Annotated in this window: 56 protein-coding genes (1 of these 56 running past the window's edge); 22 read left to right on the forward strand and 34 right to left on the reverse strand. The window is 61.9% G+C overall.

Annotation, left to right across the window (positions count from 1 at the left end):
* On the forward strand, window positions 1–197 hold the end of the coding sequence (locus tag ACUY2Y_RS08715; protein WP_448325768.1) for a D-serine ammonia-lyase. The gene continues 1,024 nt to the left of window position 1, outside the view; only the last 197 of its 1,221 coding nucleotides appear in the window; the start codon falls outside the window, past its left edge; its stop codon occupies window positions 195–197.
* On the opposite strand, the gene ACUY2Y_RS08720 is transcribed toward ACUY2Y_RS08715, so the two are convergent.
* On the reverse strand, window positions 198–1,859 hold the full coding sequence (locus tag ACUY2Y_RS08720; RefSeq protein WP_448325770.1) for an FAD-binding dehydrogenase: 1,662 nt from the start codon (window positions 1,857–1,859) through the stop codon (window positions 198–200). It lies immediately after the preceding gene.
* 108 nt (window positions 1,860–1,967) lie between these two features.
* On the opposite strand from ACUY2Y_RS08720, the gene ACUY2Y_RS08725 reads away from it, so the two are divergent.
* The gene (locus tag ACUY2Y_RS08725; protein ID WP_448325772.1) at window positions 1,968–3,158 is read left to right on the forward strand and encodes an NAD-dependent epimerase/dehydratase family protein; all 1,191 of its coding nucleotides are present in this window, start codon (window positions 1,968–1,970) and stop codon (window positions 3,156–3,158) included.
* Window positions 3,159–3,160: 2 nt separating this feature from the next.
* A complete protein-coding gene (locus tag ACUY2Y_RS08730) occupies window positions 3,161–4,309 on the forward strand; it encodes a glycosyltransferase family 4 protein (protein WP_448325774.1) in 1,149 nt (382 codons plus the stop codon).
* Here the strand turns inward: ACUY2Y_RS08730 and manA are convergent.
* The 3 genes from manA to ACUY2Y_RS08745 all read right to left on the reverse strand — a co-directional run bounded on the left by manA (window position 4,267) and on the right by ACUY2Y_RS08745 (window position 7,935).
* On the reverse strand, window positions 4,267–5,388 hold the full coding sequence (manA, locus tag ACUY2Y_RS08735; RefSeq protein ID WP_448325775.1) for a mannose-6-phosphate isomerase, class I: 1,122 nt from the start codon (window positions 5,386–5,388) through the stop codon (window positions 4,267–4,269). The genes ACUY2Y_RS08730 and manA overlap by 43 nt on opposite strands.
* Window positions 5,389–5,404: 16 nt before the next feature.
* Window positions 5,405–6,844: a glyceraldehyde-3-phosphate dehydrogenase gene (locus ACUY2Y_RS08740; RefSeq protein WP_210573297.1), complete on the reverse strand. Its 1,440-nt coding sequence runs from the start codon at window positions 6,842–6,844 to the stop codon at window positions 5,405–5,407.
* An 83-nt stretch (window positions 6,845–6,927) separates the two neighbouring features.
* A complete protein-coding gene (locus ACUY2Y_RS08745; protein WP_448325777.1) occupies window positions 6,928–7,935 on the reverse strand; it encodes a 3-hydroxyisobutyryl-CoA hydrolase in 1,008 nt (335 codons plus the stop codon).
* Between the two features lie 34 nt (window positions 7,936–7,969).
* On the opposite strand from ACUY2Y_RS08745, the gene ACUY2Y_RS08750 reads away from it, so the two are divergent.
* Together ACUY2Y_RS08750 and ACUY2Y_RS08755 are read left to right on the forward strand one after the other, a co-directional pair.
* Window positions 7,970–8,776, forward strand: coding sequence for an HAD family hydrolase (locus ACUY2Y_RS08750; RefSeq protein WP_448325779.1), 807 nt, complete (start codon window positions 7,970–7,972; stop codon window positions 8,774–8,776).
* Between the two features lie 163 nt (window positions 8,777–8,939).
* Complete coding sequence (locus tag ACUY2Y_RS08755; protein ID WP_210573164.1) at window positions 8,940–9,605, forward strand: biliverdin-producing heme oxygenase; 666 nt, start codon at window positions 8,940–8,942, stop codon at window positions 9,603–9,605.
* Here ACUY2Y_RS08755 and ACUY2Y_RS08760 read toward each other — a convergent pair.
* Entirely contained in the window at window positions 9,602–10,057 is a 456-nt protein-coding gene (locus tag ACUY2Y_RS08760) for a hypothetical protein (RefSeq protein WP_448325781.1), read from the reverse strand. The two genes, ACUY2Y_RS08755 and ACUY2Y_RS08760, sit on opposite strands and share 4 nt — an antisense overlap.
* A 92-nt stretch (window positions 10,058–10,149) precedes the next feature.
* Between ACUY2Y_RS08760 and ACUY2Y_RS08765 the strand changes: the two genes are divergently transcribed.
* The 7 genes from ACUY2Y_RS08765 (at window position 10,150) to ACUY2Y_RS08795 (ending at window position 17,757) form a co-directional block, all read left to right on the forward strand.
* On the forward strand, window positions 10,150–12,126 hold the full coding sequence (locus tag ACUY2Y_RS08765; protein ID WP_448325783.1) for an HtaA domain-containing protein: 1,977 nt from the start codon (window positions 10,150–10,152) through the stop codon (window positions 12,124–12,126).
* Between the two features lie 63 nt (window positions 12,127–12,189).
* Window positions 12,190–13,218 carry a heme/hemin ABC transporter substrate-binding protein gene (locus ACUY2Y_RS08770; RefSeq protein ID WP_448325874.1) on the forward strand — a complete coding sequence of 343 codons (1,029 nt, stop codon included), beginning with the start codon at window positions 12,190–12,192 and terminating at the stop codon, window positions 13,216–13,218.
* On the forward strand, window positions 13,218–14,282 hold the full coding sequence (locus ACUY2Y_RS08775; protein WP_297850211.1) for a FecCD family ABC transporter permease: 1,065 nt from the start codon (window positions 13,218–13,220) through the stop codon (window positions 14,280–14,282). Before ACUY2Y_RS08770 ends, ACUY2Y_RS08775 begins: the two co-directional genes overlap by 1 nt.
* Window positions 14,279–15,088, forward strand: coding sequence for a heme ABC transporter ATP-binding protein (locus ACUY2Y_RS08780; protein WP_349236934.1), 810 nt, complete (start codon window positions 14,279–14,281; stop codon window positions 15,086–15,088). The genes ACUY2Y_RS08775 and ACUY2Y_RS08780 overlap by 4 nt, the downstream gene beginning before the upstream one ends.
* 109 nt (window positions 15,089–15,197) lie before the next feature.
* Window positions 15,198–16,031 (forward strand): HtaA domain-containing protein, encoded by an 834-nt coding sequence (locus ACUY2Y_RS08785; protein WP_448325786.1) that lies wholly within the window; start codon window positions 15,198–15,200, stop codon window positions 16,029–16,031.
* A gap of 98 nt (window positions 16,032–16,129) precedes the next feature.
* Window positions 16,130–17,023 (forward strand): HtaA domain-containing protein, encoded by an 894-nt coding sequence (locus tag ACUY2Y_RS08790; protein ID WP_297850208.1) that lies wholly within the window; start codon window positions 16,130–16,132, stop codon window positions 17,021–17,023.
* A 176-nt stretch (window positions 17,024–17,199) separates the two neighbouring features.
* The gene (locus ACUY2Y_RS08795; protein WP_448325788.1) at window positions 17,200–17,757 is read left to right on the forward strand and encodes a DNA-3-methyladenine glycosylase; all 558 of its coding nucleotides are present in this window, start codon (window positions 17,200–17,202) and stop codon (window positions 17,755–17,757) included.
* 3 nt (window positions 17,758–17,760) lie between these two features.
* Here the strand turns inward: ACUY2Y_RS08795 and ppk2 are convergent, their stop codons facing one another.
* Window positions 17,761–18,627 carry a polyphosphate kinase 2 gene (ppk2, locus tag ACUY2Y_RS08800; RefSeq protein ID WP_448325790.1) on the reverse strand — a complete coding sequence of 289 codons (867 nt, stop codon included), beginning with the start codon at window positions 18,625–18,627 and terminating at the stop codon, window positions 17,761–17,763.
* A 178-nt stretch (window positions 18,628–18,805) separates the two neighbouring features.
* Here ppk2 and ACUY2Y_RS08805 point away from each other — a divergent pair, with 178 nt between their 5' ends.
* Genes ACUY2Y_RS08805 through ACUY2Y_RS08815 form a run of 3 tightly spaced genes read left to right on the forward strand, consistent with a single transcriptional unit; the run spans window position 18,806 to window position 22,852 of the window.
* Window positions 18,806–19,567 carry a LamB/YcsF family protein gene (locus ACUY2Y_RS08805; RefSeq protein WP_448325876.1) on the forward strand — a complete coding sequence of 254 codons (762 nt, stop codon included), beginning with the start codon at window positions 18,806–18,808 and terminating at the stop codon, window positions 19,565–19,567.
* A complete protein-coding gene (locus tag ACUY2Y_RS08810) occupies window positions 19,564–21,105 on the forward strand; it encodes a 5-oxoprolinase subunit B/C family protein (RefSeq protein WP_448325792.1) in 1,542 nt (513 codons plus the stop codon). Before ACUY2Y_RS08805 ends, ACUY2Y_RS08810 begins: the two co-directional genes overlap by 4 nt.
* A gap of 4 nt (window positions 21,106–21,109) precedes the next feature.
* Window positions 21,110–22,852 carry an acetyl/propionyl/methylcrotonyl-CoA carboxylase subunit alpha gene (locus tag ACUY2Y_RS08815; RefSeq protein ID WP_448325794.1) on the forward strand — a complete coding sequence of 581 codons (1,743 nt, stop codon included), beginning with the start codon at window positions 21,110–21,112 and terminating at the stop codon, window positions 22,850–22,852.
* Window positions 22,853–22,873: 21 nt separating this feature from the next.
* Here ACUY2Y_RS08815 and ACUY2Y_RS08820 read toward each other — a convergent pair whose 3' ends face one another.
* The 10 genes from ACUY2Y_RS08820 to ACUY2Y_RS08865 all read right to left on the reverse strand — a co-directional run bounded on the left by ACUY2Y_RS08820 (window position 22,874) and on the right by ACUY2Y_RS08865 (window position 33,343).
* A complete protein-coding gene (locus ACUY2Y_RS08820; RefSeq protein WP_448325796.1) occupies window positions 22,874–23,653 on the reverse strand; it encodes a putative hydro-lyase in 780 nt (259 codons plus the stop codon).
* Window positions 23,644–24,873, reverse strand: coding sequence for an NRAMP family divalent metal transporter (locus tag ACUY2Y_RS08825; RefSeq protein ID WP_448325798.1), 1,230 nt, complete (start codon window positions 24,871–24,873; stop codon window positions 23,644–23,646). The genes ACUY2Y_RS08820 and ACUY2Y_RS08825 overlap by 10 nt, the downstream gene beginning before the upstream one ends.
* 81 nt (window positions 24,874–24,954) lie before the next feature.
* The gene (locus ACUY2Y_RS08830; RefSeq protein ID WP_210573178.1) at window positions 24,955–25,275 is read right to left on the reverse strand and encodes a putative quinol monooxygenase; all 321 of its coding nucleotides are present in this window, start codon (window positions 25,273–25,275) and stop codon (window positions 24,955–24,957) included.
* 17 nt (window positions 25,276–25,292) lie between these two features.
* Entirely contained in the window at window positions 25,293–27,320 is a 2,028-nt protein-coding gene (locus ACUY2Y_RS08835; protein ID WP_448325801.1) for a neutral/alkaline non-lysosomal ceramidase N-terminal domain-containing protein, read from the reverse strand.
* Between the two features lie 76 nt (window positions 27,321–27,396).
* Window positions 27,397–29,196 carry an ABC-F family ATP-binding cassette domain-containing protein gene (locus ACUY2Y_RS08840; RefSeq protein ID WP_448325803.1) on the reverse strand — a complete coding sequence of 600 codons (1,800 nt, stop codon included), beginning with the start codon at window positions 29,194–29,196 and terminating at the stop codon, window positions 27,397–27,399.
* Window positions 29,197–29,208: 12 nt separating this feature from the next.
* Entirely contained in the window at window positions 29,209–29,352 is a 144-nt protein-coding gene (locus tag ACUY2Y_RS08845) for a hypothetical protein (protein WP_448325805.1), read from the reverse strand.
* Between the two features lie 9 nt (window positions 29,353–29,361).
* Window positions 29,362–30,351, reverse strand: a complete 990-nt coding sequence (locus tag ACUY2Y_RS08850; RefSeq protein WP_448325807.1) for a 4-(cytidine 5'-diphospho)-2-C-methyl-D-erythritol kinase — start codon at window positions 30,349–30,351, stop codon at window positions 29,362–29,364.
* Window positions 30,348–31,205 carry a 16S rRNA (adenine(1518)-N(6)/adenine(1519)-N(6))-dimethyltransferase RsmA gene (gene rsmA / locus ACUY2Y_RS08855; RefSeq protein WP_448325809.1) on the reverse strand — a complete coding sequence of 286 codons (858 nt, stop codon included), beginning with the start codon at window positions 31,203–31,205 and terminating at the stop codon, window positions 30,348–30,350. Before rsmA ends, ACUY2Y_RS08850 begins: the two co-directional genes overlap by 4 nt.
* Before the next feature lie 11 nt (window positions 31,206–31,216).
* Window positions 31,217–32,335 carry a transglycosylase family protein gene (locus ACUY2Y_RS08860; protein WP_448325810.1) on the reverse strand — a complete coding sequence of 373 codons (1,119 nt, stop codon included), beginning with the start codon at window positions 32,333–32,335 and terminating at the stop codon, window positions 31,217–31,219.
* 171 nt (window positions 32,336–32,506) lie between these two features.
* The gene (locus ACUY2Y_RS08865) at window positions 32,507–33,343 is read right to left on the reverse strand and encodes a TatD family hydrolase (RefSeq protein WP_448325812.1); all 837 of its coding nucleotides are present in this window, start codon (window positions 33,341–33,343) and stop codon (window positions 32,507–32,509) included.
* A gap of 24 nt (window positions 33,344–33,367) precedes the next feature.
* On the opposite strand from ACUY2Y_RS08865, the gene ACUY2Y_RS08870 reads away from it, so the two are divergent.
* A complete protein-coding gene (locus ACUY2Y_RS08870; RefSeq protein ID WP_448325814.1) occupies window positions 33,368–33,757 on the forward strand; it encodes a DUF3806 domain-containing protein in 390 nt (129 codons plus the stop codon).
* Here ACUY2Y_RS08870 and ACUY2Y_RS08875 read toward each other — a convergent pair.
* Entirely contained in the window at window positions 33,754–34,464 is a 711-nt protein-coding gene (locus ACUY2Y_RS08875; RefSeq protein ID WP_448325816.1) for an ASCH domain-containing protein, read from the reverse strand. The genes ACUY2Y_RS08870 and ACUY2Y_RS08875 overlap by 4 nt on opposite strands.
* 240 nt (window positions 34,465–34,704) lie before the next feature.
* Here ACUY2Y_RS08875 and ACUY2Y_RS08880 point away from each other — a divergent pair, with 240 nt between their 5' ends.
* Entirely contained in the window at window positions 34,705–36,063 is a 1,359-nt protein-coding gene (locus tag ACUY2Y_RS08880) for an HNH endonuclease signature motif containing protein (protein ID WP_448325818.1), read from the forward strand.
* A gap of 6 nt (window positions 36,064–36,069) precedes the next feature.
* Here ACUY2Y_RS08880 and metG read toward each other — a convergent pair whose 3' ends face one another.
* From metG to rsmI, 3 genes are all read right to left on the reverse strand, one after another.
* A complete protein-coding gene (metG, locus tag ACUY2Y_RS08885; RefSeq protein ID WP_448325820.1) occupies window positions 36,070–37,923 on the reverse strand; it encodes a methionine--tRNA ligase in 1,854 nt (617 codons plus the stop codon).
* Window positions 37,924–37,941: 18 nt separating this feature from the next.
* A complete protein-coding gene (locus ACUY2Y_RS08890) occupies window positions 37,942–39,738 on the reverse strand; it encodes a BCCT family transporter (protein ID WP_448325822.1) in 1,797 nt (598 codons plus the stop codon).
* 62 nt (window positions 39,739–39,800) lie between these two features.
* On the reverse strand, window positions 39,801–40,643 hold the full coding sequence (gene rsmI / locus ACUY2Y_RS08895; protein ID WP_448325823.1) for a 16S rRNA (cytidine(1402)-2'-O)-methyltransferase: 843 nt from the start codon (window positions 40,641–40,643) through the stop codon (window positions 39,801–39,803).
* A gap of 58 nt (window positions 40,644–40,701) precedes the next feature.
* Between rsmI and ACUY2Y_RS08900 the strand changes: the two genes are divergently transcribed.
* Window positions 40,702–42,249, forward strand: a complete 1,548-nt coding sequence (locus ACUY2Y_RS08900; protein WP_448325825.1) for a dolichyl-phosphate-mannose--protein mannosyltransferase — start codon at window positions 40,702–40,704, stop codon at window positions 42,247–42,249.
* Here the strand turns inward: ACUY2Y_RS08900 and ACUY2Y_RS08905 are convergent, their stop codons facing one another.
* Together ACUY2Y_RS08905 and ACUY2Y_RS08910 are read right to left on the reverse strand one after the other, a co-directional pair.
* Window positions 42,250–42,846 (reverse strand): zf-HC2 domain-containing protein, encoded by a 597-nt coding sequence (locus ACUY2Y_RS08905; RefSeq protein ID WP_448325826.1) that lies wholly within the window; start codon window positions 42,844–42,846, stop codon window positions 42,250–42,252.
* A complete protein-coding gene (locus ACUY2Y_RS08910; RefSeq protein WP_448325828.1) occupies window positions 42,839–43,246 on the reverse strand; it encodes a DoxX family protein in 408 nt (135 codons plus the stop codon). Before ACUY2Y_RS08910 ends, ACUY2Y_RS08905 begins: the two co-directional genes overlap by 8 nt.
* 55 nt (window positions 43,247–43,301) lie before the next feature.
* On the opposite strand from ACUY2Y_RS08910, the gene ACUY2Y_RS08915 reads away from it, so the two are divergent.
* Window positions 43,302–43,724 (forward strand): DNA-3-methyladenine glycosylase I, encoded by a 423-nt coding sequence (locus tag ACUY2Y_RS08915; RefSeq protein WP_448325830.1) that lies wholly within the window; start codon window positions 43,302–43,304, stop codon window positions 43,722–43,724.
* Here the strand turns inward: ACUY2Y_RS08915 and ACUY2Y_RS08920 are convergent.
* The 5 genes from ACUY2Y_RS08920 to ACUY2Y_RS08940 form a co-directional block, all read right to left on the reverse strand.
* Window positions 43,705–44,220: a hotdog fold domain-containing protein gene (locus ACUY2Y_RS08920; protein ID WP_448325832.1), complete on the reverse strand. Its 516-nt coding sequence runs from the start codon at window positions 44,218–44,220 to the stop codon at window positions 43,705–43,707. The genes ACUY2Y_RS08915 and ACUY2Y_RS08920 overlap by 20 nt on opposite strands.
* Before the next feature lie 46 nt (window positions 44,221–44,266).
* Window positions 44,267–45,331, reverse strand: coding sequence for a divisome protein SepX/GlpR (gene sepX / locus ACUY2Y_RS08925; protein WP_448325834.1), 1,065 nt, complete (start codon window positions 45,329–45,331; stop codon window positions 44,267–44,269).
* A gap of 72 nt (window positions 45,332–45,403) precedes the next feature.
* Complete coding sequence (locus ACUY2Y_RS08930) at window positions 45,404–46,054, reverse strand: GNAT family N-acetyltransferase (RefSeq protein WP_448325836.1); 651 nt, start codon at window positions 46,052–46,054, stop codon at window positions 45,404–45,406.
* 2 nt (window positions 46,055–46,056) lie between these two features.
* Window positions 46,057–47,316, reverse strand: a complete 1,260-nt coding sequence (gene glp / locus ACUY2Y_RS08935) for a molybdotransferase-like divisome protein Glp (RefSeq protein ID WP_259901451.1) — start codon at window positions 47,314–47,316, stop codon at window positions 46,057–46,059.
* Between the two features lie 19 nt (window positions 47,317–47,335).
* Window positions 47,336–48,256 (reverse strand): UTP--glucose-1-phosphate uridylyltransferase, encoded by a 921-nt coding sequence (locus tag ACUY2Y_RS08940; protein ID WP_210573227.1) that lies wholly within the window; start codon window positions 48,254–48,256, stop codon window positions 47,336–47,338.
* Between ACUY2Y_RS08940 and ACUY2Y_RS08945 the strand changes: the two genes are divergently transcribed.
* The 3 genes from ACUY2Y_RS08945 (at window position 48,255) to mscL (ending at window position 50,043) form a co-directional block, all read left to right on the forward strand.
* Window positions 48,255–48,869: a 5-formyltetrahydrofolate cyclo-ligase gene (locus tag ACUY2Y_RS08945; RefSeq protein ID WP_448325839.1), complete on the forward strand. Its 615-nt coding sequence runs from the start codon at window positions 48,255–48,257 to the stop codon at window positions 48,867–48,869. The genes ACUY2Y_RS08940 and ACUY2Y_RS08945 overlap by 2 nt on opposite strands.
* A gap of 3 nt (window positions 48,870–48,872) precedes the next feature.
* Window positions 48,873–49,508: an SAF domain-containing protein gene (locus ACUY2Y_RS08950; RefSeq protein ID WP_448325841.1), complete on the forward strand. Its 636-nt coding sequence runs from the start codon at window positions 48,873–48,875 to the stop codon at window positions 49,506–49,508.
* A 121-nt stretch (window positions 49,509–49,629) separates the two neighbouring features.
* The gene (gene mscL, locus ACUY2Y_RS08955; protein WP_448325843.1) at window positions 49,630–50,043 is read left to right on the forward strand and encodes a large-conductance mechanosensitive channel protein MscL; all 414 of its coding nucleotides are present in this window, start codon (window positions 49,630–49,632) and stop codon (window positions 50,041–50,043) included.
* Here the strand turns inward: mscL and ACUY2Y_RS08960 are convergent.
* The 7 genes from ACUY2Y_RS08960 to ACUY2Y_RS08990 form a co-directional block, all read right to left on the reverse strand.
* Window positions 50,040–50,228 (reverse strand): hypothetical protein, encoded by a 189-nt coding sequence (locus ACUY2Y_RS08960; protein WP_448325845.1) that lies wholly within the window; start codon window positions 50,226–50,228, stop codon window positions 50,040–50,042. The genes mscL and ACUY2Y_RS08960 overlap by 4 nt on opposite strands.
* Window positions 50,229–50,795, reverse strand: coding sequence for a MogA/MoaB family molybdenum cofactor biosynthesis protein (locus ACUY2Y_RS08965; RefSeq protein ID WP_448325847.1), 567 nt, complete (start codon window positions 50,793–50,795; stop codon window positions 50,229–50,231).
* 50 nt (window positions 50,796–50,845) lie between these two features.
* On the reverse strand, window positions 50,846–52,024 hold the full coding sequence (locus ACUY2Y_RS08970) for a S1C family serine protease (protein WP_396121755.1): 1,179 nt from the start codon (window positions 52,022–52,024) through the stop codon (window positions 50,846–50,848).
* 76 nt (window positions 52,025–52,100) lie between these two features.
* Window positions 52,101–53,501, reverse strand: coding sequence for an ATP-binding protein (locus ACUY2Y_RS08975; protein ID WP_448325849.1), 1,401 nt, complete (start codon window positions 53,499–53,501; stop codon window positions 52,101–52,103).
* Entirely contained in the window at window positions 53,498–54,199 is a 702-nt protein-coding gene (locus ACUY2Y_RS08980) for a response regulator transcription factor (RefSeq protein ID WP_448325851.1), read from the reverse strand. Before ACUY2Y_RS08980 ends, ACUY2Y_RS08975 begins: the two co-directional genes overlap by 4 nt.
* A gap of 94 nt (window positions 54,200–54,293) precedes the next feature.
* Window positions 54,294–54,467 carry a 50S ribosomal protein L32 gene (gene rpmF, locus ACUY2Y_RS08985; protein ID WP_076599278.1) on the reverse strand — a complete coding sequence of 58 codons (174 nt, stop codon included), beginning with the start codon at window positions 54,465–54,467 and terminating at the stop codon, window positions 54,294–54,296.
* 24 nt (window positions 54,468–54,491) lie between these two features.
* Complete coding sequence (locus tag ACUY2Y_RS08990) at window positions 54,492–54,764, reverse strand: type B 50S ribosomal protein L31 (protein ID WP_210573235.1); 273 nt, start codon at window positions 54,762–54,764, stop codon at window positions 54,492–54,494.
* Window positions 54,765–54,842 lie beyond the last annotated feature (78 nt).

Genomic DNA, 54,842 nt, shown 5'->3' on the forward strand with positions numbered 1-54,842 from the left:
ACTGGTTGGAGCGGAGCGCGAGCATCATCGCCGAACCGTCGGCGACCGCCGGACTCACCATTCCGTGGCGCCTTCCCGACCTCCCCGACGCCGCCACCCACCTGGTGTGGCTCACCGGCGGCTCGCTCATTCCCGACCAAGACAAAGACCGCCTGCGCGGGCAGGCGGCCACAGCCTCACTTCACTGGCAGCGCTGATCACTCACGCGCGGCGTGCTCGCCCACCCGCTTGCCGGAGTGGATGCAGCCGCCGAGGAAGGTTCCTTCCAGAGCGTTCTTGCCGTGCATTCCGCCGCCGCCGAAACCGGCGGCCTCGCCGCAGGCGTAGAGGCCGGGGAAAACGCTGCCGTCGGCAAGCAATGCTCGGCCGCCCAAGTCCGTCTCGATTCCGCCGAGCGTCTTGCGCGTCAAAATATGCAGCTTGACCGCAATGAGCGGGCCCTTCTTCGGGTCCAGCAAGCGGTGCGGCTCCGCGCAGCGGACAATCTTGTCGCCGAGGAAATTCCGCGCGGTGCGGATGTAATTGACCTGCGCGTCCTTGGAGAAATTGTTCGTTAGCTGGGCATCTCGCTCAACCAGTTGCTTGCGCACCCGTTCGCCATCGACCTCGACACCGTCATCGCCGAGCTCATTCATCTTGCGCACGAGGTCCTCGATCGTGTCTGCGGTGACCCAGTCGACGCCGTTGTCCATGAATGCCCGCACAGCCGGGTGCGTTCCGGGACCGACCTTGCCGGCCAGCTTCTTCAGCGACTTGTCCGTCAGATCCGGGTTCTGCTCCGAGCCGGAGAAAATGAACTCCTTATCCGCAATGTGCTGATTGAGAATGAACCATGAATAGCCGTAACCCGTCCTACCGACATGCGCGAGTGCAGCAATATTGTCCGAGCCCGGGAACAGGTTGGTCGGCAAGCGTTTGCCGGTCGCGTCCAGCCACATGGAGCTCGGCCCCGGAATGATGCGGATACCATGGCCCGGCCAGATCGGGTCCCAGTTGATCATGCCTTCTGGGTAGTGCCACATGCGGTCGGTGTTGACCAGGTTCGCGCCGGCGGCGGCCGCGATATCGATGCCGCGCCCGTCGACATGCTCCGGCACGCCGGTGACCATGTCCTTCGGGCACGGCCCCCACCGGTCCTCCGGCCACATCTCGCGCACCTTGTCCAGGTTGCCGCCGATGCCGCCGGTGGAGATGACCACAGCCGCGCCGCGCACCTCGAACGGCTCCACCTCGTCGTTATTGGAGGCGATGCCGCGATCATGAGAATCAGCTGCCAGCTTCACGCCCCGCACTCCCACGGCGCGCCCATCTTCGACAATGATGTCGTCGACGCGGTGACGGAATTTGAATTCCACTTTGCCGGCCTGTTCGGCGCGCTCGACCGGCTCGCGGAAGACACGCACGACCTCCGGGCCCGTGCCCCAGGTCAGGTGAAAACGCGGCACGGTATTGCCGTGGCCTGACGCATCGCCCGAGCCACGCTCGGCCCACCCGACGGTGGGCAGCACGCGCAGACCCAGCTCTTTCAAATAACCGTGCATCTCGTTGGACGCGAACCGGACGTATTCACGGCCCCACTCGCGCGGCCAACGGTCATGATCCTCGTCGTCGTAATCGGCGGAATTCTCCCAGTCCGTCCACGCGAGATCCTCGAAGTCTTTCGCCCCCATGAGTTTCTGTTCCGGTGTGCCCACCATGAACAGTCCGCCGAGCGACCAGAATGCCTGCCCGCCGAGGTTCGCCCTGCTCTCCTGCTCCACGAACACGACGCGGCGTCCAGCTTTGACCGCCTCGTGCGCGGCGACCAAGCCCGCCAGCCCGGCACCCACAATGACAATGTCTCCCGATTTTTGTTTCATACACGAAACATACATAATTCTTTTCACGCCGTGTCCGTTTTTCACTCACCCGGCGGAAAACCCTGATCCCGGGTAACGTGACTGGGAGGCAATCAGAAAGGTAGATACATGAAAATTGCGGTTCTCGGCGGCGACGGATTCTGCGGCTGGCCAGCTTCCTTGCACCTTTCAGACATCGGTCACGATGTCACCATCGTCGATAACCTCTCACGCCGACGCATTGATGAAGAGCTCGGCGCCGAATCCCTCACCCCCATCGCGTCTATCGACGAGCGCATCGCCGCCTGGAAAGAGGTCTCCGGCAAGGAGATCGCCTTCCGCAATATCGATGTCGCCCAGGACTACGAGGGCCTGAAGGACTTCATCTCCACCGAGCAGCCCGACGCGATCATTCACTTCGCAGAGCAGCGCGCCGCACCGTATTCGATGAAGAATCCGGTGACGAAGCGCTACACGGTGGATAACAACGTCAACGCCACCCACAACCTGCTCGTCGCGGTCGTCGAGTCCAGCCTGGATATCCACATCGTCCACCTGGGCACCATGGGCGTTTACGGCTACGGCACCGCCGGCATGAAGATCCCGGAGGGCTACCTGGACATCAAGGTCGACACCGGCGAAGAGCTCGTCGACCAGCAGATCCTCTACCCCACCAATCCGGGCTCGGTGTACCACCTGACCAAGGTGCTGGACCAGAACCTCTTCGCCTACTACGCCAAGAACGATGAGCTGCGCATCACCGACCTGCACCAGGGCATCATCTGGGGCACGCACACTCCGCAGACGGAGCGCGACGAGCGTCTGATCAACCGCTTCGACTACGACGGCGACTACGGCACTGTGCTCAACCGCTTCCTCATGCAGGCGGCGATCGGCTACCCGCTCACCGTCCACGGCACCGGCGGCCAGACCCGCGCGTTCATCCACATCCGCGACATGGTCAAGTGCGTCCAGATCGCGCTGGAGAACCCGCCGGCAAAGGGCGACCGCGTCAAGATCTTCAACCAGATGACCGAGACACACCGCGTGCGCGACCTGGCTGAGCTGGTGGCAAAGATCTCCGGCACGGAATACGCGCTGGTCCCGAACCCGCGTAAGGAATCCTCGGAAAACGAACTGCACGTCTCCAACGACACGTTCTTGAGCCTGGGCCTTGAGCCGACCAAGCTCGCCGAAGGCCTGCTCCAGGAGGTCGAGGACGTGGCGAAGAAGTACGCCGACCGCGCCGACCGCAGCAAGATTCCAGCGCGTTCCCTGTGGACCCGCAACCAGTCAGAGGGCGTTCCGGAGAACGCATAAGCATGCGGATCGCCATTTTCACGGAGGTATTCCTCCCCAAGATCGACGGTGTGGTCACTCGTGTGATCCGCACCGTCGACCAGCTGGCGGAGATGGGCCACGAGGTCATGATCTTCGCCACCGGCGACACCCCGGAGACTTACGCCGGTTTCCCAGTGGTGCGCGCCCCGAGCTTCTCCTTCCACTACATCTACCCGGAGATCAAGGTGGGCCTGCCGGCCCCGGCAGTGGCGGAGAAGCTCAAGGATTTCAATCCCGACGTCATTCACGCCGTCAATCCCGTTTTCTTCGCCGGCTACGGCGCTGTACTGGCAAAACTCCAGAAGAAGCCGCTGCTCGCGTCATTCCACACCGATGTGCCCGCCTATACCGAATCGCTGAAGATCGGGCTCGTGAAAAAGCCCGCCACGGCACTCATCCGCGCCTTCCACAACCGCGCGGAGATGAACCTGGTCACCTCCGACCCGATGCTCGACACCGCGAAGGGTTACGGCTTCCGCGACCTCGCCGTGTGGCCGAAGGCGGTCGACACCGTCGGCTACCGCCCGGATAACTACTCCGCTGAAATGCGGGACACGCTCACCGACGGCAACCCGGATGCCCCTCTCCTCATTTACGTCGGCAGGATGAGCGCGGAGAAGAACCTCGCCATTCTCAACGACATCATGCCGCTTCTCCGCGAGAAGGTTCCCGGCGCCCGCCTCGCCATGGTCGGCGCGGGTCCGCAGTTGGAGCAGATGAAGAAGGATTTCGATCCCGCGTACACCGTGTTCACCGGCTACATGTCGGGCGCACCCCTCGCCCAAGCCTTCGCCTCCGCTGATGTCTTCGCTTTCCCCTCTCTGACGGAAACGCTCGGTCTCGTCGCCCTCGAATCCTTCGCGTCGGGCGTGCCCGTCGTTGGCGCCCGTGCCGGGGGCATCCCGTTCGTCATCGAGGATGGGCAGACTGGCATGCTCCTCGACAAAGACGCATCGCCAGAACAATGGGCGGACGCATTCGCGGGCCTGCTTATCGACGCCCCGCGTCGCACCGCCATGTCCGCCGCCGCCCGCGCAGAAGCCGAGCGCTGGTCATGGCGCGCCGCGACGGAAAAGCTCGTTGAATACTACGAAGTCTGCACCACGAAGAAGTCCGCAGACTCACACTGAACGGACACATCTCCGTCTTTTGCTGCGATGAACGCCGCCTCACCAGCAGACAGCACCAGTTCACCGAGTTCAATTTCGCCCGCCACAGGAAGAACGATCGCGGGTCCCGCCACAGAAACAGAGCCTTCCCCGTCGTAGCGGGTCACGGCGAAATCGCTCACCGGGACCGGGAACACTGAACGATTTCCTTCTACCTCGGGAACAAGCACAGGATCGTCGATCGGCTCGAAGTTCACGATGCTTTCCAGCTCAGCGACATCGATATGCTTCGAGGTCAGGCCCCCGCGCAGCACATTATCCGAATTAGCCATCACCTCGACACCGAATCCGGACAGGTAGGCGTGCATATTGCCGGCAGGAAGGAACAGCGCCTCGCCGGGAGCCAACTCCACGTGGTTGAGCAGCAGCGCCGCGAGCACGCCCACATCGCCGGGAAACGCCTCGCCGATGAACACGAGGTTCCGCGCCACATCAGAATCGAGCTGCGCGGCGCGCTCCAACACGGCCTCCACCACGGGCGCAGGGTCATCCATCGCCAGCCAGCCGGAGAGCACGGAGCGCAGGCGCTTATCGACGTCCACGCTATCGTCGTTAAGCTCTGCCCTTGCGTCTTCCAGCTGCGGCACCGCGAGCTCGTCGAGCAGCGCGACCGTGTCTTCGAGCGGCTGGAAACCTGCCATCGCTCGGAACGGCGTCAGCGCGATCAGGACCTCGGGTTTGTGATTCGCGTCTTTGTAATTCCGGTGCGCGGCATCCCTCGGAATGCCCATGTCGTCCTCACGGGCGAACCCTTCCTGGGCTTGCTCGATCGACGGATGCGCCTGGATCGACAGCGGGCGCGCCGCCGCAAGCAACTTCACCAAAAACGGCAGTGTTCCCTCCGCGCCCAGTGCACTCACGGGATCAGCCGCGATGACCTTGTCGAGAGGTCCTTCATCCGTGGCTGACGGCGCGGACGGGTGCGCCCCGAACCACACCTCCGCCTCCGGTCCGCCTGACGGCGTGCGACCTTGCAAGGTGGCGATGCTGGTGGTGTCGCCCCAGGCGTAGTCCTGCACCTTGCCCGTGAGTTTGAGCACTATGGAATTCCCCTCTTTAGCGGATCTCCTGCGGTTCCTTGCGCGTCGGGAGAATCTTCGGACGCACGCCGGCGATCTCCTCGACGATGCGGATCACCTGGTTGGAGTAGCCGAACTCGTTGTCGTACCAGACGTAGAGAACCAGGTGGTTGCCGGATGCGATGGTGGCCAGACCGTCCACGATGCCTGCGTGGGTGGTGCCCACGAAGTCGGTGGAAACGACGTCCGGCGACTGGATGTAGTCGATCTGCTGGCGCAGGCTCGAGTCGGTGGACACGCGGCGCAGGTAGTTGTTGACGTCCTCGCGGTCGACCTCGCTCTCGAGGTCCAGGTTCAGCACAGCCATGGAGACATCCGGGGTGGGAACGCGGATCGCGTTACCGGTCAGCTTGCCCTCGAATTCCGGCAGCGCCTTGGACACTGCCTTGGCCGCACCAGTCTCGGTGAGAACCATGTTCAGGCCAGCAGCGCGGCCGCGGCGCGGACCCTTGTGGAAGTTATCGGCCAGGTTCTGGTCGTTGGTGTAAGAGTGGACCGTCTCCACGTGGCCGTGCTTGACGCCCCAGCGGTCGCCGACGACCTTGAGCACCGGGGTGATCGCATTCGTCGTGCACGATGCGGCAGACAGGACGCGGTCCTGCTCGGAATCGTCGATGGTGGCGTGGTTGATGCCGTAGACGATGTTCTTCACATCGCCCTTGCCCGGCGCGGTCAGCAGCGCGCGTGCCACGCCCTTGGACTCGAGGTGCTTGGACAGGCCAGCACGGTCGCGCCAGCGGCCGGTGTTGTCCACGACGATCGCGTCGTTGATGCCGTACGCGGTGTAGTCGATGGCCGACGGATCGTCCGAGTAGATCATCTGGATCGGGGTGCCGTTCGCCCAGATGACCTCGTTCTCCTTGTCCACGGTGATGGTGCCGTTGAAGGCGCCGTGGACGGAATCGCGGCGGAGCAGGGACGCACGCTTGATCACGTCGTCGTCGCCCTTCTTGCGGACCACGACTGCACGCAGGCGCACGCCACCGTACTGAGCTTCACGGGCGATGAGAATGCGGGCGAGCAGGCGGCCGATGCGGCCGAAACCGTACAGGACCACATCGCGCGGGACGCGGTGGCTGTCAGCACCGATGACCTCTGCCAGCTCTTCCTCCAGGAAGGAGCGCAACTCGGTGCCCTCGGTGCGGGAGAAATTCTTGGCCAACCGGCCAAGGTCGATGGAGGCGGTGCCCAGATTCATCGTGGTCAGCTCGCGCAGGATCGGCAGCGTGTCGTCCAGCGGGAGCTCACGTGCCACGACGCGGCGAGCGTAGCGGTGCGCCTTGATGATCTCGATGTCCGTCATGCCCACCAGCAGGCGGCCGTAGATGGAGGTGACCACGTTGTTCTCGCGGTGGAGCTGGCTGATCAGCGGCAGCATCTCCTGGGCGAGGTGGAGCTTGTGGTTCCAATCGTCCATCGGGTTGTCGTGCGGGTTCGGGTTGACCGGGCTTTCAGCGTTCACGCTGCGTCCTTTCACATGTCGCGTTGCTCAAACGGCCTCTATTCTAGTACGTCGCGGTATTTTTCCGGCCCTGGCTCAGGCTCAAACGCGGCATCGTTCGTTTTGTCGACGAGAACAGCGCGAACTCCCTCATGGAAATCCGGCTCGCGCACGAGCATTTCGGCGTAGCGGCGCTCGTTGTCCAAGCTTGTCGCCAGATCGTTCGTGGAGTTCGCCAGCATCAGCTCAGCCGTTGCTACCAGCGACGACGGGGACGCTTGCTGTAACAGCGGCTCCACAACCGCCGCCAGTTCTGGGTCGGCCGCAATGTTCTTCTTGATCTCGGACCAGGGCGCGGAAAACGCTCCGTCGATAAGCGGGTAAAGCTTTTCTAGCTCCGAGACCCCCGGTTGGCTGGCTACCTCATCGAGTACCCCCGGCCCCTCTTCAATGATCCGCTCCGCAAGCCCGTCGAGCGAGTCCACGAGATGCGTCGCCAGGCCCGTCGCGATCATGTCGCCCGCGTTCATCCGGTAGCCGGTCAGCGCGAGAAACATACCGAGGTCGAGCGACGGACGTTTCGGCAGATTCTGCAGCCGGTGGCTCATGCCAACATCTGTGAAGAACCCGATATTCATCTCCGGCATCGACGCCATGACATCGGGCGTGACCACGACGTGGCTGCCGTGCGCCGACAGACCGAGCCCGCCGCCCATGACAACACCGGAGATCAGCGAAATATACGGCTTGGGGTACTCCGCGATCATCAGGTTCATCGCGTACTCGCGGGAGAAGAACTCGTCGGCCTCCTGCGCCCTTCCGCCGAGCGCGGCCTCGCGTGCGTAGCGAACGTCGCCGCCCGCACAGAAATGCTTCCCAGAGGACTTCACGACGACGCGTTCCACCCCCTCGTCATCCCTCCATTCTTCGAGCGCCTCGATGACGGGAAAGAGAATCTCCGGGTTGATGGAGTTCAATGCCTTGGGCCTGTCCAGAGTGATCACTCCGGTAGACTGCCGGACGGCAATGTGTACTGAATGTGCTGGTCCAGTGGTGCTTTCTGCCATGAAGCCAGTGTTCCACAGCGAGCAAAGGACTGCTATGACTTTTCCCCGCATTGTCGCCCTGGATATGGACGGAACCCTCGTTGACCCAGCTGGAAATATCCCCGATGAGTTCTGGCCCGTCCTTGAAGATGCAAAGCGCAAAGGCATGGTCATCGCCCCCGCATCCGGTCGGCAACTGGCCACGCTGCAGAACATGTTCGAAGGCAGAGGCATCGAGACCTTCATCGCGGAGAACGGCGGAGTGGTGTGGCACCGCGGCGAGATCGTCTCCACAAAGCCCATGGACGAGGCAGCTGTCGACGCTGTCCTGCGCGCCACTGCTGCTTTCGATTCCCCAATCCACCCTGTGGTCTGCACACCAGAATTCGCCTTCGTCACCGATGATGTGCCGGAAACAGCAGCACGAGAGACCGAGAAGTACTACCACTCCCAGCGCCGCGTGCCCTCCCTGCTCGAAGCGGTCCAGGCTTCCGACGCCCCCACCATCAAGGTCGCCCTATTCGTGGAAACGGACGCGGAGACCGACGGACTGCCCGTCGCCGAAACCGCCTCAGGCCAGAACATCGCGGTCTCGGGCGCGAACTGGGTCGACATCATGTCGCCGGAGACGAACAAGGGATTCGCTTTGCGCGCCCTTGCAGACACCCTCCACGTCGACATCGCCGACACCGCGGCCATCGGCGATTACCTGAACGACTACGAAATGCTTCAGACCGCCGGCACCGCTGTTGCCATGGCAAACGGCCACGACAAACTCAAGGCGATCGCGGACATCATCGCCGCATCCAATGCCGAGCACGGCGCGCTAAAAATGATCCGCGAGTGGCTCGACCAGGGTTAGTTGATTTAAGTCACACTAACGTTTCATAAATAAACGAAAGTGCTAAACCTTTCGGTTGAATTTTCCGCCCTCCTACACTCGAAGCTTGCCTATTAGGTAAGCCTTACTGTAGTTAGGTTAGGGAACCCTAAATTGCGTCACAGACATCTACAGGAGGAACGCGGTGACCGCTGCCACCACTTCTATTTCCGAGACCCTCAAGACTCAGACCGCCGCCGCGCACACTGAGGCCGAGACCACCGCCTTCATGGCTAGCCTTGCAAAGGGGGAGCTCTCCCGCCAGGACGCAGTCAACCTCACCGCACAGTATTACTTCATCTACTCCGCCCTCGAAGAGGCCGCCCGCCGCGGCCGTGAGACTAGCGACGCCGTCGCTTCCATTGCCGACGCCCGCCTCGAGCGCGTCCCCGCCCTCGAGCAGGACCTCGCCTCCATGATCGGACCGAACTGGCGCGAAGAAATCGAGCCGCTTCCAGCCACCCGTGGTTACATTGCGAAACTCGAGAACCTCTCCCCCGAAGACGCTCCAGCCATCATCGCGCACCACTACGTCCGCTACCTCGGCGACATCGCTGGCGGCCAGGTCATCGCACGCATGCTCGCCAACCACTACGGCTTCACCGAGGAGGCACTGACGTTCTACGACTTCTCCGCCGTGGGCAAGATCCCACCGTTCCGCGCCGCCTACAAGCAAGCCCTCGACGAGCTCTCCTTCAACGAGGCCGAGCGCGCCACCCTCGTCGACCACGCCAAGCAGGCCTTCACGCTCAACAGCGCCGTCTTCGCCGACCTCGCCGGCATCAGCCCAGTTCTGGTGAAGCAGCTCTAGCGGTCCACGATGAGCAGCGCCGCCATGACAATCGCGGCGCTGACCCCCGCCGCGATCACGCCGCCGGTGAGCGCGTAACCATTCGGAAAGAAGAACAGGATCGTGCCCACAACCACCATGACGCAGAACCAGGCAACGCCCAGAACGATGCCCGCTCCGGTCCGGTTATGGTCCTCGATCCATTTGTACTCCGGGTGCTTCTCCCTCTCCGCCCGGCGGGCTTTGCGGTCCGGCATCTGGGACATGGCCACAATCACCACGAGGAGCCCCACGACCCCTACCAGCGTGACAACCGTGTTGCCGGCGGCCCCACCGAAAGAGAGGACCGCCGTGGCCAATGTGACCGCGCCGCGTTCCCAGGCCTCAAACTTCAACCGTCTAGACGGGTCCTTCACCGGATCGTCATGCACTCGGCTGAACGTCTGGGTCACGCCGTAAGGATTCGCGTTCACAATCAACCTTTCGCTTGATCTTTTGGGAAACTAAGGTTAGCCTACCCTTGGTCAACGCACAAACTTGAAGCCCGTACCCGAAGGAAAACTCCATGGTCAAGAACAAAATCGCAGCCCTTTTTGCCGCGTCCTCCATTTCGGTTCTTGGAGCCGGCACACCAGCGTTGGTATTCGGGTTCGGGCCTGCTCCGCTGGCTCAGGCACAGACCGACACCACCGCAGCCACTACCAGTCACCGGGCCGTGCATTCCGGTCAGATGAAGTGGGGCGTGAAGGAATCTTTCCGCAACTACATCACGGGGAACATCGCCAAAGGCAGCATCCGCGGCACCGCACCGCTTTCCGGTGGACAGTTCACGTTTACCGCCAAGCAGTCCAGCATGAGCGGAAAGGACACCGGTGTCATCGCGTTTGACGGTGAGGTGCAGTTCGTCGGCCACAACGACATCCTCAACCTCACCCTCAAGAACATCCGTCTAAAGGTCAAGGGAAACCAGGCACAGGTGTACGCGGACGCGTACGGGCGAGAGTTCATCGACACGAAGACAAAGGGCAACTTCAAGGACTGGAAGAACGTGCCCTTGGCCACGATGACCTTGACATCCGCACCCGACTTCACGCAAGACACCGTGCGCATCCAAAGCGCCCCCAACCAATCCGTGCTGCCCAACAATCCTCAAGCCCTCGAGGTGTTCGGTAAAACATTCTACAAACCCGGCACACCCATGGACGGCATCGACGTCGAAGTTTCTCTCCGCGACGAATCGGGCCCCGCCCCCTCTCTCGGACTCGGGAGCGAAGGCGCAGGCGCAGGATCGGGTTCCGGGGACCGCGGCGCGACCCGCTCCAACGCAACCGAAGGTCCCGCCTATCTCCTGGGCACTGTGAACGACACCCTTGTTGAGATCAACGGCCTCATGGTGAACACCGACAATGTGCTCACCAACGCAGAAAAGCTGGCAAACCGCCGCGGCGGAAATTCTGGAACGACGGGTGCCGGCACTTCAGGCGGCACCTCGCCGACACTCACAGCGTCCGAGGTATCCCCAGTCGGCGTCGCCCAGAACCAATCTAAGCTGACGGCCTCGCAGAGCACCAGCAACGCCCCTGTCGGCGGCGGCACCGCGGCGGCGACTCCGCGGAACTCCACAGTCAACTCTGGCTCTGGCGGTGCCGCAGCTGCTCCGGCTACCGCAGGCGGCGGGTCCGGCGCAGTCTGCGCTGACAATGGATCCCGCGGCGTGCAGAACGCTCAAGCTGCCTGGGGTGTGCGACAGTCTTTCCGGAACTACATTCGCGGCACCATTGCCAAGGGCAATTGGCAGCTGTCCAAGGTTAGCGATTCAAACGGCACCTTCCAGTGGTCCGGAAACCAAGGTGCCGTGAACGTGCAGAACAAATCTGGTTCGATTCTCTTCCCGGGGGCGACTCGTTTTACCGGACACGATGGAATCCTCGACACACGATTCTCCAACTTGGAAATCCAATTCTCCGGGAATTCCGGGAAACTCATTGTCAACGCCACGTCCAACGACACAGAGGGCAACCCCCATGATTACGGCCGCGTTGCCTTGGCGGACTTGGCATTCAGCGATTTGAACGTGTCCGAGGGCTCGGCATCAGGTACCGCGACCGCAACACTCACCGCGGTCGGCGCTGAAGCTTTCGCCCATTTCTACCCAGTCGGCGATGCCCTCGATCCGATCTCTTTCACTGCCACCCTCGGCGGCAAGTCCAACTGCGCTCAAGGACAAGGCGACTCTGTTTCGGCATCCGCAACCGGCCAAGGAGGCTCAGCCGATCAGGCTGCGGCGCTACGAAGTGGAAGCGGCACCAACGGCACCGCAGGCACTCTGGACTCCGATACAGCGGACAGCGTCTTCAACGAGGTTGAGGGCGTGGATAGCGTGAGCGAGTCCAAGGGCACCGGAGAGAGCCAGTTCCAAATCAAGAACTCCAAAGAGGATGGGTTCACGTGGGACGACTCGGCCATCGCCCAGATGCTGACCATCCTCGCTTCCTTCGTGACCGCGGGTGGTGTACTCACCCACTTTGTCACTCGAAACTAGACTTTTGGCCGAAAAATCCAAAGAAAGATCCTCCCAGTGAAGAGAACCCTCCTCGGCGCCTCCATGGCCGCCACCCTCGTGTTCGCTACCGGATGCGCCTCGTGGGACAACCCCACCCAGTCGCAGACGCAAGATCTCGCAGACTCACTGCAGGCGGGGCAGGACCCGCACGCGAAATCTGGTGTTGCGGAGGTTAGCAACCTCGGCGAAGTCGAGCCCGTCACTTCCGCCCCGAAGCCAGCTCTGCCCGTCGAGCTGACGGATGCGGACGGCCACGATGTTGTCGTCGAAGACACTTCCCGCATTCTCGCGCTCGATCTGTACGGCACATACTCGAAGACTTTGCGGGGTCTGGGATTCACCGACAATATCGTCGGCCGCACGGTCAGTTCCACCGAAGAGTCGCTCAGTCAAGTACCGGTGGTTACTGAAGGCGGCCACACCCTCAACCCTGAAGCAGTGCTCAACCTGAAGCCAACGCTTGTCATCGTCGACCACTCGATCGGCCCACAGGAAGCCATCGACCAGATCCGCGCAGCAGGCGTGACCACTGTCGTCATGCAACCGAAGCGCCAGTTAGACTCCATCGGGCAGGACATCCGCGATCTCGCAGCTGTAATGGGAGTACCCAGCATCGGCGAACAACTCGCTGAGCGCACAGAAAAAGAGCTCGAAGAGGCAAAGGCCGCCATCGCTGAAGTTCTTCCGGCCGAGCCGCTGCGCATGTCTTTCCTTTATGCACGAGGAACGGGTGGTGTGTTCTACCTACTCGGGAACGAGAACCACACGCAGGACTTGATTTCGGCCCTTGGCGGGGTGGACGTGAACACGGAAAACGGTATCGGCGCACCTTCTCCAGCCAGCCCAGAGGCGCTCGCGGAGGTCAATCCAGAATTGTTCGTCATGATGTCCGGCGGCCTCGAATCCGCCGGTGAGATCGAAGGTCTTCTCCAGCGCCCCGGTGTCGCGCAAACTCAGGCCGGACAGAACAAGCGAGTCCTCACACTTCCCGACGGCGACTCCCTCGCTTACGGACCGCAGACTCCTGAACTGCTACTGCGCGCTGCGCATGCACTTTACGGTGAGGGGTAATGGGAGGCAGCACAATCGTTGAAAAGCGCGCGAACGATACATTTCGTAAACGGGAAACGCGCCGCATCGCGATCTATGTCATCACCACTGCGCTGCTCGCTGTGACGAGTACTGCATCCGTAATCGTCGGGCAATACGACCTGTCTGTGCGCGAGCTCTGGCCGATTCTGATCGCTGGGCCGATGAATGCGACCGATCTCGACTCTTCGGTGATCTGGCAGATCCGTCTCCCCCGTCTCGCCCTCGGGCTCTTCGTCGGCGCGGCGCTCGGTTTAGCCGGAGCACTCATGCAAGCGGTGTTTTCCAACCCCTTGGCTGAGCCATCAATCATCGGCGTAACCAGTGGCGCAGGCGTAGGCGCAGCCGTCGCGATCGTCTTCGGTGGCGGTCTTTTCGGCACGTGGGCCGTGCCGCTTTTCGCATTCATCGCTGGTGTCCTCACCACCGCGGTTGTTTACCAGCTCGCCCGCATGGACGGGAAGGTTCAAGTGATCAACCTCGTTCTGGTGGGCATCGCCGCCAACGCAATTGCTGGCGCGGCAATTTCAATGCTCGTGTTCCTCGCGCCCACAACCGCACGCGAGCAGATCATCTTCTGGCAGATGGGCACTCTCGCGGGCGCGAACTGGGAGCACACAGGCATCGTCGCCATTATTGTGACCATAACGGCGGTGCTTGCGGTCATGCTCGGCCGAAAACTCGATTTGCTTGCACTCGGTGACACGGCGGCCGCACACGTTGGTTTGAACGTGCCACGGTTGCGGATTGCGGCACTCTTCTTATCCACACTGCTCACCGCAGCCGCCGTCTCCTTCGCCGGCCTCATCGCTTTCGTGGGTTTGATCATCCCCCACATCATCCGCACCATAGCCGGCCCCTCCAACCGCGTCCTTCTGCCAGCTTCAGCCCTTGGCGGTGCGCTACTGATCGCAGGTTCAGACATCCTTTCCCGCACGCTCATCCCCTTCGCGGATTTGCCTATCGGCATCTTCACCGCTCTCATTGGCGGGCCCACGTTCTTCTTCCTACTACGCCAGATGATCCGGAAACGGAGAGCATTGTGACAGTAACTGCATCCGGCATCAATGTTGCCCGCAGTGGCACCAGCATCCTGGAGGATGTCTCAATCGAAGCCCCCGCCGGGAAAATTACCGCGGTCATCGGCCCCAACGGAGCAGGCAAGTCCACTCTCTTATCTGCGATCGCGGGCGATGAGCAACCGGCGTCAGGCACTGTTTCCCTAGGCGGTGTCGACGTTTTCAACGCGACCAAGCTCGAACTCGCCCAGACCCGTTCCGTCATGTTGCAGGACATTTCGGTCGCCTTTTCATTTCTCGTGCGCGACGTCGTAGAGATGGGCCGCACTCCATGGACAAAGCAGTCCACCCGCGAACACGACCGAGTTGTGGTCGACGCGGCTCTCAATGTCGCCGGTGTGGCGCATCTGCAAGACCGAGATGTGACCACCTTGTCCGGCGGTGAACGCGCCCGTGTCGCTTTCGCACGGATCCTCGCTCAGCAAACACCGATTGTCTTCCTCGACGAGCCCACCGCAGCGATGGACATACGCTTCCAGCAGCGCACCCTCGGCACGGTGCGTCAACTAGCCCAGGCTGGCCGCACCGTCGTCGTCGTCCTCCATGACCTACAAGCCGCCGCCGCGTACTGCGACCACTTCGTGTGCTTGAGCCACGGCACAGTTTCCGCCGCCGGAAACCTAGACGAGGTCTACACCGACGAGGTGCTCTCTCGAGTTTACGACTGGCCCATCCACGTCGAACGCACAGAACGCGGCGTTTACGTCCGGCCGGAGAAGGAGGAGCGTATCGACGCCGACACCTCGACGCTCTTCGACATCAAATGGCAGTGAATCCCTTTGTGCTCCTCCCCCAAAAGGTGTAATCAACAACCAAAGGTTGCTTAGGTTAGGCAATCCTTAGTATGCTTTCGTGGGCCCCAAGAATACCGAAAGGATCTTCATGAGCTTCTCCAAATCTCTGGCAACTGCCACCACCGCGGCAGTCGCCGCAACTGCATTGATCATCCCCTCCGCTGCTGCACAGACTGTTCCAGCTGTCGAATCCGGCACCATGGACTGGAAGCTCAAAGAGAGCTTCCTAAGCTACATCGCGAAGCCCTTTGCGAAGGGCGAAATCCACGTGAAGAATGGTGCCAAGAAGGTTCCCGCTGAAGGCAAGACTGAGAGTTTCAACCTTCCGGTGGACGCAGCGAAGACAACGCTCGATGCCCAAGGCAACGGTACAATCGCTCTCGACGGCGCCATCCAGTTCCTTGCACACCCGGGGCTCGGCGAGAACGGCGGCTGGGGCTTGGACCTGACCTACAATGACTTGAAAGTGAAGGTGACCGGCACCAAGGCTGAGTTCATCGCAGACTACAAGCTCTTCGGCAGTCTTCCGGGCTCTGGCGCACCAAGTAAACCGACGGGCGATGACGTTGTCATTGCGGAATACGAACTGCCTCAGGCAGTAACTCCAGAGGAGAACTCAACCGTCAAGGTGACTTCCAAGGAAGGCCGCTTGAAGCAGGGGGGTTACGATTCGCTCCTAGCATACAGCGAGGACTACAAACCGGAAGCCGACCCGTTCACGATCGAGCTTAAATTCAAGGCTCCGAAACCCCCGAAGACTGAGGAAAACCCGGGCAAGGAAAACCCGGGCAAGGAAGACCCTAAGGAAGGATCGAGTTTGAGCACCGGAGGCCTCATCGGCATCGTCGGTGCGATCCTCGCCCTGCTCGGTGGTATCGGCGCTCTTGTCGGTCCGAAGCTGTTCCCGCAGTTCTTCCGCTAAACCGTCAACCTTCCAACCCGAGTAAACCCCCGTTCGGCGAATCCGCCGCGCGGGGGTCAACCTCTTTCAACCGCAACACAATCAATTGAGTGAGAAACATGATCCCAACCCATCATCGAATTTCGTACGCACTGGCTGCCACGGTTCTGATCGGCACCACTGTGGCCCCGTTTTCTCAGGCCGAAGAGGCACCCCGGCCGACTGGCACAGTGAGTTGGCCGATTAAGGCAACTTTCCTCAACTATGTGCAAGGCCCCATTGCCCGTGGAGTGATCACCGCTGACAACGGCGCGAAGAAGAAAACCAATTCTTCTGGCTCAACCATAGGCTTCGATTTGCCCGTCAACCCAGCCGGCATCACCCTGGACGAGCAGGGCAACGGAACGATTGAACTCGATGGCGCGCTGACGTTCCTCGGGCACAAGGACCACTACAAGGAGGGTGAATGGGGTCTCAACCTCACCTATTCCGACATGAAGGTCGAGATCGTAGACACCACAGCCAAGTTCGTTGCGGACTACGTGGTTGTGGGCGGTCTTCCCGGGTCCGATCCGGATCAGCGTTCAGAGGCTGATGACGCTGTCATCGCAACCTACACCCTCCCCCAAAAGATCACTCCCGGAAAGAACTACAAGGCCACGACTTCAAGAGGCAAACTCGCCGACGGCGGTGTCGCATCTCTTCTCGCGTACGAGCTAGGCAAGGAAATCGAGCCAATTGCACTTGATCTTAAGTACAGCGACTCTGGCGATCCTGCGCCCGCTCAAGACTCTAGTGCGGACACCGAAAAGAGCAGCAAGCCCAGCATCGACTGGAAAAACCTCTCCTCCACCGACGACGATTCTCTCCTGGCTAAACTGACCAACGGTGTCGCTGTCTTACTTGGCATCGCCGGCATCGTTATGGCGGTCGGCGCGTTGATCCAAGGATTCGCGGACATCTTCAATATCCACCCGCCGGAGATCAAGCTCCCTCCTCTGCCGAAGTTCTAAATCCGAGGACCACCCCCTGCCCTCCCCCAAGCTCAAGGCCAGCGAGGTGCCCGAAGGGACAGTTCTCACCCTCGAGCTCAACTATGGCAATGAAGCGCAAGGCTCCAGCCCCTGTGCTCTCGGCGGAATCATCCACTGGCTACTCACCAGCGGACTTTTCCGCTAGAAGTTGAGGAATGATCGATTTCTCCGCGCCCGCCGATATCGTCGCCCCGCAGCTTCTCGGCTGCTACATCAGCCACAACGGCGTGACCATCCGGCTGACCGAGGTCGAGGCGTACCTCGGCGCAGAAGATGCCGCCGCACACACCTACCGCGGCCAGACCAAACGCAATGCCGCCATGTTCGGCCCACCGGGACGGCTCTACGTTTATTTGTCCTACGGGATTCACCTCAACGGCAATATTGTGTGCGCACCCGAAGGCACTGGCCAAGGCTGCCTCATGCGTGGCGGGGAAATCACTGAGGGAGAGGATCTCGCCAGACAGCGTCGACAAGCAAATGGCAAGATCATCCCATACGAAAACCTCGCACGCGGCCCTGGAAACCTCGGTCGCGCACTCGGCTTTTCGCTAGAAGATAACGGCACCCCGATCGTGCTTGCACCACGCGAAGCCGAACCTGAATGGGTCGCTGGCCCGCGCATCGGCATCAGCAAGAACAAGGGCGCGCCCTACCGTTTCTGGATTCCCAGAAATAAAACGGTGAGCACGCCCCGTGGCTATCCGAAGTAATTACTACTTCTTCTTTTTATTCTTCTCATCCTTGGACTGCTTGCCTTGCTTTCCCTTCTCCAGCTTGGCAGCCACATCCGGGACATAACGGAACTCCTCGCGCGGCGGGCGCTCGTAATCGTCGGACTCCGGGCGCTCCGGCACATCCGGCAGGTCGGGCTCGATGTGCTCGTACGGGATCGTGGACAGAAGATGTGAAATCACGTTAATGCGCGAGCGCTTCTTGTCTTCCGATTCCACCGTGTACCACGGCGCAGTCGGGATGTCGGTGTGAATGAACATCTCATCCTTCGCGCGGGAGTAGTCCTCCCACTTCGTGATGGACTCCAGATCCATCGGCGACAGCTTCCACTGGCGCAACGGATCGTTCCGGCGGGATTCAAAGCGCGCGTGCTGTTCCTCATCCGACACGGAGAACCAGTACTTGCGGAGCACGATCCCGTCCTCCACCAGCAAACGCTCGAAAATCGGTGCCTGGTGCAGGAAGCGGCGGTACTCCTCCGTCGTGCAAAAGCCCATGACGCGCTCCACTCCGGCGCGGTTGTACCAGGAGCGGTCGAAGATCACGATCTCACCAGCAGCAGGAAGCTTTTCGACGTAGCGCTGGAAGTACCACTGCGTCTGCTCCCGTTCCGTCGGCTTCGGCAGCGCCTCAATCCGGCACACACGCGGGTTCAGGTACTGGGTGATGCGCTTGATGGCGGACCCCTTGCCCGCCGCGTCACGGCCTTCCATGACCACAACGATGCGTGCACCAGTGGCCACGACCCACTGCTGCATCTTCACCAGTTCAGCCTGGAGGCGGAGTAGCTCGGTCTCGTACGCCTTCTTGGACAGCTTCGGCGGTTTATTCGTGCTCTCGGATGTCATAGCTACAACGGTAATACGCCTGCTCCCACACCTTGAATTCGGTCATCGAGCCCATGTGGTTCGGCCCACAATGGGAGCGTATATCGTGTCCGGGGTCTCTCCCTGAATCCGCGGAGGAATGGGTCACTAGACTGTTATGAGAATTTCCCATAACTTCCATAACTCTGAAAGTTGGTTCATTGTGAGCGAGCACATCGACCTCAACGCCGATTTAGGCGAAACCACTGCGGGCAACCCAGTTGCCGACGATGCGGCCATGCTGGGGATGGTCTCCAGCGCGAACGTGGCCACGGGGTTCCACGCGGGAGACCCGCACTCCATCAGCGGCACTCTCGCTGACGCGAAGCAGCACAACGTCGTCGTCGGCGCGCACATCGCCTATAAAGACCCCGCTGGTTTCGGTCGCCGCTTCATCGACTACGACCCGGGCGAGCTTGCCGACGAAACGCTCTACCAGATCGGCGCTCTAGACGCCCTTGCGCGGGCGCAGGGACTTAAGGTGCGCTACGTCAAACCCCACGGTGCGCTCTACAACACCATCGTCCACAACGAGAAGCATGCTCAGGCCGTCATCGACGGCATCAAGGCTTTCGGTGATCTGCCCGTCATGCTGCTGCCCGGCGGCATTGCCGTGGACATCGCTGAAAAGGCCGGTTTGCGCGTCATCCGCGAAGCTTTCGCCGACCGCGGGTATAACCCCGACGGCACCTTGGTGTCGCGCCGCGAACCGAACGCAGTGATGACCGATGCCGAGCACGTTGCCGACCGCGTGTTGCAAGTCGCGTCGACAGGCGCCGTGACAGCTATCGATGGCAGCGTCGTCAACGTTCAAGCCGAATCCGTCTGCGTCCACGGCGATTCCCCGGGCTCAGTGGAGCTGACCCGCAGTGTGGTCGCTAAATTGAAGGGCGAAGGCATCGAGATCAGGAGCTTTCTGTGAGCAGAGACATCAAGCGCGTCGGAACACGCGCACTCATGATCGACCTTGACAGCCTCGAAGAAGTGATGGACTTCTACGGAGCCCTGAACACCTCCCCACTCGAACGCCAGACTGACGTTGTAGCTGGTGCCCGGACCGTTCTGGTCACGTTCGATTCGACATCCGCAGCGAAAAAGGCCGCTGAGTTCCTGCGCACCTTCACGCCCGAAGCTGCTGCGGCCAAGGAGTCACGCGAGATCGAGATCGAGGTCTGCTACGACGGCGAAGACCTCGACGAGCTCGCCCAGCTGCTGGGAAAGACCCGCGAGGAGCTCATCGAGTGGCACACCTCCACCGTGTGGAAAGCCGGTTTTGGCGGCTTTGCTCCCGGATTCACCTATTGCGTCCCGGCCGATGAGGCCGACGCACTCGACGTGCCCCGCCGTTCCTCCCCCCGCACCGAAGTGCCGGCGGGCGCAGTCGCGCTGGCAGGCGATTTCTCGGCTGTCTATCCGCGCACATCCCCCGGCGGGTGGCAGCTGATCGGCACGACCACGACCCCGATGTGGGATTCGACTGCCGAACCGCCAGCGCTCGTCAGCCCGGGTGACACAGTGCGCTACGTTCGCGTCGATAAGCTCACCGACGAGCAGGAGACCAGCCACTACGAACTAGACACTCCCCCGCGCATGCCGTTGTTCACCGTCGACGAGGCCGGGCTGCAAACCCTCTACCAGGACCTCGGAAGGCAAGGCAACGGCAGCCTCGGCGTGACCACGTCTGGCTCGTCCGACAGGGCCTCCGCCCGTATTGCCAACGACGTGGTGGGCAATAAGCGCAACGCGACACTTCTTGAAAATATCGGCGGCCTGTCCATGACTGCTTTGGCCGAGACCGTCGTGTGCGTCACTGGCGCGGACAGCGAGGTCTTCGTGGGGCAAAAACCGTTCCCGTTGGCGACGCCCATCATCGTTCCCGCAGGCGCGCAGCTCGTGGTCTCCCCGCCGCGGACCGGTATGCGCTCCTATATCGCAGTGCGCGGTGGATTGATTGCCGACACGGAGCTCGACTCCGCCGCCACCGATCTGCTGTCCGGACTCGGGCCCGCTCCGATCCAGGCCGGCGACACGGTCTCGGTGTCGATGAGAAAACCCGGCACCGCCACCGATCTGCTTTCGAACCCACTTCGCGTGACCAACGATGTCGCCACCGTGCGCTGCGTCCTCGGCCCACGCGATGACTGGTTCAACAAAGCCGAAGTCGAACGATTCCTCGACACCACCTTCACGGTGACCGGCGAATCCAACCGCGTCGGCGTCCGTTTGGAAACTGACGAGCCATTGCAGCGTGAGCGCGGTGGCGAGCTGCCCTCAGAAGGAATGGTGGCTGGCAGTGTCCAGGTGCCGCCGAGTGGGCAGCCGGTCGTCTTCCTCCGCGACCACGCCGTGACCGGCGGCTACCCAGTCATCGCCACAGTGATCAGCGAAGATGTCGACATCGCCGCCCAGCTATCCCCCGGTTCCACCATCCGCTTCGAACTCTACAGCGAAGGAGAATAAGCCCATGTCCACTCCCGCACCAGAAACGTCCCTCAAAGCCGTTCTGATCGCCAACCGCGGCGAGATCGCGGTTCGCATCGCCCGCTCGGCACGCGACTTGGGCATCCGCTCGATCGCCGTCTACTCCGACGCTGACACCGGCGCGCTGCACACCTTGGTCGCCGACGAGGCCTACCACCTCCCCGGCAATAGCGCTTCCGAGACCTACATGAATGTGCCCGCGCTCATCTCGCTCGCCCACAAGGTGGGTGCAGACTGCGTGCACCCCGGCTACGGCTTCCTCTCGGAGAACTCAGACTTCGCACGCGCCGTCGTCGACGCGGGGCTTACGTGGATCGGCCCCACCCCGGAATCCATCGACCTGCTCGGCGACAAGATCGCGGCTCGTCGCGTCGCTGTCGAGGTCGGTGCTCCGCTGGCCCCGGGCACCGAGGACCCGATCGATAACTGGGAAGAGGCCCGCGCGTTCGCGGAAGAGCACGGCATGCCGATCGCGATCAAGGCAGCCTACGGCGGTGGCGGGCGCGGCCTCAAGGTCGTGCACGACGAAGCGGACATCGAGGATGCTTTCGCCTCCGCCGGACGCGAAGCCAAGGAAGCTTTCGGCCGCGCCGAATGCTACGTCGAGAAATTCCTCACCCACCCCCGTCACGTCGAGGCCCAGGTGCTCGCCGACACACACGGCAACGTCGCCGTGCTGGGCACCCGAGACTGCTCGACGCAACGCCGCTTCCAGAAGCTCATCGAAGAAGCCCCCGCCCCCTTCCTGACTGAGGAACAGCGCAGCAGCATCGAAGACGGCGCACGCGAGATCTGCCGCTCCGCCAATTACATCGGTGCCGGCACCGTCGAGTACATCGTGTCGGAAGACGGCACCGTCTCCTTCCTCGAGGTCAACACACGCGTGCAGGTCGAGCACCCCGTCACGGAGGTCGTCACGGGCGTGGACATCATCGCGGAGCAGTTCCGCATCGCTGATGGCCAGGAACTGTCGTTCGGGACCGACCCGGAAATCACCTCCCATGCCTTCGAATTCCGCATCAACGCCGAGGACGTCACCAATGGTTTCGCTCCGTCACCGGGCACGGTCACGCGTTTCGACGTCCCCACCGGCCCCGGCATCCGTGTCGACTCCGGTGTGCGCACCGGCAGCGATATTCCGGCGTACTACGACTCGCTCATGGCCAAGCTGATCGTCATCGCGCCGACCCGCGATGCGGCGCTGGCGCGTTCCCGCCAGGCGCTCAAGGAGTTCACCATTGAGGGCGTGCGGACCGTGCTGCCGTTCCACCGCGACATGGTGGACGCACCGGAATTGAACGGCGATTCCCTCGATCTCTACACCGACTGGGTCGACGGAAACTACTCGCCGAGCGCTAACCACGAAACCAGCGATATTGAGCATCTTTACGACGAACGGGAAACCGTCGTCATCGAGATCGACGGCCGCTTGCACGAAATCGGCATCCCCCGCCGCATGCTCTCTGGAGGCGGTAGCCCGCAAACGAGCGAACCTGAGTCCTCCGAGACTGGCGGAGAGGGTGCCGTGACGGTGAAATTTGATTCCACCATCGTGAAGTGGATGGTCAGCGACGGAGACACCGTGGAAAAGGGCCAGCCGCTAGCCGTTGTCGAAGCCATGAAGATGGAGTCGACGCTGAAGTCCCCCGCGGCCGGCACCATCTCTGTTTCCGCCGACGAAGGCGCGCGCGTGAAGCCTGGGGTAACTATCGCGACAATTGTTTAAGCAATCGTTTAAGCAATTTGCTTAAGGGATCTGATAGGACCGATCCGGGATATCGGTGATGAGCATCTTGCCCGGAGCATGGCAGATAGCCAGCTCCGGCTTTGAGCTCATCACAGCGGACTGAGGTGTGACACCACAAGCCCAAAACACTGGAATCGTTCCTGCCGGGATCTCCACTGGTTCGCCGAAATCGGGGGCTGAGAGATCGTGGATACCGATCGCTGCCGGGTCCCCGACGTGAACCGGTGCCCCGTGCACCGCCGGATAGCGCGAGGTGATGCGAACTGCATCCGCCACCCTGTTCGCCGGGATCGGCCGCATTGAGACCACCATCGGGCCACCAAAAATACCGGCACGTTCAGTTTCGATATTCGTCATGAACATCGGCACATTCCGCCCTTGCTCAATGTGGGCAACAGGAACCTCTTCGGCTAGCAGAGCGTCTTCGAATGTGAAAGAACAGCCGATGAGAAAAGCCACCGTGGAATCGGTCCAGTAGCCGGTCGCGTCGGTCACTTCGTCGACAAGCTCCCCGTGCTTGTAGATCTTGTACGCGGGGATATCGGTACGGATGTCGCCACCCGGCATGAGGTCGGACTCCAGCTGCCCCGCCTCGAGAACCCCCAAGACAGGACATGGCTTCGGGTTGCGTTGGGCGAAGAGCAGGAAATCGAACGCGTACTTCTCATCCACAGCGATGAGGTTCGCTTGCGCGTACCCCGGCGCCCACCCCGCAGTGGTGCCGACGTCATGAGTGCGGAAAAACTCCCGAGCGCGGGCGGGATCTTTTTCTATGCCCAAATTTCCGACAACCCCGCGAGCGAAGAGACACCCATGTAGAAGGTTCCTGCGAGCACAATCACTCCGATGACCTTCATCCACACCGGGTAGTTGTATCCCTTGAGTAGGTCCTTGCGGAACAGCGCGGCCCACATGACCACGGCGAAACCGATCGGCAGGATAAGCCCGTTGAAGGCACCCGCGAAGATGAGCAGTTTCTGCGGCGCAGCACCAACGAGAAGGAAGAGGATCGTGCACACCACGATGAATGCCACCGTGAGCCAGTTGCGCAGCTTCACATCTGTCTTCTGCGTGGTCACGAATGTCAGCGAAGTGTAGGACGCACCGATCACCGACGACAGGCCCGCCGCCCACAGCACCAGACCGAAGGCACGAAGACCGAACTCTCCGGCGGCCTGGTAAAAAGCATCGGCGGCCGTATTGTCCTTGGAAAGCGCCACGCCGGTAGCAACCACGCCGAGCACCGCGAGGAAGAGAAGCACACGCATGATGCCGATCACCACGATGCCCAGCACAGATGCATTCGAAATATTCTTGATATTCTCCACACCGGTCTGGCCCGAATCAATGATGCGGTGGACACCGGCGAAGGTGATGTAGCCGCCGACCGAGCCGCCGATCAGCGTGACGATGACTGCAAAGTCCACTTGCTCGGGGAGGACCGTCTGCTTCAACGCATCTCCGACGGGCGGCTGGGAGACGATAGCGACGTACAGCATCAGCAGGATCATGATCGCGCCGAGGCCCACAACAATGCGGTCCAGCGCAACACCTGCGCGTTTGGACAAGAAGATGAATACGGCGATGACCGCTGAGATCGCGCCGCCGATCTTCGGGTCAAGGCCGAGCATGGCATTCATGCCCAGCCCTGCACCGGCGATGTTGCCGATATTGAAGATCACGCCACCGGCGAAGACCAGTAGCGACATCACCCACCCCAGCCCGGGGATCACTGAATTGCCGAGCTCGTTAGCGCGCAACCCCGAGATACCGAGCACGCGCCACACATTCAGCTGGATCGCGACATCCACGAGAATGGAAATGAGAATCGCGAACGCGAAAGCAGCGCCCAACCGGACGGTGAACACACTGGTCTGGGTGAGAAAGCCCGGGCCAATCGAGCTGGTCGCCATGAGGAACACGGCGCCGAGAAGAGAGCCGATTCCCTTCGGAACGGCGGAATCGTTCGCTACCTTGGTGGACCCTTCTTGTGAAGACATAGGCCCTCCCCTTTCTAAGCAGATCTGGTTCAAATACTGCGCACAGTTTAGAGGGCCACCTAGCCCATTCGGGAATATGGACTAGACCTGGAATTCCGCCATCGCGTCCCACTCAGTCTTGCCCTCGATCAGAGTGTTAATGATCTGCGGGGTCTCCTCCAGGATCTGCGGGAACAGTTCCTGTGCCGCCTTGAAGTGGTCGGAATTGACGTGCGCCTCCGCGGCGTCATCCTTGAAGCCCTCAACAAGGATGTACTCGCGCGGATCGTCAGTGCTGCGGTACCACTCGAAGAAGAGGTTGCCCTCCTCCGCGCGGGACGCCTCGGTGAAGTCATTGACGAGCTCGCGGAAGTTCTCAGTGTTCTCGGGCAGGGGACGGAAACGAACGTTGATCAAAATCATGGCGCCCAGTGTACGAGCTAAACGACGGTCACTTCCGTGCTGCCGGTGAACGGGGTCAGGCTTCCGCCGATCGCGCGCGAGACTCCCTCCACCTTCACGGTGTAGGTGCCGGGATCGAACGCATCAGTGTCCCACGAAATGCGGGCGTTGACGACATCGGAATTCTTCACGAATTCGATGATCGTGCTCGAGTGGAAATCATCCGCCACGATCTCGCCCGCCGCATTCGTGATGGTGTGGTAACCGACTCCGCGGCGCAGATCCGAGTTGGGGTTGGCGAAGGAGAATGTCACCGAGGCGGTATCGCCCGCTTTGACCTTCTCGGTCGAGGTGATCACATCACCGAATTCTTTGCCCCAGGCCGGCCGGTCGATGCCCGGCAAACCAGAAAGGGACTTTGGAATCCACCCTGTCAGGTCGCCCGCCGGCCCGCCGGAATCGATCTGGGAGCCCTCCTTCAACGACCGCGCCAACTTGTCGTAGACCTGCACCATCGCACACAACTCGTGGCGCCCGAAGATCGTCGCCCCGCCTTCGTAGTCCTGGTTGTCGTATTCCTCCGGCGTGGTCACATAGTGCGCATATCCACTCGTGTAGCCCTGGCACACGACGGTCTCCAACGGCACGTCGAGAATGTCCGCCACGTGCTTCCTCATGCGGTAGCCCGCCATCGACGTCGGCTCCATCGAGTTAGTGATGATCGTCAGGCCCGCGATCTGCGTGATCGAGAACAAGAGCACTTGCTGGATCATGCCGTCGACATAGCCCAGCGGCAGCAGCATTTCTTTGGCGCCGTGAATCTCGTTCCATTCATCAGGCACAGTGACGTTGTTGAGCTCTTTGACCCATGGTGTTCCGCCGCGCTCACCCTCGTTGAAGATGGGGACCTCCAGACCACCACCGTCTTCCTGACTCGACGCGGCGAATGCCGCACCCAGAATCGCCGGACCGGTGCGCTGTTTTGTGCCGTCGGGGGTGAACTCACCACGGATCTCCACTTCCCGCATGTCCACCCACTGGTGCCGGTTGCGGACGCTTGTCCCGCTGATGTCCACCAGTTCTCCCTCGGTAGCGTCGATTTGGCGGTCACCGAGGATCTGCGCTGACTTCGCCTCATCCTCGTAGCCCGGCCCCGTCTTCGGCTCCAACCCCGCATTCGGAGTGATATCGCCCTGGGGTGCTGCAGCGAATGCGGCGACGAAGGGAGGATTTTCGACATCCCGGTGAACAACTCCGCGCTCTTTCTCCATGCGCCAAGAGGACCAGCCTTTATGGTCGCCGTCGATAAGCGTGTGCTCGTGCCCGAAGCTCGTGGCGTGCAAGCCGTACCAGTTGATCAAGCCGACGTCCTGGCCGCCGCGGCTGATGAACAGCGTCAAGCTTTCCGGGTTCACTCCGTTGGGAAACTCGCGGATCTCTTCTGCCGGGTTGCGCTTGAATGCCTCGAAAGACCGGTTCGCACCCGCGTCCTTGACTTCACCGCGCACGAGACGCAGATTCGACGGCTGCTTGTCCGCGTGCGCGCGCTCCACTGCCTCGACGATGCCTTCGACCGTCGCCTCAAAGGTGACGGGGCGAAAGCCGAGCGTGGTCAGGTCCACCATGAGGTGGCCCGATGTGCCGCCGGGGCCAACGTGCGTGTGCGTGGCGCTGATGAAGACATTCGACTCGTTGTACTTGCCGCCGAATTTCTCGCGCAGTCGACGCAGCACCTCCAGCTGAATCGACTGGAACATCAGCCCCATCTCCACGATGACGAAAACGCTGCTCACGCCCTCGTTGTCCTCGAAGATGAACGCCCTGGCGAACTGGCGGAAACGGATTCCGGTGGTGGACTGCTTCATCACCGCGTACCCGTTCATGCCGGCGCCGAGTGGTTCGCCCGTCATGTCGGCCATGCCGCGGCCCACTGTGAGCAGAGCCTCCTGCCCTTTCGCCCGCGGCACCCCCATCGCTGCGGTGGCGGCCATCAAGCTGGCGCCGGCCAGAAACGTGCGCCTGCCGAATCGAAGCTTCTCTGTGACTGAGCTCACTTTGTTCCCCATGGCGGAAACAGTACAGAGAACTCCGATTTAATTTTGGCTTTTGAACTATTTTTCCTAAAAACCTAGTTCTGGGTAACTACCCTTCCAGCCGCTCTCCCAGCTCAAGCCATTCCACTTCGAGCTCCTCTCGCTGTGCACGCAATTCCGCGACCTGCCCTGTCTTCGCCCCGATCGCCTCGAAATCAGGGTCAGCTTCCCCCGATATCGTCGCGATTTCCGATTCGAGAGCAGCCGCTTCCTCATGGAGTTTCTCCATCTTCCGGTCGAGCGACTTCATCTTCTTCATCAGCTCGCGGCGCTCCTGCCCGCTCAGCCCGTCGGCGGGCTTTTCCTTGGGCGCGGTGTCGCCGAGATCCAGCACTCCAGAATCCTCCGTCATGCTCTTGCGGCGCTCCAGGTACTGGTCGATCCCGCCGGGAAGATTCGTCAAAGCACCGTCGCCGAATAACGCGTAGGTGACATCGGCAATGCGCTCAATCAGGTAGCGGTCGTGTGAAATCACCACCAGGGTGCCCGGCCACGAGTCGAGGAGGTTCTCCAGTTCCTGAAGGGTGTCGATGTCGAGGTCGTTCGTCGGCTCGTCGAGAAGCAGCACATTCGGCTCGCTCATGAGCACGCGCGTCAGCTGCAAGCGGCGCCGCTCGCCGCCGGACAAGTCCCCAACAGGCGTCCGCTGCCGCTTCGGAGAAAACCCGAGGCGCTCCGCCAGTTGCGACGCCGACATCTCCTTTTTGCCCAGCGTGATGTAGGTGGCCACGTCTTCCACCGCGTCGATCACCCGGCGGGACGGATCCAAGTCGTCGAGCTCCTGACGCAGCCACCCGATCTTCGTCGTCTGGCCCTCGACGCGACGCCCTTCCGCCAGCGGGTAGTCTCCCGCGATCGCCCGCAGCAACGTCGTCTTTCCAGAGCCGTTCACTCCGACCAAGCCGATGCGTTCGCCGGGGGCCAGCCGCCATGTCAGATGGTCAACGAGAGTGCGCCCGTCAGGCGCGTCGATGCGCACATCCTCGAGCTCCACCACGACGCGGCCTTGGCGCTGTTTCGAAAACGCCATGAGCTCTACGGTGTCGCGCGGAGCAGGAACATCCGCGATCAATGCCTCTGCCGCCTCAATGCGGTAGCGCGGCTTCGATGTCCGTGCGGGGGCGCCACGTCGCAGCCACGCGAGCTCCTTGCGCGCGAGGTTCTGGCGGCGCTGCTCGATCGCGTCCGCCTGTCGCGCACGCTCGGCGCGCGCGAACGTCCAGTCGTTGTAGCCGCCTTCGTACACGTCGACTTTCCCGTCGTGCACCTCCCAGGTCAGGGTGGCCACAGTGTCGAGGAACCAGCGGTCGTGCGTCACGACCACGATCGCGACCTTCCGCTTCAGCAAGTGGTCGGCGAGCCATTGCACGCCTTCCACGTCCAGGTGGTTCGTGGGCTCGTCAAGCACGATCAGGTCCAGGTCCTGCACCAAAGCCGCGGCGAGATTCACGCGGCGGCGCTCACCGCCGGAAAGATTTCCCACCGGCGTGTCCAAACCCAGATCCGCGACGCCCGTGCCCGCGAGCACTTCGCGCACCTTCGCATTCGACGCCCACTCGAAGACCTCGAGCCCGAGCGGCTCCACCACGGCCTGCCCGACCGTCACGTCATCCGGAAGCGTGAACCGCTGCGTGACCACCGCCATCCGCAACCCGTTGGTATGCGAGACACGGCCGGTATCCGGCGGCTCAATGCCCGTGAGCACTTCAAGCAGCGTCGTCTTGCCGCCGCCATTGAGCCCCACCACGCCGATGCGGTCCCCGGTCTGCACACCGAGCGACACCTCGTCCAGCAGGGTCTTCAAACCCCACGTCTTGGACACATTTTCCAGGTTGATCAGGTTCGCCATGATGGGGCCATTCTAAAGGGCGCCGTATCCCCACCAGTCGTAGGCACGGTCCCATTCAGCGGTTTCGCGCATGTAGCTGTTCTTGTCCTCCTCCGAAGAGGCAGCAATTTGCTCCGCCAACTTATTCATGCGCTGCTGCAATTCTTCTTCGTTCATACCTGCATGCTATAGCAGCCGCGCACCACCAACAGGCCCGTGAGCAGCGAAAGCTTCGACCGCATCAGAGCCGAGCTTATCGACGACCGCCCTCGCCCCTTCCTCATCCGCACACAGCGCCGCGATGGTCGGGCCAGAACCAGACACCATCGCCCGGATCGCTCCGGCATCTTCGGCGTCGTGGATGAGCTGCTGGAGCGACGGCCGCAATGCCAGCGCCGCCGCCTCCAAGTCATTGTGCATGGCCGCGCCCACCAGCTGCGGATCCCCCGACACGAGTGCCCGCGACAGTGTGGTCGTATCCATGTGCGGGACCATCGATGCGTAATTGAAACGCAGGTCGTCCAGCTTCTCGAACACCGCCTTCGTCGACAGCCCCACCTTCGGATTAAGGAAGGCGAACCAGTACGTCCCGCGCCCCATCATCGGCACCAGGGAATCACCACGCCCAGTTCCCAGCGCGATGCCGCCCATCTCCGCGAACGGGACATCCGCCCCGAGCCCCGGAACCAGGTACTTGAATAGTTCTTCTGGCAGCGCACGATCGTAGTGCGCGATCAAAGCACTGATCGCCTGTACAGCTGCAGCAGCATCGGCGGATCCGCCCGCCATGCCCCCTGCCACCGGCACGGTCTTATCGACCTCCAACCGCATCATCGGCAGATCCGGTCTAATGTCTTCCCGCGTCATATCCTGCGCGAGAATCCCCATGTACCCGGTGCAGATCGAATCCACTGCCTTCCATGCGAGGTTCTTCGGATTGTCCAGATCCTCATCAGGTTCATGCACGTGGTAGGTAGTGCGCATCTCCGAGACAAAGCTCAGCGGAGACGCATCGGGATGCTTATCGACGTCCCCCTTCAGCGTCGTCAGCGTCACCGTCTCCGGCCGGTCCACAGCCATGAACACCGTGGACAGGTCGTGGTAGCCGTCGCTGCGAACCTCCCCTACCCCGAGGTGCAGGTTCACTTTGCCGTTCGCGCGTGCCGTGAATTTCATTTTTCACCCACCTGTGCCAGTCGCACGAAATCCTCCACCGCGAGCTTCTCGCCGCGCAGCTGCGGGTCAATGCCGGCCGCGCGCAACGCTTCCTCTGCTGCAGCGGACGACCCATATACCCCGCCTAAGCAGGCGCGGAGGGTCTTGCGTCGCTGCGCAAACGCTGCGTCGATAAGCGGAAAAACGCGCTCGCGCAACGAGATTGGCCACCCTTTGTCGCGGACGTCGATACGCACGAGCCCTGATTCGATATTCGGCGCGGGCCAGAAAACGTTCTTGCCGATATTGCCCGCCTTGCGCACGTCGCCGTAGAACGACGCTTTGACGCTGGGCACGCCGTAGATTTTCGAGCCGGGGTCCGCCGCTAGGCGATCCGCGACTTCGAGCTGCACCATCACGAGCACGCGGCGGATGCTGGGGAATTCCTCCAGCAGGTGCAGCAGCACCGGGACCGCGACGTTGTACGGCAAATTCGCCACCAGCGCGGTCGGCGCTTCAATCTCGTCGGACTGAACCTTGAGCGCGTCTTGGTTGAGCACCGACAGCCTGCCCGCTGCCCCCGGCGCGAATTCTGCGGCAGTCTGCGGCAGTCTCTCCGCCAGCCGCGAATCGATCTCGACGGCGGACACCCGGCACCCGACCTCGAGCAGACCGAGCGTCAACGAGCCCAAGCCGGGACCGACCTCTAGAACGGTGTCGTCAGCGCTGATATCAGCCGCCGCCACGATGCGCCGCACCGTGTTCGGATCGTGAACGAAATTCTGCCCCAGTTTCTTCGTCGGGGTCACCCCGAGCTCATCGGCGAGCGCCCGGATCTCCACCGGGCCGAGCAACTGGATGTCGGGGCTAGTCATGCCCTCCGAGGTTAGCGGATTCCCAGGCTCGCGGTGCAGGCAGGCCATGCACCCCAGCCCTGGCCCTGCTGGACCTTCGACGCGACAGCGATCTGCTGCTCGCGGGTAGCCAAGTTCGCGGTCGGCGCGTACTGAGTGCCGCCGTACGCGGCCCACGTCGATGCAGTGAACTGGAGACCGCCGTAGAAGCCATTGCCGGTGTTGATGGACCAGTCGCCGCCGGACTCGCACTGCGCGAGCGAATCCCAGACCGAACCGCCTGCGACAGCGGGAGCGGATTCCTTCTTGGCGCGAGCGATCACAGCCGCGCGACCCTTACGGGTGTCTTCCCGCTTGACGATCTCATCGGATTCCACCTCGCCGTTCACCGTGACGATGCGGCGGGTCGTTTCGCGCTTGCCCTTCTCACCCTTCTCGCGGACCTTCTCCTCACCCGGGGCGAGGCTTTCGTCTTCGACGTAGTGCGGCTCGACGTCGAATTCCTCGACGGTTGTGCGCTCATCGAAGTCGACGCGGTCAATGGTGATGTCCATGTTGCCGGTCACTGGGGCATCCATGCCCGGGGAAACGCGGTCGTTGGAGTCCACCAGCACACCGCGGGAGCTGAGCAGCTCGGAAACCGTCTTGGCGGCCGCGGCAGCGTAGGTGGTCTTGCCTCCGTCATGAATAGCCACGATCTTCGGGGAAGTCAGATCGATGGTCATGTTGTCGGTGAGCACATCATCTTCAGCGAAAGCATGGGAAGAACCACCTGCGCCCGGCAGCTCTTTGAGGAAATCCGACACGGTCAGCGCCGTGGTGGTGAACTCCTGGGCTTCGCCACCGTCAATGGTGACTGCGACAGGCTTTGCAGTGCGGACGGTCACCGTGTCGCCGCTGTTCAGGGCATTCGACGGTGCGGGGTAGACGAGGTCTTTCTCGCCCACCTCAACGCCAGCGGCCTGGAGCGCTCCGCCGACATTACCAGCGAAAGTGGTCAGCTCGATGGGCTCGCCGTTGACGTCCACGGTCACCGACTTCTGCGCGGCGACTGCGGTGGTGGCTCCACCGATGGCGAGGGCACCCACTGCCGTGGAGGCGATGACGGCGCGGGTGGTCGAGGTCTTATTGATGCGACGATGACGCGACATAGAAAGAAATCCTCAGTTGGGGGAAGCGAACCTATGTAACGATACGGTAAAGATCGCCCTTACACCAGAAATTCACCTGGCCAGGATGTTGCTTGCCGCCACAAGAATCACACGTGCCACCGCAAACACGTGCGCCACCACCAACCTGCGCAAATACAAAAGTGTGCTACCTCACACACCGAAGATGCGCCCGAAGGTCCCGCCCACTTCCGCAGCGAGATCCTCCACCGCCATTCCGCGCGCAGCCGCAACCACCTTCGCCGTATGCCCGATCAGGGAAGGCTCGTTGCGCGCACCCCGGAACGGCTCCGGTGTCATGTACGGCGCGTCAGTTTCGATCAGCAGCTGGCCGACTGGGGCGAGTTTCGCCGCTTCCCGGAGATCATCATTGCGTTTGAACGTCACATTGCCCGCGAAAGACAAGACGTATCCACGCTCGATAGCTTCCCGCGCAACCTCAACGGGCGAAGAGAAACAGTGCAGCATGACATGCTCCGGGCGTGGCGAGTCGGCGAGAATCCGCATCATCTCCTCGTCGCCCTCACGGTTGTGAATCATGAGCGCCTTGCCGGAATCAACGGCCAACTGGATATGCCAGCGAAACGCCTCTTCCTGGACGTCCAGGGGTGCAGTCCGGTCAGGATCATGCTTGATCCAGTACGTGTCGATGCCGGTCTCCCCCACCGCCACGCATCTTTCGTCCGCAGCCATCTCCGTCAGACGCTTCCGCACCGCATCATCGAGCTCGCCCGCGCGCGTCGGGTGGATCGCGCACGCCGCGAACACACGGTCATTGAAATGAGCAGCTTGTAGTGCCAATTCAGCCTCGTCGAGCCCGTCGCCGACAGTGCAGATTTTCTCAACGCCAGCATCGACTGCGCGCTCAACAACCGCATCCACCTCATCCTTGGTGCGGGCACCAGTGGAAGCGAGGTGGGTGTGGGCGTCGATAAGCCCAGCAATTCGCTCGGCCGGAACGGGCGTGGGGCGCGGTTTCTTCTTCGACATGTGTTCCAGCCTATCCTCGGGCGCATGGAGTTCCACGACATCGATGCCGCCACCCGCTCCCAGATCGACCGCGACCTCGCCGAAGCCGCCGGTGCCGGCATCAACGGGTCGATCGATGACATCGTCGCCTCATTCGAAGAGACCTTAGGCGACTACCTCGCCCTCGACCCCGACCTCCGCCGCGCATATTCCCGCGGCGACATCGCGCGCATGTACGGCACAGCGCTCGGCGACGCGTTCATCCGCGAGCACAACTTCGCATGGCAATTGCTTATCGACGACTACGGCACCGACCTCGTCGTCACCTCCCCCGACCACGACATGTACACCGCACCCCTGGTGGTCGTGGACACCCGCTTCGAGGACGAGGAACCGGGCAAGTTGACTGCTTTTATCAAGCAGTTCTTGGGTTAACCGATCTCGAAGCTGACGACGTCGACTGGGTCTTCCGGAGCCAGCCCCGGGTAATGTGCGTCCAACGCCTCGTGCAGCTCACCCAGCGAAGCAAATCCATCCAGTTTTGCATGTTCTTCTGTCAGGCTGGACCGTTGGATTGTGGCAACCGAGACAATCCGTGCAGGCATAGTCACCGTGACTCCGGACTCTTTTTCGAAGACAAGCTGCGCACCACCTTCCCGGAAGGGGTCATCCACACGGATTGTTTGCCGCTTCGCTCCACTTCGAATTGCTTCTTCGTAACCCTCCCACATGTACACGCGCTGATCCCCGCCCAAATTCCGCCAGTCAAACGCGTTGGGAAGGAGTTCCGCGACAGTCGGCGCCTCGAAGCCATTACTTGTCCGGACCACGCACTGAATTTCGGGATCGAGGTCGAACAGGACCTGCCGGCACTTGCCGCACGGCGGAATAACGATACCCGTGGGCCCGTACACCGCTACGACAGCCCGCACCGGATCCTCGGGACACGTGGCCGCATGAGCGGCTAGAGCAGAGACTTCCCCGCATGGGCCTCCCAAGAAATGAAATGCATTGAGGCCGAGCACGTGCCTTCCTGATGCAGTCAGCAACGCCGCCGCGACAGTGTGGTCTTCGCCGTCGTTAAAGCGCGCCGCGTGTTCTTTGGCACTCGCAGCCAATTCTCGTAATGCATGGGTAATCATTCCCCCACCCTAACGCCTATTCCAACCGGAGCCGTGCCTCGTTGTTCGAGGACATTCTCTGCCGACCTGGAACTTTACCCATATTTTCGAACGGCCATTCGATTCTCGGACTCTTTTCACATGGTGTGGTTCACCCTATGTGAAAGACTGTTCGCACAACAGAAAAAGCAGTCACATTTAGGGGGAAATCATGACACTGCTGAAACCGCAGGATCGCGAGCTTGGAAGGGAGGGACCAAGATGAAACCGTTCTTCGCCACTGAGAACCTGGACGATCCGGATGCCGTGAATGGAATGGCGCTGCGCAGGGCACACCACGCGGTCTTCTGCCACTATGCGGAGGACGGCGAGGAGTTCTACGGCTCCGCCGACCACGACACCGAAATGGCACGGTTGCGCTCCACCACCGGACTTCCGCTGAACGAAGTGAAGTCGGGAGTCTATTCGTACATGACGCTTGCTTCGCTGCCGCGTCTCCGGCAGCTGCAGGAGGACACGGCACGCCTCGACATCTCGCGGCTCAAGGCGATCGACCGCGCAGTGAGCATGTTGGGCAGCGTCGTCGACCAGGAGAACTACGACATCATCGACAAGATGCTCGTGGACCTCTTCACACCGACGAAGCCGAACGAGGAGCTGCCGAGCGCCCACAAGGTCACGAGCCGACTCAACAAATTGATCGGTGACATCGACTCGTCCGTCGCGCACGACAAGCGCAAGCGGAAGTCCCGCGAAAACGAGGCTCCCGGCCAGTGCGACCTCGACTTCCATGTCGGCGGCACCCACGGCACCTCCGGCATGACGCTCACTGCCGACCATGTCACGATGGCGGCGATCAAGGAGTTCATCCTCGAGGCATCGAAGGAGCACGATATCGCGCCCGTCGAGGCACTGGTGAAGCTCATCACCGGGGAGATCACTCCGCCGGCGGACGTCACGATCTTCGCATACGCGCCACTGGGCGAGGATGGAACTATCGACGAATCTGCATCCGCCTACGTCCCCGGCTTCGGCCACACGACGGCAGCTGGAACCGAGATGGCTCATGCCATGGGCTCGACCATCGTCGACCTCCGGAGCGCTAAAGACCACACGATCGCTGGATATGTTCCGCCCGACTCGGTCCGCGCATACGCGCAGGGTCGCGATGGGACCTGCATCTACCCCGGTTGCGAACACCCCGCATGGAAGTGCCAGCTCGACCACCGCGTTCCTTATGAGGAAGGAGGACAGACCACCGCAGCGAATCTCTTCTCGCTCTGCCAGCACCATCACAACGTGAAAACCGATCGCCGGGCGTTCTACGTTCCCGATCCGGTCACCGGCGACATCGTGTGGCTCTTCGCGGACGGAACGTACGCGGTGGTCGACCCCGAGGGACTCTTCGCGCGGCACACCACGCCGACGGCACCGCGCTGGAAGTGCACGCTCGACGATATCCAGCGCATCAAGCGGGATCGCGAACAGTTCTTCGCCAAGGGGCACGCCATCCTGGACGCGTACGACATCGACCGCGACTACGAAGCGTGCGTGGCGGCACTCATTGAACTGGAGCGGGAGTACCGCCTCGAGTTCCCCTTCTACCCGGAGGCGAACTAGTGGAAACTACTGAACAGGCGCCCACTCCGGGCCGGTCTCACCGAGTTCCGGATCGAGCTTGGCGATCAGCGGCTTCGGTTTCTCCAACTTCGTGCCCGGCACGACATCGACGCGAGACCACACTGCCTGCTGAGAGGCGTAGTCACCGGTAATGACCGGGTAGGTCTGCCCCTTCTCGGGCAAACCAACGCCGACGAGTTCGAGATCCTCGTCGTCGGTAACTTCTTCGACACGTGAGGATGCGGCCCAGATGCCGTCGCGGCCGAGAGTCTCATGAACCTTCTGCGCGGTGTGCGGGATGAACGGAGTCAACAAAGCATTGCAGTCCGAGACCACCTGAAGGGCGGTCCACAATACGGTTGCCAGGCGTTCACGCTGAGACTCGTCTTTCGCGAGCTTCCAGGGTTCCTGATCAGCGATGTAGGCATTTGCCTCACCGACAACATGCATGACCTTGGTGATTGCAGCCTTGAAGTGGGCAAGTCCGAGATCGTGGCCGGCGGAGTCGAAGGTCTGGGAGGCGAGATCGAGGATGGCGCGGTCGGCGTCGATAAGCTCGCCCGGCTCCGGCACCTCCCCGAAATTCTTGTGCGCCATGGAGACGGTGCGGTTGACCAAGTTACCCCAGCCGTTCGCGAGCTCGTTGTTCACGCGGCGGACGAATTCGTCCCAGGTGAAGTCCGTGTCATTGTTTTCGGGGCCGGCGACCGCGATGAAATAACGGAGCGGATCAGGGCCGAATTCGGCGAGGAAGTCCTTGACGTAGATGACCACGCCTTTCGACGAGGAGAACTTCGAGCCGGACATGGTGAGGAACTCGGAGGAAACGACCTCGGTGGGGAGATTGAGCTCGCCGAGCTCGTGAACCTGGCCGCCCTTCGCACCCTTGCCGGCGTAGCCGAGTAGCTCGCCCGGCCAAATCTGGGAGTGGAAGGTGATGTTGTCCTTGCCCATGAAATAGAAGCCGCTGGTGGCAGGATCCTGCCAGAACTGCTTCCACGCATCCGGATTGCCGGTGCGGGCAGCCCACTCGATGGAGGCGGAGAGATAGCCGATGACGGCATCGAACCAGACATACAGCTTCTTACCCGGGTCGTTCTCCCAGCCCTCGACGGGGACGGGAATGCCCCAGTCGATATCGCGGGTCATGGAACGCGGGCGCATGTCCTCCAGCAGATTCAGGGAGAATTTGAGGACGTTGGGGCGCCAATCCTGGCGGGCCTCGAGCCATGCTTTGAGGGCGTCGTGAAGCGAGGGCAGGTCGAGCATGAAGTGCTCGGTCTCGATGAACTCCGGGGTCTCCCCATTGATCTTGGACACCGGATTGATCAGGTCGACCGGGTCGAGCTGGTTACCGCAGTTATCGCACTGGTCGCCACGGGCATCGTCGGCGCCGCACAGCGGGCAGGTGCCCTCAATGTAGCGGTCCGGAAGGGTGCGGCCCGTGGACGGGGAAATAGCGCCCTGCGTGGTCTCCTTGATCATGTAGCCGTTTTCGTACAGCCCCTTGAACAGCTCCTGCACCACTGCATAGTGATTGCGGGTGGTGGTGCGGGTGAACAAGTCGTACGACAAACCGAGACCAGCGAGGTCGTCGACGATCTGACGGTTGTACCGGTCAGCGAGTTCCTTGACCGTCACACCTTCTTTATCCGCCTGGACCAAAAGGGGCGTGCCGTGTTCATCGGTGCCGGACACCATGAGCACATTGTTTCCCACCATGCGCTGGTAGCGCGCGAACACATCGGACGGGACACCGAAACCGGCGACATGGCCGATGTGGCGCGGCCCGTTCGCGTAGGGCCACGCCACACACACGAGGACATTTTCGGAGGTGGCGTTGTTCGGGGAGACAGTCATACGCCCCAGCATAAGTGACTACCGCTTGGTGCCGAACATGCGCTGGCGTTTGCGGGATTTCGCGAGTGCGTCGCGGTGCATACGGCGCTCGATCGCCAGCTGGTGGGCAAAGCGCTGCTGCTCCTTCATGTCCAGGTAAATGGTGTCGTTGCTGACGTCCTTCACAATGGCGAACATCAGCAGGATGAGGATCACCAAGAACGGGGTGGCCGCCGCAATGGTGACGCTCTGGAGGGAGTCCAAAGCCTCGTCGCCACCTGCGATGAGCAGAGTCAGGCCGACGGCAGCGGTAGCGAGGCCCCACATGCCGGTCAGCATCGGCTTCGCGTCGGTCTTGCCGTTCTGGGACAGGGAGCCCATCACGGTCGACGCGGAGTCGGCGGAGGTGATGAAGAAGGTGCTCAAGAGGATCAGAGCCGCAATGCCCATGGCGAAGCCGCCAGGGAAGGTGTGCAGCAGGTTGAACAGCTGCTCCTCGGACGTGCCTTCGCCGTAGATCGATTCACCGATCTGCTCGAGATGGATAGCGGTGCCGCCGAAGATGCAGAACCAGACGGTGGACAGACCAGCCGGAATCAGGGTGACACCGACCAAGAATTCACGGATGGTGCGACCACGGGAAATACGGGCCAGGAAGGTGCCCACGAACGGGGACCAGGAGATCCACCATGCCCAGTAGAAGATGGTCCAGCCGCCGAGCCACTCCCCTGCCTCAGTGTCGGCGGATTCGGCGGTGCGCGACGCCATGAGGAAGAACTGGTCCAGGTAAGAACTGATGGCAGTAGGAAGCAGGTTGAGCTGCGTCAGGGTCGGCCCGAAGATGAACACGAAGATGGCCAGCACGGCAGCCACGACCAGGTTGAAATTGGAGACCCACTGGATGCCCTTGCCCACACCGGACATGGCGGACAGCAGGAAGGCCAGGGTCAGGACACTGACGATGCCGACGGTCAGCGTGGTCGACGGGGAATCGACGAGTCCGGAAGCCTCCAGACCAGTCGAAATCTGCAGGGCGCCAAGACCCAGGGAGCAGGCGGTGCCGAAGATGGTGGCGAAGATGGCGAGGCCGTCGATAAGCTTGCCCAGCCATCCGTCCGCACGCTTCTGCCCGATGAGCGGAATGAACGCGCTCGAAAGCAGCTGCTTGCGGCCGAGGCGGAACGTCGAGTACGCGACGGCAAGGCCGATGATCGCGTATACGGACCACGGGTGCAGGGTCCAGTGGAACATGGTCTGCGCCATGGCGGTGCCGACCGCATCCGCGCTATCCATGCCCGGGACACCATCGCGGTAGAAACTGAGCGGCTCGGACGCGCCGAAGAACATCAGGCCGATGCCCATGCCGGCGGCGAACATCATCGCGATCCACGACATCGTCGAGAATTCCGGCTGTTCATCGGAAGCCCCCAAACGGATCTTGCCGAATTTGGAGAAGGCCATCACCAGAACGAAGACGACGAAAACGGTGCCGAAGAAGACGTACGCCCAACCGAGGTTCTCGATCACCCAGCTGAACGAGGCGGAGGAGAAAGCACTGAAGCTCTCTTTCGCGGCGAGGCCCCAAACGACTACTGCGATGACAATCGCGGCGAGCGGGCCGACGATCGCCCAGTCGATCTTCAGGTTTTCGTCTTCGGACGCACGCTCGATGGCGTCCTCCGGGTCGGAAATCTTCTGCTGCTCGCCCTCATTCCGCGCGTCCAGGAGGTCCTGCAACTCGGCGGTAGCGGGGCGGTTTTGGGTCACAATCGGATCGTCCGCATGCGGGTCGACATTCGGATCGTGCGGGTCTGTCAGCTTCTCTTCACTACTCAATGGGGCTCCTTTCTCACCCCAAAGACGGTAATAGAAATGTGCACAGGGTGCATATTTACTGGCTAGGAGCTGCGAGCAGCAATGAAGGCGTCGTAAAGCTCGCCCGCTTTGAGGCCCGCAGCTTTCGCGACTTCCTTGACAGCATCTTTCGGCCGCATCCCGCCGTCGACCCGCTGTTGCACGAGATCAAGGACATCCTCGGGCTCCGGCGTTTCGTGTCCCCCGTCGATCACGACGGTGATTTCGCCGCGCACGCCTTCCTCGACCCAGACCGCGAGCTCAGCGAGAGTACCCCGTTTGACCTCCTCGTAGGTCTTGGTCAGTTCGCGGCACACAGCGGCCTGACGGTCACCGAGAATCTCAGCGGCTTCCGCGAGCGTCGTTGCAATCCGGTGCGGCGACTCGAAAAAACACACGGCGCGTCCTTCATTCTTCAGGGACTCGAGCCACGCTTTTCTAGCGCCGGGCTTTCTAGGAGCGAACCCGTCAAAAATGAACCGGCCGACACCGAGACCAGACAACGCGAGTGCGGTAGTCACTGCAGACGGGCCCGGCAAACAGGTCACGGGGATCTGCGCGTCGTGGGCCGCAGCGACAAGTGAGTGCCCCGGATCGGACACCAGTGGCATCCCCGCATCGGTGACGACGAGGACGGAAGAGTTGCGGGCGACGTCGATAAGCTCGGCGACCCTCTTGTCCTCGTTGTGGTCGAAATTGGAGACGATCCTGCCGCGGATCTCCACCCCCAGGGCATTCGCGAGGTTGCGTGTGCGCCTTGTGTCTTCCGCGGCGACGACATCCGCGTGTTCAAGCGCATGCACGAGACGAGGCGACGCGTCCCCGATATTTCCGAGCGGGGTCGCCGCGAGAATAATTCCGCGCGGAGGAAGAGATACCGTTTCCATGCCTTAAAGCTTTACACAGCCTTAAAGCTTTACACAGCCACCGGCTAAGATCATTCCCGTGAGTTCGACAGCGACAGCCGAGACTGTGAAAACTGGTTTTTCAAAGCCAAAGCCGACAGCGCCCGTGACGGTGCCATGGACGCAGCGCGACACTGTCTCAACCGTCGTCATCGGGTTCCTCGCGGTTTTCACCCGTTTCGTGGGCCTGACATCGGCACGTTCGAACGGCACTCCGGTCTTCGACGAGAAGCACTACGTACCGCAGGCGTGGGATATCGCACGGTCGTGGTTCAACCCGGTGCTCGGCGGCATCGAGTCGAATCCGGGCTACGGCCTTGTCGTTCACCCGCCGCTGGCGAAGCGGCTGGAAGCGCTCGGCGAGATGATCTTCGGCTACACCCCGCTCGGGTGGCGCTTCGTGGCCGCGCTGTTTTCTTCCGCCGTCGTCGTATTCACGATGCTTCTCGCGCGACGCTTGTCTCAATCGTGGCTCATCGCCGCTTTTGCGGGCACCATTGCGCTTTGCGACGGAGTGTTGCTGGTCATCGGCCGTTTCGGCATGCTCGACGTGTTCATCCTGCTCTTCGTCGTCATGGCTGCCTGGACGCTGGCCGGCGACATGCGGCAGGTCCACCAGCGCTTCCATGACGCGTACGAGGAAGGCATCGTGAATCCCCGCTTGGGCTTCCGCTGGTGGCGTTTCGCCACGGGCGTGCTGCTCGGGTTGGCGCTGTCGGTGAAGTGGTCGGGCCTGTACTACATCGCATTCTTCGGCCTGCTGTCGTCGTTTTATGATCTGTGGTTGCGCCACCGCTACGGAGTGAAGAACCCGGTGCGGGAAACTCTGCTGAAAGATGTTCCTTCCGCCCTCGCGTCGATCGTGCTGATTCCGGCGGTGCTCTACGTGTGGTCCTGGCGCGCGTGGTTCGCGTCCGAAACAGCGGTCTACCGCCACGCGCTTTCCGACGGCACGATCGCCGACTCCGACTGGTCCTGGCTGACCAAGCTGCCTGAGGCGGCTGCCGGGTGGTTCTATTACCACTTCTCGGTGCTGAAGTTTCACTCTGAGCTGACTTCCTCTTCAGGGCACTCCCACCCATGGGATTCCAAGCCGTGGTCGTGGCTGGTGGCCTCCCGCCCGATCCTGTACTACTCCTCCACCAGCAGCGACGATTCCCGGCGCATGATCTACCTGTTCGGCACGCCTGCTATCTGGTGGCTGACCGTGCCGATTCTGCTCTGGGCGGCGTGGGCCTGGATCACGCGAAAAGACCGTCGAGTCATTATTCCCCTCGTCGCGTTCGGCGCCGGTTTCCTTCCGTGGCTGGCCGCATTCGACCGCCAGATGTACTTCTTCTACGCCGCTCCCCTCGTGCCGTTCACGATCGTGCTCATCGCAATCGCACTGGGCGAGCTGTCTAAGCGTGGGAAACAACTCAACTGGGTGAGCAGACACATCGGCCCCATCACGTCAGGCCGGCTCGCGGTCGTCGTGTATCTCGCCACCGTGATCGGAATGTTCTTGTACTTCTCCCCGATCCTGTACGGGTACCGGATTCCGAACGGCATCTACGAGCAGCTCATGTGGCTGCCGAGCTGGAAATAATTACACCGGCTTCGCGTTGAGCACCTTGAGTGGATTGCCGTAGTCCACGACCCACATGGCCACCAGCACCACGCTGGTGAACAGCAATGTCAGCAATTGCGCCCATGGTGCGGCTCCTCCAGTGATTGCCTCCAGCACCGCGAAACTGAGGCTGAAGCCGAACATCGCTCCGACGATGAGAAGGACGCCGGGAATTTGCGACGGCTTCCAGGAAACGAAGAGCAATGCTACTGCGATGCCGACGCGCACAGCCGCGCCCTCGAGATCGGTGCCGAGGATGCGTCCCGCCCACACGACGTAGACCAACGCCAGCAGAGCAAGGACGACACGGCACACCGTCAGAAGCATGATGCGGCGCGCGGAAACACGGCGGAATTCAGGTTCGACACCGGCGTAAATGAGTTCCGTGAGGTCCTCGGGCGGCATCATATCGCCCGCGACATTGAGCGAGCGGGACATTCTCAACGACTGCTCCCAAAACTTTTTGCATTCGTCGCACTCCGCGAGGTGCGCATCGACGATGTCGTCGTCGAGGTTAGAGTCCTCCCCGTCGATGCGCGCAGACAGCGCCGCTTGGACATCACCGTGGTCAATCATCGATGAGCACCTTGTCCAAACTGACGCGCCCGGAGCCGAACACCACGACAAGGACCAGCAAAACAACGAGCACCAGCGGGTATTCGATGCCACCGTCGGCTGCGAAGAAACCGGCGTCGAGGTGAACGAAATACGCCCCGGCCACAATCAATAGTGCGAGCACACCTGCGACGATGGTGGTCAGCAGCCCGATGATAAGCAGCGCTCCGCCGACGAGTTCGACTGAGCCAGCAAGATACGCAGACAGACGCGGCTGCGGGACTCCGGCTTCGGCGAAGCTTTCAGCTGTGCGCCGCATCCCGGTCCCGACCCAGTGCTGGTAGCCGTGCGCGGTGAATACGACACCGAGCACGAGACGCGCCACGAGCAGTGCGAAATCGCGGAGGGCGGGACTATTCATGAGTTAAACACTACAACGTGGAACCTTTTGGGCGGTGACGGCAGTCAAAGTATGTATGACAACACAATTGCTTATCGACGACATCCACGCATTCGAACTGCTCACCCTCGAAGTATTTCTCCCCGGCCTGTCTTGGGCCCTGATCCAGAAGAAACGCGAAGCACTGAAAGACGCGTTTTGTGATTTCGACCCCGACCTCATTGCTGAATTCGACGAAGATGACATCGAGTACCTGTTGACCGACCCGAGGCTCATCCGCAACCGGCGCAAAGTCGAGGCGGTGGTGACCAATGCCAAAGCCACTGTCGCGATGCGGGAAAAGCGCTCTTTATCGCAGTTGATCAACTGGTATATCCAGCACGACAACTTCGGGGACGGACTAGGCCTGACTGCCTATCTGCGCCCCTACGGCTTTGTCTACATCGGGCCGACGACGATGGACGGACTTATCGAGATGGTCACTTCTTCTTCGCGGTGACCCACACATCGATCTCAGCGGTAATCGGCTCCACCCCGGCATCGTCGACGATCTCGCAGTTGATGGTGACCAGCTGGCCGCCGGTTTCGCGGGTGATCGTGGAGAAGTCCGGGAAGTCGCCGGTGGCGGTGATGGTCAAACCGCCGGTGGACTTCGCCGGGTAATCGGCGCGCATTCCGCGCGGAATCCAACGGTGCGTATCCGGCACCGTCACCTCGCACAGAAGACCCATGGCGGCCTCTGCACCATTCAGGCCGGCGATGACGTGGAAGGTGCCGATGTGGTTTTGCACGCCCCACCATTTACCCAACCGCACCACGCAGCGGCCTGGCTCAGCGACCTGGACACGCGGCATCACGGTGCGGAAGTACGGCGCCTTCACCGAGTAGAAAGCTGAAAAGATCAGGCGCTTGAGTTTCGTGTCGCTGAACTTCTCCCACAGCTGGGCAGACTTACCGGGATTATCGTTTACCTGGGTAGAAAAAGAGGTCGTCATACCCGGCGATATTACCGACTATAACGACCTCGTATTGGTGGAAAAACTACGCGATTTCGCGGACCTGCTCAGTTTCCGTTTCGGTCCGCGGTGCCGTGTAGGCGGGCAGGTTAGCGAAGTCGGCGCTCTCGTCGTCGACCTCGACCACCACTGCTCCCGGGCGACGCATGTGCGGCGGCAGCGGTGCGTCCTCTTCCGCGGTGATGACACCGAGTCGTGCGCGGCGCAGCTGACGCACTCGGCGTGCCTGGAGTGCGCGTTCCTTCTTCACCGTCGTGCGCAACGCTGTCATGAACCAGATCAGCAGGCCTGCTGCCGCGGCCGGCGCCAACCATGCCCATCCGCCCGAGACGATACCGAAGACGAAGGTCACGCCGAGCAGCACGACGAGGCCGAGCAACGTCCGCTGGCGGCGACGGAACCGGTCCTCGCGCACCCGCTTCGCCTTCTCCGGGTCCCAGCCACCACGGCCGCGACGCGAGCGAGCAAAGGCGAGCTCGTCCTCAGTAGGCTCCTGCGCAGTCGGCTCGTGCTCTTCTTCCGGTTCCTCTTCGGGTTCTTCTGTCCGCTCCTCCAGCTGAGTCACGGTGGTGTAGCCGTAATCCTCCGGAGAGAGGTAGGAGGCATCGAGCTCATACTCGGGCTGAGTTTCAGACTCAGAGGAAGTCTCAGTGTCAGACTCGGGGTCAGTGTCAGTGTCAGTTTCAGATTCTGCTTCGGGCTCAGTTTCCACCACTTCGCCGTCGATGGAGTTGCGGGCGAACAGCTTCTTGAGGGAGGTGGAGCCGGAAGGGGCGTCGTCGATAAGCGCTGCTTCCTCCTCGGATGCTGCTGCTTCGTCTTCTGCCTCGAGCACCTCGTAGTCGGCGTCGTCCTCGTCGAAGCTATGGATATCAGCCTTTGTCACACGCGGGCGACGACGCGTAGCGAGCGGTGTATTACCCTCGTGCAGCACGCGCGTCTCGTCGTAGCCCTCGCCGGAGCGCCGGATCGGCTTCGAGTCCCCCAACACCATCGGGGCGAGAACAATCGCCCACACCACGACGATGAGGACGATGATCAGGCTCAGGCTGCCGGACATGTACGCCACGACCTTTCTGCTTTCGGGCACGTTTCCTGGCTGAGGTTATAGAGATCTCGTCCGGCAATGACCGACCCACGCCGCGAAAGGAAGCGGGAATTTCTAGATCCAGCAGCGGCCGCGGGCGGCGAGGCGTTCGATGGCGGAACCGGGCAGGTCGTCGATGTTTTGGGCGACGAAATGGTGGTCGCGCCACGCGCCGTCGATATGCAAATTCTCGCGCAAGAAACCTTCCTCCCGGAAGCCGACGTTCGCGAGCACTTTGCCCGAGGCCGGGTTGTTCGGCAGATAGGTGGCGGTGACTCGGTGAAGTCCGATGCGGGCGAAGGCGTGGTCCACGCCGAGTGCGCACGCAACGGTGGCGATGCCGCGGCCCGCGAACCGCGAATACACCCAGTACCCGACCCAGCACTCCCCGATCGCGCCGTGCTGGATATTGCCCAGCGTGACTTGCCCGATGAAACGGTCATCGAGCTCGATGGCGAGCGGAACGATGATGCCGTCGCGGGCGAAGCGGCGCAGATTCTGCCAATTCGTCCGCCACGCCGCCTGCGAATGGGCTTCCTCCCACGTGCCGGGCACGGTGGGTTCGACGGGGCGGAGAATCTCTTCATCCTGGATGCGCATCCGCGCCCAGCTCTTTCCGTCGCTCGCAGCCAGCGGCCGGAGCCGGAGCGTCGCCCCTGGGACGTGCACGGTAGGGGTCGGGTCGGGCCAGCCGGGGTGGCTTGCCCGACCAAGGAAATTGAACATTGTTAAGCCCGCTGCTGGAGGAATAGCACGTCCACGATATCGCCGGGACGGACCTCGGAGACATCGGCGGGAATGCGGATGATGGCGTTGGCCTCAGCCAGACCGGCGAGCAGGTGGGCCGGGCTGCCGGAGACACCACCGATGCCGTCTACCAGGTAATCGTGTGTCTCCGCATCACGCATCAGGCGGGCACGAATGAAGCCGAGGCGGCCCGGAATGGACTCGATACGCCCCAAAGCGCGCGCCTTGACCGTGCGGCGGGTCGGGACACGCTTGCCCAAAGACGTACGGATCGCCGGGCGGATCAGCGCCTCAAAAATCACTAGCGCGCTCACCGGATTCGACGGGAGAAGGAAGACCGGGATGCGATCCTCGCCGATGAGACCGAAACCTTGAGCGGAGCCTGGATGCATGGCAACACGGGTGGTGTCGATATCGCCCAGCTCGCCGAGAGCCTCCTGGATGGGTTTCGCACTCGAACCGCCGACGGCACCGGTAATGACGATGAACTCGCTCTTCTGCGCCTGGACGGCGAGCTGCTCTTTGAGTCGGCGCGGCTCGGCATTGATGATGCCGACGCGGTTCACATCTGCGCCCGCGTCCTTCGCGGCAGAGGCCACCGCATAGGAGCTGACGTCGTAGACCTGCCCCAGGCCAGGGTTGCGGTCGATGTCGACGAGCTCGAGGCCGTACGACATCACGGTCACGCGGGGGCGCGGGTAGACCAGCACTTTATCGCGGCCGGTGGCGGCGAGCAGGCCGATCTGAGCCGGGCCGAGAACCGCACCGGAGCGGACGGCGATATCGCCGGGCTGAATGTCATCGCCCTCACGGCGGATGAAGTCGCCGGATCGGACCGGGCGATGCGGGGTGACGCGTTTGCGGCCGCGGTCGGACCATTCGAGGGGCAGAACTGCGTCGGCAAGCGTGGGCAGCGGCGCGCCCGTCGCGACGCGGACAGCCTGGCGGGGCTGCAGGCGCAGTGGTTTCTGGGAGCCAGCGGCCACTTCACCGACAACAGGGAGGGAAGCCTCGGGCGCAGGCGAGTCCTCTTTGTGGCCGAGGCTCTTTCCGCCCCCGACATCGACGGCGCGGACTGCGTAGCCATCCACCGCGGCCTGGGAGAATCCGGGCAGCGGTGAGGTCGCCTGCACCTCTTCGGCACACATGAGGCCAAGCGCGTCGGTAATGCCGATGCGGATCGGCTCGGGCGTCATCGTCGCATCGATGATCAAGGCAAGGTGGTCGTCGACACTACGCATGGTCCCCTCCTGGATGGTCCTAGAGTTCCGCCTCGTAATCAGCGATGATCTGCTTGATCGCCTTGTACAACGCCGGACCGTACTTCTCGTGGCGCAGCCCGAAATCCACATTGGCGGGGATGTACCCGCCCGGATTGCCCAGGTCGTGGCGCTTGCCGTTGTGCACGACGACGTGGACCGGGTGCCCCTCGTTGATCATCAGCTCAATCGCGTCGGTCAGCTGCAGCTCACCGCCCTTGCCGGGCTCGATGCGGCGGAGCGCGTCGAAGATCTTCCGGTCGAGCAAGTAACGGCCGGTCGCGACGAAATTAGACGGTGCGTCGGCCGGGTCCGGCTTTTCCACCATGCCGACAACGCGCTTGACATCGTCATGGCCCTCAACGTCGCGGACATCGAAAACGCCGTAATTGAAGACTTCTTCCGGGCTGACTTCAAATGCGCACAGCACAGAGCCGCCGAGCTCCGCGCGCACATTCGCCATCTTCTCCATGACGCCGGTGGGCAGCACCAGGTCGTCGGGAAGCATCACGGCGACGACGTCCTCGCCGTCATCAAGGATGGACTCCGCGCAGCCGACTGCGTGGCCGAGCCCGAGAGGTTCTTCCTGCACGACAGCTTCCGCCCGGATGATCTCGGCGGCGCGGGAGACTTTCTGCGCCTGCTCCTCTTTACCGCGACCAAGCAGCGTGGCACGGAGCTGCTCGAATTCGCCGAAATGCTCCATGACTTCATCTTTGCCCGGCGCTGTCACCACGGCGAGGCGCTCGGCCCCCAGCTGGGCAGCTTCCTCCGCAATCAACTCAATGCCAGGGGTATCAACCACAGGCAGCAGTTCTTTCGGAACAGTCTTAGTCGCCGGCAGGAAACGCGTTCCCATTCCGGCGGCCGGCACGACGACAGTCTTCACGGCTGCGTCCGGCTTCTGGTCAGAATTCTGCATGAATGAGCAGTTTACCTACAATGAGTCCGTGTTCCGTGTAGGCCACTCCGCGAAAGAAGCAATCCGCACCGAGACGCGTCGGCGACGCGCAACGCAAGAGCATTCGCTTATCGACGCCGCCGTGGTCTCCCACCTGCTCGATTGGCTCGAGCCAGGGGCGCGCGTGGCCGCCTACTCCCCTTTGTCTGGCGAGCCAGGCGGCGAATATCTCCTGCCTGAGTTGAGCAAATCCCACGAGGTGTGGCTGCCGATCACCCCGCCAGAGGGGGATCTGCGATGGGGAAAGTATTCGGGCGAACTACACCGTGGCGCACACTTCGGGATCGGGGAACCGGAGGGGCCGGGTGAGGCGTCGTTAAGCAAGCTCTCGTGCGATGCCGTGATCGTTCCCGCGCTCGGCGTGGACCGCTCGGGCGTACGGCTGGGGCAAGGCGCGGGCTATTACGATCGCGCGCTGGACGGCGTGACGTGCCCGATTATCGCGCTTGTTTTTGACGACGAAGTCCACGATGAACTGCCAAGAGAACCACACGACCACCCCATCGACGGCGCCGTGACGCAGTCAGGTTTCATGTGGTTGGGAACCGAACGGGGTGGTCCGGCAGTCCAATAAAGCATGGACTTGTCTGGCTTTCTCGATTTTCTCCGTACCCCCGGCTACCGCCGGGCCGTTGTGCTGCGTCGAAGCGCTGCCGCTGTTCTGGTCGCCGGCGCAGCACTGAGTGCCCTGATGAACAGGGCGAACGCCGACCCCGGCGTAGTCGTTTTCGCGCGCGACGTGGCCCCGGGCGATGTGGTCGAAGCTGACGATCTCGCGGTGCGTCCGCTCCCGGAAGATGCCGTGCCGTCTTCGGCTGTGACCTCGCTGGAGGATGCGTCCGGGCAGATCATCGCCTCGCATGCGTCGGCCGGGGAGGTGGTCACCGCGACGCGACTACTCGGCCCTGACCTGGTCAGCGCCCTGGTGGGCGATGATGCCGACGAGTTCACATTGGTGCCGGTCAAGCTCGCCGACCCCGACATCCTTCCCATGCTCCACCACGGCGACCACGTGTCCGTCGTCACCGCCGGCGAAAAGGAAGCGATCACGGTGGCGGAATCCGGAATAGTCGTCATCGCCGGAGCGCCGGAAGAAGATGATAATCCCAGCTCAGGGCTACTCCTCTTGTTGCGGCACCGTGATGCATCGGCAGTGGCAGCCGCGTCGTTGTCCTCGCCGCTCGCGGTGGTCATAGCACAGCGCGGGCGCTGAACTATGCGAATTTTCGTTGAAATCTCTGGAAACTTCGACAGCAGGTGATGGCCTTATCCAAATCACTGTAGTAACTTCTGTCAGGCACTAGACTTCTCTACTCCCCTAGGAGGGACTCCTCATGCTCAAGGGCTTCAAAGACTTCATCCTGCGCGGCAACGTCATCGAGCTCGCAGTCGGTGTCGTCATCGGTGCCGCATTCACCGCAATCGTGACCGCCTTCTCCGAGAACATCATCAACCCGCTGATCAACTCCATCGGCGGCGCTGACTTCTCCGGTCTCGGCTTCAAGATCATTTCCGGCGACGAGTCCACCTTCATGGACTTCGGTGCCCTCATCACTGCCATCATCAACTTCCTGCTGATCGCCGCTGTCGTCTACTTCCTCATCGTCGCCCCGATGAACAAGCTGGACGAGCAGCAGAAGATCCGCAAGGGCATCGACCCGAAGGCTGAAGACCCGACCGAGCAGGAGCTGCTCACCGAGATCCGCGACCTGCTCGCGCAGGGCAAGAACCCGCAGATCAAGGGCTAATCTCCGTGATGCGGTGGCCGCTCCTCTTCGTAGTTAGCGGCTGCGTCACCCTCCGGCAGCGCATCATCTAATTCAACGATCCGCTCGCCGTCACCAGCGGACCGTCCGGTTTCCGGGCGGTCCGCTTTTCTGTCGTAATCGACATCCAAGATGCGCCGTGCCCGGCGTCTTTTCCGGGGAGCCATTTACTGCACGCTGTACTTGCGCAGCTCGCTGATGAGGTGGGCGACCAGTGGCGCGATCGTCGACATACCGTCGCGGATTGCCGCACGCGACGGCGCCAAGTTGACCACGACGGTCGAGCCCGACACGCCGCAGATGCCGCGGGACGTGCAGGCATCGACAGCGCCGCACGATTGGCCGGATGCGCGCACCGCCTGTCCCACGCCGGGGACGAGCTGGTCGATCACTGCGCGAGTCGCCTCCGGGGCTTTATCGCGCGGGCCGACACCAGTGCCGCCGACGGTGACCACCAGGTCAACGCCCCCGACGACTGCGGTTTCAATGACCTTGCGGATCTCGGACTTCTTCGATTTCACGCTGACCACGCCGTCGACTTTGTAGCCCATCTCCTGGAGCAGCTCGAAGACCAGCTGGTCCGTACCCTCGGCGATAGCGCCGTTGCGCTTGTGATCGCTAATCAGAACCGCGAGCGCGCACGGCTGGGCCGGCAGCTCGACTTCCGCCTCCGATGCGAGCAGGAATGCCTCGTCCGGCTCGTTGAGGTCTAGCGCGTCAAGAGTGTTTGACATGATCGGACTCCTCGCGGTTCGTCGTTGATTCTCTTTGCTACTTAGAGAACCTACTCGGAACTTAGAGTCACCTCTACCGTTCTGGATTCCTCGGAACCTTCGGAGTGGACCTCGAGCTCAACGGTCTCACCGAAATCGAAGGAGCGGGTAGCTGCGACGAGGGCATCCGACGATTCGATCAAACGGTCATTGATACGGGTAACAATGTCGCCGGCCTTAAGTCCGCCCTTCTCCGCTGGGCTGCCGGGCTGGACTTTGCTCACGAGTGCACCACCCGTTTGGGCACGAATGTCCACTTCAACGCCCAACATCGGCTGGCGGGCTTTACCTTCGTTGATGAGCTGTTCGGCGACGCGACGCGCGAAATTCGAGGGGATGGCGAAGCCAAGGCCGATGGAACCTGCCTCACCCGACTCACCCTGCGACAGCGACGCGATGACGGAGTTCATGCCAATGAGGTGGCCGTTCATGTCCACCAACGGGCCGCCGGAGTTACCGGGGTTGATCGCGGCATCGGTCTGAATGCCGTCCATCAGGGAGGACTGTCCCCCACCCTGGGCCGCACGCACGGGGCGGTTGAGGGCAGAGACAATGCCCGTGGTCACCGTCGCCGACAGACCGAGCGGCGAACCGATCGCCACAACGGACTGGCCGACGGCAAGGTCGCTGGAATCGCCGAACTGGATCGTGGGCAGGTCCTTGACACCCTCGATCTGAATCACGGCGACATCGGTGTTCACGTCGGAGGCGATGAATTTGGCGGGGTGCTTCGTGCCGTCGTTAAGCGTCACGCGCACCTGCGCGCCTTCGCCGCCAGCTTCCGCGACAACGTGGTGGTTCGTGAGCACCATGCCGTCAGCGCTGATGATCGACCCCGAGCCTTCTGCCCCACCCTTGCGCGTGGCCACCTCGATGGACACGACAGCTGGCAGAACCGACTCGGCGACCTTCTCCACGGAGCCGTCCGGTGCCGGAGTGCGCTCCTTTTTCACTGGGGCCTCGAGCGAGTTCTGGTTGTTGCTGGCACCAATAGAGGTCTCGCTGCCGGTCAGCATGCTCGCGGCGGCACCGCCGCCCACGCCTCCGATCAGACCTGTGATGAGCGAAATAGCGAGGACTGCTCCCGCCCCCAACCCCTTTTTCTTCTCCGGCTGGACGGGGAATGGCTCGCTATACGGCGGCGGCACCACGGGCTCGCCGAAACCTTGGTTCATTTCCGGGGTTGTCATGCTCGGTGATTGTCCTCTTTAACGCTGTGTCAGTTCTTTATTCTGATCCGTCCTTATCGTAGTAGTTGCTGAGCAATCACTGTGGGGGCCGGCCCGGAAAAACGACGCGGATACGCGCGCCGCCGTCGTCGGAATCCTCAATCGCGATGGAGGCACCGTGTCGCTCGAGAACTTGTCCGGCAATGGACAGCCCCAATCCCGAGCCCGGCATGGAGCGCGATTCGGGCGCTCGGTAGAAGCGCTCGAAGACTTTCTCGCGGACGTCCGGGTCGATGCCTGGGCCGGAATCGTCGATAATCAGCACGGCGCTGCGCGTCGCCGCGCGCAAGGAGACGCGCACGACACCACCGGGCGGGGACCATTTCGCGGCGTTGTCGAGGAGGTTGACGGGCGCGCGCGATAAGGCGGCGCGGTCGGCGGCGAGGATCCACGGGTCTGCGCGGAATCGGAAATTCACGTCCGGGCGGCGGCGCTGCACGCGGGTCATTGCCTCTGTCAGGAGGTGGTCCAGTCGCACCGGCTCGAATTCCTTGTGCAGGTCGTCCTCGCGCGCCAAGTCCACAAGGTCACCGATGAGCGTGGACAACTCCTCCATTTGGGCGTTGACATCGTCTTCGAGCGCGTCGAGTTCCTCCTGCGGCATCTGTGCCATCTGCCCGGAACGGTGCAGCATGATGAGAAGCTCAATATTCGTGCGCATCGACGTCAACGGCGTGCGCAATTCGTGGCCCGCGTCAGCGACGAGCTGAGCTTGGCGCACACGCGATTCGTTGAGCGATTCCATCATCGAATTGAGCGATTCAGTCAGCTTGGCATACTCATCGCTGCCCGCGACCTCAATGGGCTCCAGTCTCCCTTCAGTGGAGACATTGTCCATTGCGCGACGGAGACGGCCGACAGGGCGAACGGTCACGCGCGCAATGATGTTGCCCGTCAGTGCCGCAAGCAGGGTGCCCAGACCGACGATGCCCGCGAGAATCGCTTTCAGCCGACTTTGCAGGTGCGAGAAATGAGCACGGTTGTACGCCACCGCGACCGTCGTGCCGTGGTCATTACGCAGCACGGAGACCATCTCGTCTCCGTATTCGAGCTGCGACCAATTCGCAGGTTCGCCATCGCGTGCCATCCGGTCCACAGGCATCGGGTCGCCAACGAAGAACTCGTGTTGCTGCCGCGAGACAGACGCACGGTATCCAGGGTTATCTGCCCTGAACTTATCGACGATCGACCGCAGCGCCTCATCATTCGCCGTGCCGTCATCCACCTGCTGCATCAGCGCGATGGTGCGGGAATTCAGTGCACTGAGTTCATGCTCCTCCATTGCGCCGAACACGGCTATATACGACATCACTGCGGTCGCGCCAACCGCTGTTGCCACGCCCGCGCCAGCAAATGTGGCGATCCTGCCGCGGACAGGAGAGGTGCGCGCCGGACGCAGATTCATATCTCCGTCCGCAGTGATGCGGCGAAGGATCACGGAGCGGTCTCCCGCAGGACATAGCCCACGCCACGGACAGTGTGGATCAGACGCGCCTCACCGCCGGCCTCAGTTTTCCGGCGCAGGTACCCGATATACACCTCCAAGGCATTGCCGGAGGACGGGAACTCGTACCCCCAGACCTCCTCGAGAATCGTCTCGCGGGACAGCACGCGACGCGGATTGCGCATCAGAACTTCCAACAGGGAGAATTCCGTCCGCGTCAGGGAGATGTGCCGGTCACCGCGGTAGACATCGCGGGAAATCGCATCGAGGTGTAGGTCTTCGAAAGTCAGCTCAGCACTAGGGCCTCGCTTTTCGACGTCCGCCGCGTCCGCCTGCGCACGGCGAAACAGGGAGCGCACGCGGGCCAGCAACTCTTCGAGAGCGAAAGGCTTGGGCAGGTAGTCGTCCGCGCCAGCATCGAGACCGGCGACGCGCTCGGCAACACCGTCGCGGGCGGTGAGCATGAGAATCGGCCGGTCGTACCCAGTGGAGCGCAGTTCGCGGCAGACCCCAAGCCCGTCGAGACGCGGCATCATCACATCCAGAATGGTGAGATCCGGCTGCTCAGCCCTGATCATGTCCAGGGCTTGCACGCCATCTTCTGCCAGGATGACGTCGTACCCGTTGAATTTCAGGGAACGGCGCAGGGATTCGCGGACTGCCTGCTCATCGTCGACCACCAGAACTTTCATGCGATCTATTATGGGCAATTTCGCCTACATATGCGAAAAGCCGGCCACCACAATCAGGTGACCGGCTTTTAGCTATCGAGTTTTAATACCGAGCTTAGAACTGCTCGACGTCGATCAGGCCCTGCTCAGCAGCCTTGATCAGGCGGCGCGGGATACGCACGGTCTGACCGTCGATCTTGACTTCCTGCAGTGCGGCGTTGTCAGCCTTCCACTGGGAACGACGGTGGTGCGTGTTCGAACGGGACTTACGGAACTTCGGGGTTGCCATGGTGTCTTTCCTCCTTTACCGCGATTAGTTGGCGGACTTCTTCTTGCGGCGGGCCATGCCACCGAAGCGGCGGTTGAACTTCTCGACGCGGCCAGCGGTGTCCATGACACGCTGTGCGCCAGTCCAGAACGGGTGCGACTCGCTGGTCACGTCGACGACGATGAGCGGGTACTCGTTGCCGTCCTCCCACTGGACAGTACGGTCAGAGGTCGCGGTAGAACGGGTCAGGAACTGGCGGCCAGTACCTGCGTCCTGGAAGATCACCGGGTGGTAATCAGGGTGGATATCTTTTTTCATCTCTTCGTTTCCCTCAGGATTGATACTTCAGGTCGGTTCCGGAATGCTCATCCGGATCGTGCCTGAGTTGGGTGCGAA

Source organism: Corynebacterium sp. 20-84, assembly GCF_053479455.1.

Excerpts from the sequence above, each read along its gene's own strand:
- ACUY2Y_RS08870 (WP_448325814.1), top strand. The coding sequence starts at position 33,368 with ATGGAGTTCCACGACATCGATGCCGCCACCCGCTCCCAGATCGACCGC.
- ACUY2Y_RS08785 (WP_448325786.1), top strand. The coding sequence starts at position 15,198 with ATGAGCTTCTCCAAATCTCTGGCAACTGCCACCACCGCGGCAGTCGCC.
- ACUY2Y_RS08825 (WP_448325798.1), bottom strand. The coding sequence starts at position 24,873 with ATGTCTTCACAAGAAGGGTCCACCAAGGTAGCGAACGATTCCGCCGTT.
- rsmI (WP_448325823.1), bottom strand. The coding sequence starts at position 40,643 with ATGGAAACGGTATCTCTTCCTCCGCGCGGAATTATTCTCGCGGCGACC.
- ACUY2Y_RS08815 (WP_448325794.1), top strand. The coding sequence starts at position 21,110 with ATGTCCACTCCCGCACCAGAAACGTCCCTCAAAGCCGTTCTGATCGCC.
- ppk2 (WP_448325790.1), bottom strand. The coding sequence starts at position 18,627 with ATGACATCCGAGAGCACGAATAAACCGCCGAAGCTGTCCAAGAAGGCG.
- rsmA (WP_448325809.1), bottom strand. The coding sequence starts at position 31,205 with ATGACTAGCCCCGACATCCAGTTGCTCGGCCCGGTGGAGATCCGGGCG.
- ACUY2Y_RS08725 (WP_448325772.1), top strand. The coding sequence starts at position 1,968 with ATGAAAATTGCGGTTCTCGGCGGCGACGGATTCTGCGGCTGGCCAGCT.
- ACUY2Y_RS08730 (WP_448325774.1), top strand. The coding sequence starts at position 3,161 with ATGCGGATCGCCATTTTCACGGAGGTATTCCTCCCCAAGATCGACGGT.
- ACUY2Y_RS08910 (WP_448325828.1), bottom strand. The coding sequence starts at position 43,246 with ATGAATAGTCCCGCCCTCCGCGATTTCGCACTGCTCGTGGCGCGTCTC.
- ACUY2Y_RS08950 (WP_448325841.1), top strand. The coding sequence starts at position 48,873 with ATGGACTTGTCTGGCTTTCTCGATTTTCTCCGTACCCCCGGCTACCGC.
- ACUY2Y_RS08990 (WP_210573235.1), bottom strand. The coding sequence starts at position 54,764 with ATGAAAAAAGATATCCACCCTGATTACCACCCGGTGATCTTCCAGGAC.
- ACUY2Y_RS08915 (WP_448325830.1), top strand. The coding sequence starts at position 43,302 with ATGACAACACAATTGCTTATCGACGACATCCACGCATTCGAACTGCTC.
- ACUY2Y_RS08835 (WP_448325801.1), bottom strand. The coding sequence starts at position 27,320 with ATGGGGAACAAAGTGAGCTCAGTCACAGAGAAGCTTCGATTCGGCAGG.
- ACUY2Y_RS08795 (WP_448325788.1), top strand. The coding sequence starts at position 17,200 with ATGATCGATTTCTCCGCGCCCGCCGATATCGTCGCCCCGCAGCTTCTC.
- ACUY2Y_RS08860 (WP_448325810.1), bottom strand. The coding sequence starts at position 32,335 with ATGTCGCGTCATCGTCGCATCAATAAGACCTCGACCACCCGCGCCGTC.
- ACUY2Y_RS08830 (WP_210573178.1), bottom strand. The coding sequence starts at position 25,275 with ATGATTTTGATCAACGTTCGTTTCCGTCCCCTGCCCGAGAACACTGAG.
- ACUY2Y_RS08720 (WP_448325770.1), bottom strand. The coding sequence starts at position 1,859 with ATGAAACAAAAATCGGGAGACATTGTCATTGTGGGTGCCGGGCTGGCG.
- ACUY2Y_RS08930 (WP_448325836.1), bottom strand. The coding sequence starts at position 46,054 with ATGTTCAATTTCCTTGGTCGGGCAAGCCACCCCGGCTGGCCCGACCCG.
- mscL (WP_448325843.1), top strand. The coding sequence starts at position 49,630 with ATGCTCAAGGGCTTCAAAGACTTCATCCTGCGCGGCAACGTCATCGAG.
- metG (WP_448325820.1), bottom strand. The coding sequence starts at position 37,923 with ATGACTGTCTCCCCGAACAACGCCACCTCCGAAAATGTCCTCGTGTGT.
- ACUY2Y_RS08970 (WP_396121755.1), bottom strand. The coding sequence starts at position 52,024 with ATGACAACCCCGGAAATGAACCAAGGTTTCGGCGAGCCCGTGGTGCCG.
- ACUY2Y_RS08845 (WP_448325805.1), bottom strand. The coding sequence starts at position 29,352 with ATGAACGAAGAAGAATTGCAGCAGCGCATGAATAAGTTGGCGGAGCAA.
- ACUY2Y_RS08905 (WP_448325826.1), bottom strand. The coding sequence starts at position 42,846 with ATGATTGACCACGGTGATGTCCAAGCGGCGCTGTCTGCGCGCATCGAC.
- ACUY2Y_RS08745 (WP_448325777.1), bottom strand. The coding sequence starts at position 7,935 with ATGGCAGAAAGCACCACTGGACCAGCACATTCAGTACACATTGCCGTC.
- ACUY2Y_RS08980 (WP_448325851.1), bottom strand. The coding sequence starts at position 54,199 with ATGAAAGTTCTGGTGGTCGACGATGAGCAGGCAGTCCGCGAATCCCTG.
- ACUY2Y_RS08840 (WP_448325803.1), bottom strand. The coding sequence starts at position 29,196 with ATGGCGAACCTGATCAACCTGGAAAATGTGTCCAAGACGTGGGGTTTG.
- ACUY2Y_RS08740 (WP_210573297.1), bottom strand. The coding sequence starts at position 6,844 with ATGGACGATTGGAACCACAAGCTCCACCTCGCCCAGGAGATGCTGCCG.
- ACUY2Y_RS08750 (WP_448325779.1), top strand. The coding sequence starts at position 7,970 with ATGACTTTTCCCCGCATTGTCGCCCTGGATATGGACGGAACCCTCGTT.
- ACUY2Y_RS08875 (WP_448325816.1), bottom strand. The coding sequence starts at position 34,464 with ATGATTACCCATGCATTACGAGAATTGGCTGCGAGTGCCAAAGAACAC.
- ACUY2Y_RS08965 (WP_448325847.1), bottom strand. The coding sequence starts at position 50,795 with ATGTCAAACACTCTTGACGCGCTAGACCTCAACGAGCCGGACGAGGCA.
- ACUY2Y_RS08865 (WP_448325812.1), bottom strand. The coding sequence starts at position 33,343 with ATGTCGAAGAAGAAACCGCGCCCCACGCCCGTTCCGGCCGAGCGAATT.
- ACUY2Y_RS08960 (WP_448325845.1), bottom strand. The coding sequence starts at position 50,228 with ATGGCTCCCCGGAAAAGACGCCGGGCACGGCGCATCTTGGATGTCGAT.
- ACUY2Y_RS08945 (WP_448325839.1), top strand. The coding sequence starts at position 48,255 with ATGAATGAGCAGTTTACCTACAATGAGTCCGTGTTCCGTGTAGGCCAC.
- ACUY2Y_RS08940 (WP_210573227.1), bottom strand. The coding sequence starts at position 48,256 with ATGCAGAATTCTGACCAGAAGCCGGACGCAGCCGTGAAGACTGTCGTC.
- ACUY2Y_RS08850 (WP_448325807.1), bottom strand. The coding sequence starts at position 30,351 with ATGAAATTCACGGCACGCGCGAACGGCAAAGTGAACCTGCACCTCGGG.
- ACUY2Y_RS08920 (WP_448325832.1), bottom strand. The coding sequence starts at position 44,220 with ATGACGACCTCTTTTTCTACCCAGGTAAACGATAATCCCGGTAAGTCT.
- ACUY2Y_RS08790 (WP_297850208.1), top strand. The coding sequence starts at position 16,130 with ATGATCCCAACCCATCATCGAATTTCGTACGCACTGGCTGCCACGGTT.
- glp (WP_259901451.1), bottom strand. The coding sequence starts at position 47,316 with ATGCGTAGTGTCGACGACCACCTTGCCTTGATCATCGATGCGACGATG.
- ACUY2Y_RS08775 (WP_297850211.1), top strand. The coding sequence starts at position 13,218 with ATGGGAGGCAGCACAATCGTTGAAAAGCGCGCGAACGATACATTTCGT.
- rpmF (WP_076599278.1), bottom strand. The coding sequence starts at position 54,467 with ATGGCAACCCCGAAGTTCCGTAAGTCCCGTTCGAACACGCACCACCGT.
- ACUY2Y_RS08765 (WP_448325783.1), top strand. The coding sequence starts at position 10,150 with ATGGTCAAGAACAAAATCGCAGCCCTTTTTGCCGCGTCCTCCATTTCG.
- ACUY2Y_RS08880 (WP_448325818.1), top strand. The coding sequence starts at position 34,705 with ATGAAACCGTTCTTCGCCACTGAGAACCTGGACGATCCGGATGCCGTG.
- ACUY2Y_RS08770 (WP_448325874.1), top strand. The coding sequence starts at position 12,190 with ATGGCCGCCACCCTCGTGTTCGCTACCGGATGCGCCTCGTGGGACAAC.